The sequence below is a fragment of the Catellatospora methionotrophica genome (assembly GCF_011297335.1).
Classification (GTDB): Bacteria; Actinomycetota; Actinomycetes; order Mycobacteriales; family Micromonosporaceae; genus Catellatospora; species Catellatospora methionotrophica.
The window spans coordinates 684701-741927 of the sequence record NZ_JAAOTJ010000001.1 but is presented as its reverse complement, the minus strand read 5'-3'; the positions used below and the strand labels follow the sequence as shown (position 1 = coordinate 741927).

Here is a 57227-nt window from a genome sequence, read left to right as displayed (position 1 = left end):
AGGGCCTGCTCGATGACCTGGGACAGGACCATGACGCCGAGGTCGGGATAGGTCTCGTGCAGGTACAGCGCGGCGCGGGCGCCCTCGTCGGTGTGCGTGGGCGGCATGCGCACGTCGACGATCACCAGGTCCGGGCGGTACGCGGCGACCGCGGCGGTGAGCGCGCGGGCGTCGTCGACCTGCGCCAGCACCCGCATGCCCGCCGAGCCGAGCAGCCGGACCAGCCCGTCACGCAGCAGCACCATGTCCTCGGCGATGACGACCCGCAGTGCGGCGGCGTTCACGGGGCCGCTCCGGCGTCGGCCCCCGCCCATACCCGCATCCGGTGCTGCCGGTGTTCGCGCGTGCCGATGGTGATCACTGCCGAATGATAGGAAACCCAGGCCAGCGCGCACACCATACCAGCGGATGATCTTCGGTTCGGCTGGTGGCGGAGCCGACCGGCCGTTGCCGCCCACGCCGTTTCTGTCGGATGGCGGCCAGCCGGTGCCGCACCACGTCGTCGCAGCTGACGGAGGGTCCCGGCCGCTGTTAGGTGCTAGCACCGATGTGGCCGCCACCCGAGCGTTCCTAGCATTCACAGCGCTGGAGACCGAGCTGATGAGGAGTGCACATGAGACCGATGATGTGGTCGCTGGCGATGGCCGCGGTGCTGCTGTCCGCCACGGCGTGCGACCCGGAGGACGCCGCCGAGAAGCCACCTGCGGGGGCGGGGGCGGGCAAGTACATGAGCGCGTACACGACGGTCACCTACGACCTGTCCGGTGGCGTGTCCTTGAAGGGCACGACCGAGGCGGCGGCATACGTCGAAGGTGAGGTCTCCCTCGACTCGTGCACCAAGTACGGCAAGGGCGGCACCAAGGACGGCAAGGGCATCTTCACGCTGCCGTACCGGGAGAAGTCGAAGATCGAAGGCAAGACCATCCACCTGCAGGCCAACGTATCGCCATACCAGGGGCCCGGCACCTACGAGGGGAACAAGCCGCTCGCGGGCGTCATGGGCAGCGAGCCGGGCCTGTTCATCGACCAGGAGGGCTACTCGGTCGGGTTCGAGGGCGCGACCAGCACCCTGACCGTCAACGCCGACGGCAGCGGCAGCTGGAAGTTCACCGGGATGCTGCCCAACAGCCACGCCCTCAAGCCGATCAACGGCACCATCACCTGGACCTGCGCCGAGCGGGAGCGCTGAGCGATGCCACGGCCGCAGGGCACCGGCGCGCACCTGGCCCGCTGGGTGACACCCCTGACGCTGGCGGTCGCCCTGCTGGCCGGATGCGACCCGGACACGCCCCCGGCCGCCGCCCCGGCACCGTCCGCCAGCGCGGACCCCGGCTCGCCGCCGGTGTGTCCGACCGGACGGCCGGGGCCCGCGGCGGACGGCTCCCGCGATCCGTTCGCCGCACCGGGCGCACGTCAGGTGCCCGGCCCGGCGATGACGCCGGTGCCCGTCCCGGCCGTGCCGACGACGCAGGTCATGCAACGCCCGGCGAGCCCGGACGAGGGCGCGGCCGCGCTGCAGCCCAACGGCAGGCCGTCCGGGCGTCCCGCGCCGAGCGTTCCCGCCGGCATCAGCAACGATCCCGCCTGCCTGCTGGCGGCGGTAGCCGAGGAGGGCCCGTGAACCGCCGGATCGTCACGCTCGCCCTGCTATTGGCCCTGACCGGCTGCGATCCCGGCAACGAGACACCGTCCGCGGCGGAGACCGCGCAGGCACTGGCCCCGGGTCAGGTCCGCCACGAGGTCGGGGTGACGTTCCAGTACGGCTCGCTGCTGGCCACCGTCGGCGACGCCGTCTACGACCAGCAGCGCGCCGAATACCTGCTGGCGGTGCGGTACCGCAACATCGGCGACGCCTGGGCGGACTCCAACGTGCTGGCCTCGCTGCGTATGGCGACCGGTGCGGTTCCGATGACCTCGCCCGGCATGCCGCGCATCCCGCCGCGGGCGGTCGCCGAGGTCACCTACACCGCGCAGGCGGTCTCCGCCGACCCGACCACCGGCGGCCGGGTCGTTTTCGGCGGCGAGCAGCGCGAACAGGCCGCGGTCGCCCTCGACGGCGCACCGTCGGCGGTCTTCACGCCGACGGCACAGCCCCTGGACGTATGGCTGCGCAACGGCAAGTACACGGTGCACGTGACCCGGGCCCGGGTGCTCGCCGGTTCCATCGGGGCCCTCAATCAGCAGGCCGAACCGGGGCGGCGGGTGCTGCGGCTGGACTTCGACCTGTTCGCGCACCGGTTCGACCCGGTCAACGGGTTCTTCCCGCAGGAGCACCTGCTGCTCGTGCCGCCCGGCGGCGGCGAGCCGATCCAGGCCCTGGACACCAGTGCCGGGGTGATCCCGCGCAGCTGGACCCTGTTCGGCGGCAACTGGGCCGACTTCCCGGTCCCCGCCGCCTACCCCGGCGACTACCGGTTGCGGCTGTCCAGCGTGTCCACGAAGGGCTTCGCCACGTTCCACCCCGACAAGATCGTGTACGCGACCGCAGGCCTCACCATCGGCGCGGGCGCACCGTCCGACGCTCCGGGACCGGACCTGCCCACGCCCGTGCCCGTGCTCGGCGCGCAGCCGTCGGCCGCCGTGCCGTCCGGGTTCGACGTCGCCGTCACGACCGGCACCGTGAACGTGCCCGGTTTCGCCTTCACACCGCGCCGGCTGCGCTACGACCCGACCGCGCGCACCGCGACCCTCGACGGCGAAGCCCGCTATCTGACCAGCGACAACGCCGACTCGACCAGTCCGCTGTACGTGCCGCCGCAGTTCACGTTCAACGTGGCGCTGGTCGACGGCGGCCGCTACCACCCGGGTTCGGTGACCGGCGGCATGACGGTCGCCACGACCGGCACCACGCCGGTGACGCTGCGGTTCGACGCCGTCGACCGGCTCGCCCCGGACAGCGCCGCGCTGCTGGTCGGCCCGTCCAACAGCATGGCGTCGAGCCTGCCCCTGGGCGACGCGTCGACCGTCCCGCCGTACCCGACGGCCGTGGCCACCGGACCGGTCACCGCGCCGCCGATCGTCGCCGGTGACTGGACCGTGCAGGTCACCTCCTACCGGCTGGGGCTGCTGTCCTCGGTGCCTGCCCCGGCTCCGGGCACCCGCCAGCTCGAACTGCGGATGACCGTCACCTGCTCGCCGGCCGCGCGGGCGCGGGCGCTGGGCTTGGTGTTCCGCCCGGCGGGCATGGTGTTCCTGCTGGCCACCGGCGGCTACCTGACCCAGCTCGTGGCCGACGGCGGTATCGGCGACTTCCAGCCCGGCCAGACGCAGGAGCTCAGCGTCCTGTTCTCGGTGCCGGACTCGTTCACCCCGGCCCGGTTGGGCCTGACCGTGCGGGGCGTCGACGAGGTCGCCGACCTGTTCACCGACAAGTTCGCCGAGACGACCGGCGGCATCGACCTCGGTGCCGCCGGGGCCGGAGAGGATCTGTCTTGAGAACGCCCGCGATGATCACCGCGCTGCTCCTGGTCGCCGCCGTCGGCCTGACCGGCTGCGGGCCCGACGAGCTGTCGATGGAGGAGGCCGAGGCCCGTTACGGCAAGGCGCCGCGGCCGGATTCCTCCATCACTCTGGATCCCGACGTGGTGCTCATCGACGGCGGGCCGACCGCGATCCGCGGCATCGACCCGGCCCGGATGACGATCACGCTCGACGGCGACGCCGGTGGTGTCGCCGACCTCAAGCCGGGCAAGGTGCTGTTCGCCAGTGCCCTGGCCGTCGGCCGGGTCGTGCGAACCGCTGCCGAGGGCGATGACGTCGTGGTGACGATCGCGCCGGTCGACGTGACCGACGTGATCCGCGACGGGCACCTGCAGTTCGACGAGGAGCTGTCGTTCGGCCAGGCCAGCATCGTCGACGCGGGTACGGCTCCGGGCGGCTACGAGTACACCGACATCTCGGTCAAGGACGACCCGAGTCCTGCCACCTCGGCCCCGGCCCCGGCCAGTCCGGCGGCCTTCGGCCGTACCGTGGACGACACCGCGCTGGCGGTGACGGCAGGATTCGGCCTACGCCAACCCGGTGCGCGGGTGCGCAAGCCGGCCGGGGAGGTCGAGCCCGAAGGCGACTGGAAGTTCGGCGTCGTGCACGACGGCAACCGGCTGGGCCTGCAGGCGACCCTCGACCACAAGGGCACGAAGATCAACAGTGAGTTCCATGTCACCTACGACCGGCCGAAGTTCCGCGCCGACCTCACCATTCGCAGCAACGCGATCGAGGTGGCCCGCGACCCGCAGGTGATCCTCGACGGGATCCAGTCGATCGGCATCAAGATCGACAGCGGCAGTGGGCAGGGGCTGCGCGGCAACGGCCGCTGGACCGTGGACGTCCCCGCACAGCTCGTCAGCAGCCAGTTGCTGATCTACGGCGTACCGATGACGCTCAAGGTCGGTTTCAAGCTGTCCGTCGCGACCGCCTTCAGCGCCAAGAACTCCACCCTCAGCGCCGAGGGCGAATGGTCCGTCCACGGGCCGATCGGCGGCGGCAAGCCGCCCACCCTCGGCACGCTCAAGAGCATCACCAACTCGATCCGCGGCACCTCGCTCGGCATCAACGGCTTCGTCTGGGGCGCGGCGCTGACGGTGAAGCTCGGCTTCGGCATCCTCGCGCTGTCGGCCGGACCGTACGCCAAACTCGCCGCGACCGTGGGCCTGACCCTCGGGTCCGACCTGGCCATCGTGCGCTGTCAGAGCGCGACCCTGAACGTCGCGGCGTCGGCGGGCATCGGCGTCGACGCCAGCGAACCGGCGAAGAAGGCGCTGGGAAAGGTCCTCGGCACCGCGGTGGACGCGCTGAAGAAGATCGAACTCAAGAAACACGACATCTACCGCAAGACCCGCAACTCGCCGCCGCTGGCCATCTGTGGCGGCTGACCGGGGTGTGAAACGCCCGGCAGCGGCGCTGCGGTGTTCACCTGATCTTTACTTCACCACCTCAACCGATCGAGTGTGCCATTGCGTCTGGTCGAGAGTTCATCCCTCACTTCTCGACGGAGCGCCACCTTGTATACCCGCACAACCATCGTCGCAGTGACGCTCCTGGCGCTGCTCGGCGGCTGCACCACCGGATCACCGGCGCCCGAGGCCACCCCGTCGGCCGCGCCGGCCACCGGCCTGCCGGGGGAGTACGCCGCCTACGCCGCCGGTCTGTCCACACCGGTCGTCGACTCCCAGTACCCGGAGCACGGCACCGACGCCGTCGACGTGCTGCACTACGGGCTGGAGCTGGCGTGGTCGCCCACCAAGCGGGTGCTCACCGGCACGGCGACCCTGCGCGTCCGGCCGACCCGCGACGCGGCGTCGGTCAGCCTCGACTTCAAGCCATACAAGATCACCCGACTCAGCCTCGACGGCGGCCCCGCCACCGGCGCGGTCACCGCGGAGAAGCTGGTCGTCCAGTCGCCGGTGAAGGCCGACGTCCCCTTCACGCTCGTCGTCGGCTACGAAGGCAAGCCGAGCACCACTCCGTGGCCGACCACGACCCGCGGCGACGAGCACCCGCTCGGCCTGACCGTCGACAGCGCCGGCGGCCTGTGGACCATGCAGGAGCCGTTCGGCGCGTTCACCTGGTATCCCGCCAACGACCAACCTTCGGACGAGGCGCTGTACGACATCGCGGTCACCGTCCCCGAGGGCTGGTCGGCGGTCGCGTCGGGCACCCCGCAGGACCAGCAGGGCGATACCTTCCGCTACCGCAGCACGGTGCCGGTCGCGTCCTACCTGACCACCCTGGCGGTCGGCAAGTACAGGACGGCCACCGCGACCGGCCCGCACGGCCTGCCCATCACGTACTGGTACCACGCCGATCAGGCGTCGTACCTGCCGATGATGAAGAAGACCGCCGAGCAGCTGGAATGGCTGGCGAAGCGCTTCGGCCCGTACCCGTTCGACGCGGCGGGCGTGGTCATGGTCGAGTCGCCGTCGGCGATGGAGACCCAGCAGATGGTCACCATGGGAGACCGGTTCGGGCAGATGGGTCCCCGCAACTTCGACGGCACGCTACTGCACGAGTGGGCGCACCACTGGTTCGGCGATGCCGTCACCCCTGCCGACTGGCGCGACTTCTGGCTCAACGAGGGCTGGGCGCTCTACGCCCAGCGCCTCTACGAGGCGGAGGTCTACCCCGGCGAGATGAGCCCGGCCGAGCGCATCGCACAGAACCGGGAACTCGACGGCACCTACCGCAAGCAGTACGGCCCGCCGGGCAAGCCCAACGCCGCCGAGTTCGGCAACACCTGCATGTACACCTGCGCCTCGGCGATGCTGCGCCAGCTGCACCAGGCGCTGGGCGACGACCGCTTCTTCGCGCTGGCCCGCGGCTGGGTCCAGGACAACCTGCACACGCAGCAGAGCCGGGCGTCGTTCACCGCGTACGTCAACCGCAAGACCGGCCACGACTTCACCGCGCTGATCGACACGTGGCTGGACTCACCGACCACACCGCCGGAGACCGGCCCGCTGCCGAACTGATCGACCGCGGGGCGTGGCCGCAGATTACGGCGCTGCCACGCCCCGCGTCGCGTCAGAGCATGCGCAGGGCTCCGCCGTCGACGGGCAGCATCACGCCGGTGAGGTAACCGGCGGCCGGGGAGAGCAGGAACGCGGCGGCGCGACCGAACTCCGCCGGCTCGCCGAACCGGCCCAGCGCGTTGTCCGGGGGCTTGCCGCAGGTGATCGCCGACAGCTCCTTCTGGCGGTCGGTGGCGATGTAGGCCGGCATGAGCCCGTTGACTCTGATCCCTTTCGGACCCAGCTCATCGGTGAGCGTCTTGGCCAGCATCGCCAATCCGGGCCGCAGGCCGTTGGAGACGGCCAGGCCGGGGATGGGCTCGCGTACCGAGGAGGAGAGCACGAACGTGATCGACCCACCGGTGCCGCAGGTCCCGGCGACCGCCTTGGCGATCCGCAGCGCCCCGAGGAAGGTCGACTCGAACGCCTGACGCCACACCTGGTCCTCGACGTCCATGGCGGTCCCGACCGGCGGCCCGCCGACGCTGATCATGGCACCGTCCAGGCGCCCGAACGTGGTCAGCGCGGCGGCGACCAGCGCGTCCCCGGTGGCCGGGTCGGCGTTGTCCGCCACGACGCCTACCGCGTGCTCCGCACCGCCGAGCCCTCGGGCAGCCTCCGCGACACCGTCACCCAGGCCCGTGATGACGACCTTGGCACCGTCGGCGGTCAGCGCCTGCGCAGCGGCCAGGCCCAGGCCCCGGCTGCCGCCGGTGACGACGTAGACGTGGTCCTTGACGCCGAGGTCCATCGCGACACCCCTTCCTCACCGGCCGTTCACGTCACGGGCGGCTGCCTGACCAGCAGGAGCCAGGCGTCGACCCCACCTACGCCGCCGGTCACCAGCCATCCGCGGTTCCTGTGCTCAGTACCCGCCCTCGACCTTGTTGAGCAGCGGCTCGCCCGCCGTGAAGCGGCGCACCTGGTCGGCCACGAGGCGGTAGGCGCGAGGTAGCACGCCCTTGGTGGCACCGCCGATGTGTGGCGTGAACAGGACATCGGGCAGGTTCCACAGGGGATGGTCAGTCGGCAGCGGTTCAGGGTCGGTGACGTCCAGCGCCGCCCGGATCCGGCCGGTGGACAGCTCTGCGACCAGGGCGTCGGTGTCGACGACCGGCCCACGTGCGGCGTTGACGAGCAGCGCTCCGTCGGGCATGGCCGCGAGGAAGGGCGCGTCGACCATGCCCGTGGTATGCGCGGTCAGCGGCAGCAGCAGCACGACGATGTCGGCCTGCGGCAGCAGCCCGGGAAGGTCGTCCACGCTGTGCATGCCGTCGTGAGCGGTATGCGCGACGTAGGTCAGGTGCACCCCGAACGGTGCCAGTCGCGCTGCCGTGGCCTGCCCGATCGATCCCGCGCCGACGATCATCACGCGCTTTCCGGCCAGTTCGTCGGTGAGGCCGACATCCGTGTGAGCGAACCTGTGCTCGTGCTGTGCCAGGGCGAGGTAGTCCAGTCGGCGCAGGCTGGACAGGATCGCCGCGACGACCCACTCCGCGACGTCCACGTCGTGGACGCCCCGTGCGTCACACAATGTCACTCCGTCGCTCAGCTGCCCCACCCACGCGTCCGCGCCCGCGCTCAGTAGCTGCACCACACGCAGACCGGACATGCGCTGGGCGAGTGCGACGGTCTCGGCTCCCCCGAGCAGCGGCGGAACCCAGAACTGGACGTCAGAGGGGTCCCCGGGAAACGGGGCGTCGGCCGCCGCCAGCACCTGTACGCCGACCCCGTCGGGAAGCGCCCCCATCAGCTCGCGCCCGAGTTCGTGAGCGATCCATAGCTGCATCAACACACCGTAAGCGCCGGAACGACCTGCGTACGGGCGTTCGGCGCAGTTGCCCTGCCGTGCGGGACCGGTCATTCGCACCACTCAGCGTTGTTATATCTGTACGCTGTGTTGGTTACGTGATCATGCGTGTCGGTGAACCGCTGCGTGGGAGACGTGCCTCGCGGTCGCTCGGTGCGCTCAGTGGCGAGGAGTGGTCGACCGATATGAACAACATCAAGACGACGGTCCACGGCGTGACCTACGACCTGCTGAGGTCGCTCGGTCTGACCACGGTGTTCGGCAATCCGGGGTCCACCGAGCAGACGTTCCTGCAGGACTTCCCCGACGACTTCCACTACGTCCTGGCCCTGCAGGAGGCGTCGGCGATCGCGATGGCCGACGGGTTCGCCCAGGCCACCGAACGTCCGGCGCTGGTCAATCTGCACTCGTGCGCGGGGCTGGGCAACAGCATGGGCAATCTGATCGCGGCCTACAAGGGACATACGCCGCTCATCGTCACCGCGGGGCAGCAGCACCGCGAGATGCTCGTCGGAGACCCGTACCTGGCCAGCCCCGACGCCACCATGATGCCGCGTCCGTGGGTGAAGTGGGCCTACGAACCGGCCCGCGCCGAAGCCGTGCCCGAGGCGTTCATGCGGGCGTACGCGATGGCACTGCAGCCGCCCGCGGGCCCGGTCTTCCTGTCGATCCCGCTCGACGACTGGAACCACCCCCTGGACGGTCCGGCGATCCGGCGCTCGGTCAGCAGCAGTTTCGCACCGGATCCCGAGCGCCTGCGCCACTTCGCCGACCGCATCAGCGCCAGCCAGCACCCCGCCCTGGTGTTCGGGCCGGACGTGGACCGGGTGGGCGGCTGGCAGGACGCCGTGGCCCTGGCCGAGAAGCTCAACGCCGCCGTCTACGGCGCCCCGCTGGCCGACCGCACCTCGTTCCCCGAGGACCACCCGCTGTACCAGGGACCGCTGGGCATGTCCCTGCAGAGCGTCAGCGAGCGGCTCGAAGGGCACGACCTCGTCGTGGTCATCGGGACCGAGGTGTTCCGGTACTACCCGTGGGTGCCCGGCGACATCCTGCCCGCGGGCACCGACCTGCTGCACATCACCCAGGACCCGGGCGCCGCCGGTGCCGCGCGGGTCGGTGACAGCCTGCTCGGCAACCCGCAGCAGGCGATCCGGCAGCTGACCGAGCTGGTGGCCGTCGGCAGCGCCCGCACCGCACCGCCGCCGCTGGCGTGGCCGCGCGAGCTGCCCGCCACCCCCAGCAGCCCGCTAACCCCCGACGAGGTCTACGCGGCGCTGAGCCGGGTACGGCCGCCGCACGCGGTCATCGTCAACGAGTCCACCTCGACGATGGGCCAGCACGCCCAGTGGCTGCCGACCACCGAACCGCGGTCGTTCTACGGCACGGCCAGCGGCGGTATCGGCTGGGCCGTGCCCGCCACCGTCGGCATCGCCATGGGCCTGCGGGCGCGCGAGGTGAAGCGACCGGTGGTCGCCCTGGTCGGCGACGGCTCCTTCCAGTACTCGATCCAGGCACTGTGGACCGCTGCGCAGCACCGCCTGTCCGTCGTCTACGTGGCCATGCGCAACGGCGAGTACTCCATCCTGAAGTCCTTCGCCGAGCTGGAGCACACCCCGGGCGTGCCCGGGCTGGACCTGCCCGGACTCGACATCGTGGGCGTGGCGCGCGGATTCGGCTGCCGCGGCGTCGAGGTCACCACCACCGAGCAGCTGGAGGCCGAGTTCACCGCCGCCCTGGGCGCGGACGGCCCCACCGTCATCGTGGTGACCACCGCACCGCAGAAGACGGCGCTCTAGACCCCGTGACGGCTGCCGCCGGGCCGGAACGGCCCGCGCAGGTTCACGTTCCCGGGGTGCCGGGAAATACCAGGATGAGATATTCGTACTCGCCGTCGCCGACTGTCGAGTCGTGGTCGACGTCCTGCCAGATGGTGACGCAGACACGGTCGTGCCAGTCGGCGACGGCGGTGAGGGTGGCCGCGCTCGGCTCGTAGACGTGGTCGGGGAAGGCGGTCGGCGGGGGCACCGCCGAGGGGACGTCGAACTTGGCGTAGCGGACGCTGAGTTTGTCGTTGTCTATGCGGTCCATGCTGTCGCTGTCGATGAACTCGTGGGAGCCGTCGTCGAGGGTCATGATGCCGTTGGGCCGCACGGTGCCGGCCCGCTGCCGTCCTAAGCGGAACACGGTGTCTTCGGCTTTCGTGTCCGGGGGAATGTTGAAGTTGGTGGTGGTCTTCCAGGCGTTGACGCGGAAGATGTCGCTCTGGGCGGGCCGAGGGAAGTGGATCTCGAACGGAGCCGACTCCATCGCCGCGCCGACGCGGGTGACGAAGTCGCCGTGGGTCAGGCCGCTGGTGTAGTCGGTCATCGGCACCTGGTGGCCGTTCTGCCAGAGGGACAGTCCCAGCGTCGGCGTGTAGGCCAGGTCCGACTGCGGCGTCGGCGAGGCGCTGGGTGCGGGTGAGGCGCCGGGCGTAGGTCCTGCCTGGTCGACCGGGTCGTCGGGCAGTGCCTTGATGGACACGATCAGTGCGATCACGGCCACGACCGTGCCGAAGGCGGTCAGCACACCCGACAGTGAGGTCCACCAGGCCAGGCTGAACCTCTTAGGCTGGTTCCGGCCTTCCGTCATCCTTAACCACCTTGATCAAGTAAACGCGCATCGCGATGACAAACTCGCTCAGCGTAGTCGACCTCATCACCGGTCCAATCGGGACCGTCACCAGCCGCCCCAGGCACCCTCCGTCGGGCCGGAAAGACGCAGGTGGGAAGGGCTCCTCAGCACGTCCACGCGGGACATGTCAGGTCAGACGCACGAAGCGTCGACACTGAGGCGACCTTCCCACCAGCGATCTTCCCACCAGCACCGGGCCCGGTCGAGCCAGTCCGGCACCGGATCCGGCCAGCCGGCGATCAGGCGACCGGGATCGCCTGGTTCTTGAGGGTCTGGACGGTGAAGGCCTGCGCGCCGGTGAGCGCGTCGGTGAGAGTGCCCTTGCCGGAGACCGCCGCCTTGAAACCGTCGGAGGCGTTGGCGTAGGTGGCCGTCATCGCCGGTCCCCAGGTGAAGCCGGACGGGACCTGCGTGGACGCCTTGGCGAACACCTCGTAGATCTTCTGGTCGCCGTAGAAGGCCACGCCGCTGGCCAGCGCGGGCAGGTTCGCCCCCGCCTTGGTGGCCGGGTACAGGTTGGCCTTCTGGTTGAGCAGGGTCAGGGCCTCGTCGCTGGTGTTGAGCCAGAGCGCGAACTTCGCCGCCTCGTACGGGTGCTTGGACGTCTTGAACACCGCCGTCGAGGACCCGCCCCAGTTACCGGCGCTGGCCTGCCCGGCGTCCCACTGCGGCATCGGGGCGACCCGCCACTTGCCGGCGGTCTTGGGCGCGCCGGTGGCGATCGAGTTCGCGCCCCAGACCGCCGAGACCCACGTCCAGGCCTGGTCGGTGTTGTAGGCGTTGTCCCACTCGGCGGTCCACGGCGGCACCGACGACACGAGCTTGCGGTCGATCAGGTCCTGCCAGTACTGCGCGACCTTGGTGGTCTTGTCGTCGGTCAGGCTGACGGTCCACTTCTGCCCGTCGTTGCCGAACCAGTGGCCGCCCGCCTGCCAGGCCAGCCCCGCGAACTGGTTGATGTCGCTCTGGGAGAAGTTGGTGATGTGGCCACCGGCGGCCTTGACCTTCTCCGCGGCGGCGGCGTACTCCTGCCAGGTGGCCGGAATGGCGATGCCCGCCTTCTCGAACAGGTCCGCGCGGTAGAACAGGGCCATCGGGCCGGTGTCCTGCGGCACCCCGTACGCGGCCTTGGCGTCGCCGAGGCTGACCTGGTCCCAGGTCCAGGGGAGGAACTGGTCCTTGGCCTGGGCGACGATGTCGCAGGAGCCGATGTCGAGCAGGCCGTCCTGGACCCGGAACCCGGGCAGGGCGTCGTACTCGATCTGTCCGAGGTCCGGGGCGTTGCCGGCCTTGAGCTGGTTGAAGAAGTTCTGGTAGGTGCCGCCGTTGCCGTTCGGGCCGGTCTGGACCTTGACCTGGATGTCGGGGTTCTTGGCGTTCCAGGCCTGCACGACCTCCTCGATGCCGGGCACCCAGGAGGTGAAGGCCAGGTTGACGGGGCCGCCGCCGGACGGTGCGCAGGCAGCCGCGCCGGTGCCGCCGGGCGAGGCGTCGGGGGAGGAGCAGGCGGTGACGGCGACTGCTGAGGTCAGCAGCACGCCCAGGGTGCGCAGAAACGCGCTCATCAGGGCAACCTTTCGGTGAGGGAGATGTTGCGGGGGAGGGGGTGTCACTTGACCGCGCCGGTGCTGATCCCGGTGCGCCAGAACCGCTGGAGCAGCAGGAACGCGACGGCAAGCGGTGCGATGGAGATCAGCGAGCCGACGATGACCAGGCCGCGCAGCTCGGGGACCTGGTTGACCTGGGTGTTCCAGGAGTAGAGGCCGAGGGTGACCGGGAACAGCCGCTCGTCGCTGAGCATGATCAGGGGCAGGAGGAAGTTGTTCCAGACGGCGACGAAGTGGAACAGGAAGATCGTCACCAGAGCCGGGGACATGAGCTTGGCCGAGATCGTGAAGAAGGTGCGGATCTCGCCGGAGCCGTCGATGCGGGCCGCTTCGAGCAGCCCGTCGGGCACGCCCGCGGTGGCGTAGACGCGGGCCAGGTAGACCCCGAACGGGTTGACGAGGCTGGGTAGGAACACCGCCCAGAACGTGTTGGTGGCGTGCATCTTGCTGAAGATGAGGAACAGCGGCAGGGCCAGCGCGGTCGCCGGGACGAGCACGCCGCTGAGCACCACGTTGAAGATGACCTCGCGCCCGGGGAAGCGGTACTTGGCCAGCGCGTATCCGCACATGGCGGCCAGCAGCGTGCCCAGCAGCGCCGCGCCGCCGGTGTAGGCGACGCTGTTGAGGATCCACCGCAGGAACACCCCGTCGCGGTAGGTGACCAGCTCGCGGACGTTGTCGAACAGGTGCAGGTCGGCGAACCACAGCGGCTGGGTGTCGGTGAACTGCTCGCGGCTCTTGGTCGCACCGACGAACAGCCACCACAGCGGCAGCAGGAAGTAGACGGTGCTGACGCCCATGATGAGCATCGCCGCGGAGCGGGGCACGGTGCTGTGCCCGTGGCGGCGTACGGATGCGGCGGGTGTGGTGGGGAGGGTGGTCGTCACGGCATGCCCCTGCGCTGGGTGGTCTTGAGGAAGGCGAAGGAGAGGACGAAGGTGGTCAGGGCCAGCACCACGGAGAAGGCCGCGGCCAGGTTGAAGTTGGGGATGGCCGACATCGAGAAGACCGTCATGTTCGGGGTGTAGGTGCTGGACACCGCGGAGCTGAAGCTGCGGAACACCTGCGGTTCGGCCAGCAGTTGCAGGGTGCCGATGATGGAGAACACGGTGGTGAGCACGATCGCGGGCATCACCAGCGGGATCTTGATGGACCACGCGATGCGCAGGCGGCTGGCGCCGTCGAGGTGTGCGGCTTCGTACATCTCGGTGGGGATCGCCATCAGCGCCGAGTAGATGATCAGCATGTTGTAGCCGACGTAGACCCAGGTGACGACGTTGGCGATGGACCACAGCACGGTGTCGGCCGACAGCAGGTCCACGGTGCTGGTGATCGGCTTGAGCGGGGACAGGTTGGGGGAGTACAGGAAGCCCCACATGATCGCGGCGACGACGCCGGGCACGGCGTACGGGACGAAGAACGCCAGCCGGAAGAACCGCCGCCCGGTGACCAGTCCCGAGTCGAGCAGCAGCGCCAGCGCCAGGGCGAGGCCGAGCATGACCGGGACCTGGACCGCGCCGAAGGCCAGCATCCGCCCGACGGAGCCCCAGAACGGGCCGTCGCTGAAGACCAGCCGGTACTGCGCCAGGCCGCCGAAGACCTCCCGGGCGGGGCCGTAGGTTCCGGTGCGCTGCACGACGTACAGCGACTGCACGATCGCGTACACGATCGGGACCAGGTAGAACAGGGCGAACAGCACGCCGAACGGGGCGACGAACAGGGCGATGGCGCGGGTGTAGCGGGTCGGGCGCCGGTTGCGCCGGGCGGCGCTCTCCGGTGCCTGTGGCGGGGTGGCGACTTGTGTCATCGGGTCAGCTCCTGTCTGACTACGCGCACCGTGCCGGCGGGGACCCGCAGCACCGTGCCGGTGTGTTCGCCGGTGAGCAGTTCGTGGCCGGTGATGGGGTGTTCGATGTCCTTGGCCCCGTGGTTGATCACGAAGGTGTAGCGGTGTTCGCCGCCACGGCGGTGCACGACCTCGACGGTGCCGTCGCTTTCGGGTCCGGCGGCGCTCACGCCCGCCTCGCGTACCGCGCGGCGCAGCACGTCACGCAGGTCGGCGGGGTCCAGCGCGGTGGCGACGTACCAGGCCTGGCCTGAGCCGTGGTGGTTGCGGGTCACCGCGGGCACCCCGGCGAGCGGGCCGTCGGCGTACCGGTCGATGGTCTCGGCACTGGTGGTGTGCAGCAGTTCGGTCCAGACCGTGGCGCGCGCGCCGCTGTCCAGCACCGTGTCGCCGCCGGGCGGTAGCGGCACGAACTCCTCGACCGTGATCCCGAGCAGGTCGCGGAACGCGCCGGGGTAGCCGCCGAGCCGGATCCGGTCGTGCTCGTCGACGATGCCGCTGTAGAAGGTGACCACGGCGTGGCCACCGGCCCGCACGTGCTCGGCCAGGGCCGCGGCGTCGGCGTCGCGGACCATGTGCAGGCAGGGCACGACCACCGCGCGGTATCGGCTGAGGTCGGCCGACGGCGCGACGACGTCGGTGGTGACGCCGAGCTCGCGCAGCGCCCGGTGGACCGCGTGGACCTGGTCGAGGTAGCGCACGCCCTGCGACGGGCGCGCCTCGGTGTCGGTGGCCCACCACGACTCCCAGTCGAACAGGATCGCGGTCTCGGCCTCGACGGTGCTGCCGCTGACCTCGGCGAGCCGGTCGAGGGCCGACGACAGTTCGAGGACCTGCCGCCAGCCGGCGGTCTCGGTGCCGGCGTGGGGCACCATCGCCGAGTGGAACTTCTCGGCGCCCTGTGCGGAGGCGCGCCACTGGAAGAAGCACAGGGCGTCCGCGCCGCGCGCGACGTGGGTCAGCGAGTTGCGCAGCATCTGGCCAGGGGCCTTGGGCAGGTTGTACGGCTGCCAGTTGACCGCGCCGGTGGCCTGCTCCATGAGCATCCACGGCTGCCCGGCGGCCAGGCCGCGGGTCAGGTCGGCGGCGAACGACAGCTCGGCGGTGGGGTCGGCCAGCCGGTGGTCGAGGTAGTGGTCGTTGGCGATGACGTCCATCGCCGGAGCCCACTTCCAGTAGTCGAGGTTGCGGATGTGGGCGGTGACCATGAAGTTGGTGGTGATCGGCGCGCTGGAGTGCCCGCGCAGGATGTCCGCCTCGGCCAGGTAGCACTCCAGCAGCGCGTCGGAGCTGAACCGCTGGAAGTCGACGAGCTGCGCGGGGTTGCGGGTGGACAGCGTCAGCCGTGGCGGGTCGATCTCGGCCCAGTCGGCGTAGCGCTGGCTCCAGAACGCGGTGCCCCAGGCCCGGTTGAGGCTGTCGAGGTCGCCGTAGCGGCGGGCGAGCCAGTCCCGGAAGGCCTGGGCGCTGGCGTCGTCGTAGCACAGCGCGTTGTGGCAGCCCAGCTCGTTGGACACGTGCCACATCGCCAGCGCCGGGTGGTCGCCGTAGCGGCGCGCGACCTGCTCGACCAGGGTCAGGGCGTGCTCGCGGAAGACCGGCGAACTGGGACAGAACGCCTGCCTGCCGCCGGGGTAACGGGTGGTGCCGTCGGCGGTGACGGGTAGGACCTCGGGGTGGCGGTGGGTGAGCCAGGGCGGGGGCGAGGCGGTGCCCGTGCCGAGGTTGACGCGGATGCCGTTGGCGTGCAGCAGATCGATGATCTTGTCTAGTGTGGTGAAGTCGTATCGGCCGGGCTGCGGCTCGATGGCCGACCAGCCGAAGATGTTGACGGCGACGAGGTCGACGCCGGCGGCGCGCATGAGGGTCATGTCTTCGTGCCAGACGGATTCGGGCCACTGCTCGAAGTTGTAGTCGCAGCCGAGCCCGATGCCCTGCCATGGCATCGGGCGGCTGTGCCGCGGTGTCTGGTGACGCATGGACCTTCCCTCTGTTGCTCGGGCCTGGGCCCGGGTGGCGCATGGTGCCTGTGCTGTGCCGTCTGCCCAGGTGGGGCCGGGTCTGCCGGGGTCGCCATCCCATGTGTGCACGAGCACACATGGGGCTGCGGCTACCGACGGATGACGGATGTGTGAACGAGCACACACGCTAGCCACGGGACTGGGCGGCGTCAATAGCGTCGTTTACAGTGACGGCGTGACGACCTCCGGTGCACCCCGGCGCTCCACCGTGAAGGACATCGCCGCCGCGGCAGGGGTGTCCCGCGGCACGGTGAATCGCGTGCTCAACGGCGGCTACGTCTCACCCGAAGCCCGCGCCGCGATCCAGGCGGCCATCGCCGAGGTCGGCTACGTCCCCAACACCGCGGCCCGCAACCTCAAACGCCGCCGCTCCGAGGCCGTCGGCTTCCTCGCCCTCGAACCCCACACCGTGCTGCTGGAAGACCCCAACATCGGGGCGATCATGCTCGGCGCCAACGCCGTGCTGTCACTGGCCGGATACCAGATGGTCAGCCTGGTCATCGACTCCGACCGCGACACCGAACGCGTCGCCCGCTACCTCAGCGGCGGCTTCGTCGACGGGGCGATCATCGTCTCCGCCCGCGCCTACGACCCGATCACCACCCTCATCGGTCAGATCGGGCTGCCCGCCGTGTTCGTCGGACACCCACCCGACCTCACCAACGCCATCCCGTTCGTGGGCATCGACAACGTCGGCTCCGCCCGCGCCATCACCCAGCGGCTGATGGCCACCGACCGAAGGCGTATCGGCATGATCGCGCCCGCCCTCAACCGCGACTCCGGCGTCGACCGGCTCACCGGCTTCCGCGAGGCGCTCGGCGACCGCTTCGACCCCGCGCTGGTCGCCGAGGTCCCGCACTACGACTACGCCGGCGGCGTAGCCGGGATGCGGACGCTGCTCGACCGCGAGCCCGCCCTCGACGGCGTCTTCGCCGCGTCCGACGCGGTCGCCGCCGGGGCCATGCAGGTGCTGCGCGAAGCCGGCCGCGACGTACCGGGCGACGTCGGCGTGGTCGGCTTCGACGACAGCTCGTGGGCGGACCGCACCCAGCCGCCGCTGTCGACCGTCCACCAGCCCGCCCGCGAGATCGGCCGCCGCGCCGCCGAACTCGTCCACCGCCAGATACTCGGCGACGAGGACGTGCCCGGCAGCGTGCTGCTGCCCTCGCCGGTCGTCTGGCGCCACTCGGCCTGACCCGTCGCGGTGGCGCGCATCGCGGCCCAGGCTGCCGCAAACCGGCGGTCGCGGCCGCACCCGGCACCTCACTAACATCGACGTTCATGGACATACCCAATGTGGCCAGGATGTACGACTACTACCTCGGCGGCACCGAAGCGACCCCAGTCGACCAGGCCGCCGCCGAGCAGGTGCTCGCCGCGGCTCCCCAGGTGCGGGTGGCCGTACGAGAGAACCGCCAGTTCCTGGACCGGGTCGTCACCCACCTCGCGGCGCTCGGCATCCGCCAGTTCCTCGATCTCGGCAGCGGCCTGCCCACCCAGCGCAACGTGCACGAGCTGCTGCCGCCCGGCGCGCGGGTGGTCTACGTCGACTACGACCCGCACGTCGTGGACCGCAGCCGGACACTGCTGGCCGACGTCGACAACGCGACGTGCCTGCTCGGCGACGTGCGGGAGCTGGACGCCATCCTCGACGGATGCGAGCTCGACCTCTCCCGGCCCGTCGGCGTGCTCATGCTGGCCGTGCTGAACTTCGTCGGCGACGAGGACGACCCGGCCGGACTGCTCACCGCGCTGCGGCCGCGGCTGGCCGAAGGCAGTCACCTGGCCGTGTCGCACGGCGCCCGCGAGGACGCGGACCTCGTCGAGGGCATCCAGAGCAGGTATCAGCGGGCCAGCGGGCAGGCGGTACTGCGTACCAGGGAGGAGGTTCTCGGCCTGTTGGCGGGTTGGCGGGTGGAGCCGCCCGGCGTCGTCTACGGTGCCCAGTGGCCGCACGCCTCGGCGGACCCGGGCACGCGGCTCACCTTCGCGGTCCTCTGCAGACCGTGAAAGATGCCGGATCAGGGCGTATCGCGTGCCGCCCGCCATGCCCCGCCACGTCTATCGTGCGGGCGGGCCTGCGTCCCGGCACCGCTGCGGAACCCGCCCCGGCGAGCCTGCCCGAAGGCGGCCACCTCGCCTGAGATCGCATGGTGCACATGCCATGCTCCACGCGGTCCCCGACTTGTTTGCCGACGCCTCTGACGACCTTGCCGAGAAGGTTCCCGCCGCGAAGGGCAGGGAACCTTCGTAGGACACCGGCAATGGGTCTTGCGGTCCTGAGGAGAACGCCAGGATGCCGCGTCGGACGGCGCTGCTCAGATGGCATGGACCTGCTGCAGGGCGGCTGCGAGCGCCTCGGCGTTCTTCTTGTCGACGCGAGGGAAGGTGAGAGCCACGCCGTCGCCCGAGGTGCCGAACGCGATGCGCAGCAGGCTGACGATACCCATCTTGGCCTCGACGAGGTGGGCGTTGGTGCGGGCTACCTGTCCGATGATCTTCTTCCCTGGGCCGCCGAGGAAGGTCTGCGGCAGGAAGATCAGACGGTGGCTGGTGACCACGATGTACTGCCGACGGCTGGCGGTCAGCGCGACGCCCACCGCGCCCGCGCCCTCCAACAGCACGGCTTGGCTGACGACCGCCCCAAGCCTGCCGGACGAAAAGCTCCCGACCGTGGCCCGTGACGCGGTGACGGGTTGCTCACCGGCCTGCAGAAACGGTGCGACCTGTTCGAACGCGCGGGCCTGCAGTTTCTGGCGCATGCTGTGCTCTTTTCTTGCGGCTGTTCTTCACGTGATCATGGACGAGGCTAGCGAGCTGGGCGACTGAGACCATCCGTTGATCGGTCAGGGCGCAGCGGTATTCGTAGGAGGCATGTCGGCTGGCGACCAGCCTGTGGCCACGGTGACTTCGTCACACGCTGGACCAGCCGAGCCGTCAGAGCGAACGCGCAGCGGTCTCGCGCCGTGCTGTCCGCAGCACTCGCCGACGGGGTGCGCGAGGACCTGCTCGGGCGCAACGTCGTCTCCGCGATCCGGCTGGCCACACCCCGCAGCGACTTGCAGCCCTTCACCGCCGGCGAAGCCCGCCGCTACCTGCTCGCCGCCGCCTACCACCGCCACGGCACCCTGTTCCGAGTTGGCCCTGCGCACCGGCCTGCGCCGAGGCGAACTGCTCGGCCTGCAATGGGCGGCCATCGACCTCGTCAAGGCCCACCTGTACGTGCGCCGCACCCTGACCCGCACCAAGGGAGGCCCGACGTTCCAGCCGGTCAAGACCCACCGCTCGGCCCGCCGGATCGTGCTCCCGCGCGAATGCCTCGCCTCGCTGCGCCGCTACCACGCCCGGCAGAACATCGACAGGCGCGAGGCAGGCCCGGCGTGGCAGGACACCGGGCTCGTGTTCGCCAATCCCACCGGCGGGCCGCTGGACCCCGCCACCGTGCAGCGCAACCACCGGGCCGTCTGCGAACTCGCCGACGTCCGCTCCATCCGGTTCCACGATCCGAGGCACACCTGCGCGACGCTGCTGCTGGAGCAGGGCGTCGACCTGGTCACCATCAAGGACCTGCTCGGCCACGCGCAGATCCACACCACCGCCGACGCGTACTCCCACGTCCGGTTACGCCTACACCGCCAGGCCATCGAGTCGGTCAGCGATGCCCTCGCCGACGAGTCCGACGGCCCGGATCACGACGACCCTGACGCCGGTGATCCCGCGCCTGCGTGAAGCGGTGAACCGATGCCCCGGCTGGAGCACTCCGCCGGGGCGTCAACCGTGCCGTGGGCCGGTCGGCACGCCTGCCGGTGTCGCGGTCGTCGACGTGATCTGACCCCAGCGGTCGCGGCACACGTAGGACAGGCTCGCGTGGATGGGGGTGCCGTCGTTGTCGCGCAGCACCGGGACCCCGCAGTGCAGACACGGCGACACCCGAGGCCAGGTCGGACGGTGAGGTGGGGTGTTCACCGTCGGCCCTCCTCGCCGCCGGTGATGGCGGCGCGTTCCTCGATGGCGATGCGCGCGAACCGCTCCGGTGAGCAGCAGGGACACAGGTGCGTGCCTTTGCGTGGTCGTCGCCGGTAGAGGTCGAGCAGCCACGGCTGACGCGCGATCAGGTCGTCCACGGCCAGGTCAAGGTTCCGCATCCGCATCCTCTCGTCGCGTGGATGCCGGCCGGGTACGTCGGTGCCACCCCTTGTCACACCGACGATCCGGCCGGCCCGGCGCAGCGTCCGTGCCACGCCGATCCCGCACCTCCGCAGCCTGTCTCGGCGAGCGCGGCGGCACGGGTGTCGATGTCGGACGCTACCCGTCTCCCGAATGCGGACTGGTATTTAAAGTGCGGGTCGATGGCTGAGGGTGAGACCGCAGCGGGCGGCCAGCTCCCGTAACGCCGGGTCGGTGCGCATCGGCGTTCGGGCCAGGTCCAGCAGCAGCGAGCGCACCAGCCGGTGTCGGCGCACCTGCTCCGGTGTCAGCTCCTCGGCGTCGATCAGCGCCCGGACCGCTTGCTCCGGGTGATGGCGCTGCATGTGCGCGCGGGCCACGTCGATCAGCAGCCGTGCCTGCCTCTCCGGCGACATGCCGTCGGTGTCGATGCGTGCCGCCGCCCGCAGCGCGCTGCCCGCGTCGCCCAGCTCGACCAGCACCGCGACCTCCTGGATCGCGACGTTCGTCAGCCCGAACTCGGTGTCGTGGTCGTTGCGACCCTCACCCAACCGGCCCGCGAGCTGCCGCGCCTGGGCCAGCCGCTGGTGGGCGGCATCGGCGTCGTTGCGCCTGGCCGAGATCAGCGCCGCCTGCAACCACAACACGCCCTGCACCGAGACCGCCGCCGGGTCCCCGGCCGCGACCAGCGGCGCCAGCGCGTCGACCGCGGTCATCGCGGTGTGCTCGGCCTGGTCATGACGCCGGTCCGCCTGGAACACCAACACCAGTCGGAACGCGCCCTCCGCCATCAGCAGCCGGTCCCCGACGTGGTCGGCGACCCCGATGGCGCGGTCCGCGGCCACCCACGCCGCATCGGACTCGCCCAGCTTCGCCAGCGCCGCCGCCGTCGCGTGATACGCCCTGGCCAGCGACGCACCAGCTGACCTGCGCGCTGCACCCTTCGCAGTGCGGGTCGCCGCTTCCAGACGCGGGATCAGCTCCGCCAACAGCGGCAACAGCCTGTCGTAGTCGGCGGCATGCGCCAACTCCCACGCTCGGGCCACCTCAGCATGGGCCAGCTCCAGATCGACCTGCGGCTCGGGCGGCTGGACAGCCAGCCCCAAGGCCAAGCTCGACGACAGCAGCATCCGCAACGCCACCGCCGGCTCCGGCCGCTGATGCACCGCCGCCACCACGGGCGTGTCCGCCGCCAGTTCCCCCAGCGGCACGCCGAGCACGTCGGCGACTCGGCGGAGCACCGTCATCCGGTCGATCCGCCGTGCGCCGCGTTCTACCTGTGACACCCACGTCTCCGACCGGTCGATCATCGCCGCGAAGTCCCGCTGCGACAGGCCGCGCTGAGAACGGTAGAACGCGACCCGCCGCCCCAGCGCCCGCGCGCCCGGATCGTCGCCACTCATGCAGGCAGCCCCTTCGCCGCGGCCGGGGCCAGAAACTCCACCCGATGCGAAACCAGCAGAGGGTTCTTCGCCGCGTGGAACGCGATCACGTGCTCTGCCGTCTCGTGCGCCTGAAACGCCGCGTCGTCGGCGTAGACCTCGTAGAACAGGCGCGCCAGCGGCTCACCGTTCACCTTGTGCGTGGCGTATACCAGCGTGCCCGGCTCCTTCGCCCGAATCTGCTCCACCGCCTGCTCCGTCAGCTCATCGAACCGGACCGCCGACTCCTCATCACGGATGTCGAACCGCACCACCAGGGCAAACACAGCCACCTCCGAAAACCGTCACCGAAACGAGCCGCACTAATTGTGCGGGTCGCCACCGGGGTGTGCGCAAGCTCTGGCGACCTATCCACATCCGACGGCAACCCGGTGACGCTGCGACGTCCACAGGTCCGTGCGCTGACGTTGCCGTCACCGTTGCCCTCAACAACGCCAAAAGCGCCCACAGTCGAGAAGTCCCGAACTCGTCAGCGCTGGTAGACGGCCTGACTGCCATGGAAATGGGTGGTCATCCGAGCAATGCGCTCACACGTACTATGTGATCGCCGCCTGTCGTGGCCGGCTTCCTGGCGGCACGGTCGGGCGCGGGCAATGAGCCTGGCGGACGGGTTCAGGCCGGTTCGCCGACGTCCACGACTACCTTGCCGGTGGTGGCGCCGGAGGTGAGCGCCGCATGGGCCTCGGCCACGCTGTCCAGGGTGAACCGGCGAGGATCCAGCAGCGGCACGATGTCACCGGCGTCGGCCAGGGCGGCGACTTCGCGCAGAATCCGGCCGTGGTGTTCACGCCCACGGCCGGTGAGCATCGGCAGCAGCGTGAACACCCCGGAGTAGGTCGCCCCGCGGAAGGACAGCGGGGCCAGCGAGTGCGTGCCCCAGCCGAGTGCGCTGACGACATGGCCGGTGTGGAAACGCGCGGCCGCGAAGGACGCGTCGAGCGTGGACCCGCCCACGGTGTCGACGATGATGTCGAAGCCCTCACCGCCGGTGTGCTGCTCCACGTATTCGTCGACGGAGGCGCTCGTGTAGTCGATAGGCGTCGCGCCCAGTTCCTCGATTGCCTTGAGGCTGCGCGGTGAGCCCGTCGCGTAGACGCGGGCACCGCGTGCGCGGGCTATCTGCACGGCCGCGGAGCCGACGCCGCCCGCGCCGCCGTGGACGAGGACCTGCTGACCGGCCCGCACCCCGGCGCGGTCGACGAGCCCTTCCCAGGCCGTGATGACGGCCAGCGGCAGGGCGGCGGCCTGCCGCATGGACAGCGACCTCGGCTTGGGTGCCAGCAGCCGCGCGTCCACGGCCGCGTACTCGGCCAGCGAACCCTGCAGATCGCCTACGCCGCCGGTGAGCCCGTAGACCTCGTCACCCGGCTGGAAACCGGCCGCGCCGCTGCCTACCGCCTGGACGATCCCGGCGAGGTCGAGACCGAGCACCGCGGGCAGGACCGTCCTTGTGTGGCCCGCCCCGCCCGCCTGGATCTTGGCGTCGAGCGGGTTGACGCCGCTGGCCGCTACCCGCACCAGGACCTGGCCCGGTCCGGCGACCGGCTTGTCGATCTCGGTTACCGCCAGCGGCTCGCCGAACGCCCGCAACACCACCGCACGCATCTGCCTGTCTCCTCGCCTGGTGTGATCGGTGCGTCGACGTGATCCGTCCGTTGCAACGGGTGTCGGGCCGTCACGGCGGTGGAAAGTACTTGCCTTGTGCCAGCGCACGTACCGAACGGATGGCGATAGCCGCGATCAGGCCGGTCAGGGCCAGCACGAGGACCCAGGCGAGGGCCGCTCGGCCGGGCAGGGCGGTGTACTGCAGCCAGCGCAGGGCCACCAGCACGACCGCGGCGTACGAGAACGAGAACGCCCAGAAGGTGGGGCTGAACGGGGTGCGCGCGTAGACCGGGATCAGGCGAAATTGGACCAGGACCATCAGTGTCGCGTACCCGGCGAGCACGTACGCGACGATGCTGGGCCCAGGGGTGAGCGCGAACCAGGCCAGCCCCGCGACGGGACCGGGCGCTGCCTCGATGGCCAGCGTCGGGATGAGCGCGGGCGGCAGCGAGGGCCGGAAGAACAGGCGCTGCAGCAGCAGTGAACCGATCATCAGCCAGCACACGATGCCGATGCCGAAGCAGAACCGGCCCAGCGTGGGCTGGCCGACCACGCTCGCGGCCGTCGAGGCGAGCAGCCCACCGGCGACGGTCGGCAGCAGGTAGCCGGGGTGCAGTTTGTCCTGGTCGAGGTCGCCGACGATCCATTGCCCGGTAAGCCACCCGCCGAACCCGATGATCACCACGATCGCCCCGTAGACGATGATCCGGGCGGCCTGCGGCAGGTACGGGTACAGGCCGACCCCGAGTTGCAGCGCCACGATCGGGATGAGGCTGACGAAGGGGCTGAGCACCGCGTCGCGCAGGTCCATGCCCAGCCGTCCCGGCGTGGTGAGCGCGCGGGCGGTGTATCCGGCCAGCATCACCACCCACACCACCGCGGCGAGCAGCCACAGCACGTCGGCGATCACTCTGGGCGCGCCGGCCAGCGTGGCCAGGACCTGCCAGCATCCCGCCAGGCCGGTGAGCCCGAACGGGGCGGCGAAGAAGTTCGGCGGTGTCCTGCGCAGTGCCCGCACCGTGACCTCCCTCCACCGTGGCTTACCTGCGCCGATGGCGCGGTCGGCCGAGGGCTTTCTCAGTCGTAACACAGGGCGGGGCTGTCGCGGGACGAGTGCCGGTGATTGCCCGCCGGGTCAGCCGGGCTCGTCGACGTACGCCGCCGCGATCTCGGACCGGACACTCCAGCCGAGCGAGCTGTACAGCCGTCTGCCGTCGTCGGTGGCTACGAGCAGGCCGGTGCTCATGCCGTTGCGCGCGGCGTGGTCGCTCAGTGCCCGCATGACGGCGGTGCCCAGGCCGCGCCGCTGATGTGGCGGCGCGGTCTCCACCCGGTCGATGATGCCGAACTCGCCCGCGCGGGCCAGGCGTCCGGAGGCCGCCGTGTCGCCCGCGCCGTCGACGACGGTCGCCACGACGACGTCACCGGCCGTCGTCACCCGCATGGCGTAGGGGGCTTGGACATCGGCGGCACCGGCGGTGAACGGGGTGCTCATCAGGTGGCCGGTGTCGGCCAGGGTCCAGCGGGGCGGCAGGGCGCCGCGCAGATCGGCGGAGCGGCCGCTGATCTTGATCCAGGTTCCCGGTGCGGCGATCCGCCGGCCGTAGGCCGCCAGCAGCGCGCCGTCCCAGGTGTGCAGCACGTAGCGCACCCGATGACCGGGCAGCCCCACGTCGGCCCGGAAGCCGCCGGGGACGCTGACGAGGCGAGGTACGCCACGGGATCGGGCCCAGCCGCGCCCCCATGCCGTGACCAGATCGGGCAGGGCGTCGAGGGGTTGCGTCGAGGTGCTTTCGGTGTGCGCGGGTGTGTCGAAGTCGTCCATCAGCACCGAGCTTATTGCAAGTCGTTGGCAATAACGTAGTCGGTGAGTCGGAGATCCGAGCCTCGACCGGATCGAGACTTCTGGTCGACTTCGCTCTGGAAGTGGAGCGGAGCAGGTCAGACGAGTCCGGCGTCGTGGGCGAGCATCGCGATCTGGGTGCGGTTGTCCACGTCGAGCTTGACGAAGATGTGCGACAGGTGTGCCTTGACCGTCGCCAGCGTCATGCCGAGCGTGGCCCCGATCTCGGCGTTCGGCTTGCCCGCCGCCACCGCCGCCGCGACCTCGTACTCGCGGGGCGTCAGCCTGCCGAGCGCGGCACGGGCCCGTTCGTACGCCCCGTCGTCGGCGACCACCCGCGCCATCAGCCGCCGCGTCACCGCAGGGGACAGGAACGGATCTCCCGAGTGCACCTGCCTGATCGCCTCCACGATCCGGCCCGGCGGGGTGTCCTTGAGCAGGAAGCCGCTCGCCCCGGCGCGCAGCGCCCGGATCACGTGCTCGTCGGCGTCGAAGGTGGTCAGGACGATGACCTCGGGGGGATGCGGCCTGGCCCGCACCCGGCGGGTGGCGGCGATGCCGTCGACGCCCGGCATCCGCAGGTCCATCAGCACGACGTCGACGCCGTGCCGGTCGAGCAGCCCCGGCACGGCCGCGCCGTCGCCCGCCTCACCGACCACGGTGATGCCGCCGGTCCCGTCGAGCATCATCGTCAGACCGGCCCGGACCAGTGCGTCGTCATCGACGATCACGACACGCACGGGTCCGCTCATGCCGGTAACGGTAGCCATACCCGTAACCGGAACTCGCAGCCGTCGGTGTCGTGCTGCAAGCGCCCACCCGCGAGCCGCACCCGCTCAGCCAGCCCGGCCAGGCCCGCACCGGCACCGGCCATCCCGGCGGGCGCGGCCAGGGCGTTGCGCACCTCGATCACGAGGCTGCCGCCGGGCTCGCCGCTGAGCGCCACCGCGACCGGCTCGCCCGGCGCGTGCTTGCGGGCATTGGTGACCGCCTCCTGCAGCACCCGGTAGGCGGCCCTGCCGGCCGTAGGCGGCACCGCGGCGGCGACCCGGCCGTCCACGCGCACCACCTGGCCCACCCGTGTCCAGTCGGCGACCAGTGCGGGCAGGTCGTCGAGGGTGGGCGCGGGCAGGTCCTCCTCGGTCGCGTCGCGAAGCAGCGTGATCACCTCCCGGAGCTCGTCGAGCGCCTGGTGGACGCCTTCGCGGACCACCCCGGCGGCCTCGGCGATCCGCTGCGGCGGCAGATCCGGCCGGTATTCCAGAGCCCCGGCGTAGGTGGCGACCAGGGACAGCCGGTGGGCGAGCACGTCGTGCATCTCGCGGGCGATCCGGGCCCGCTCGCCCGCGCGGGCCTCCGCGACCCGGCGTTCCTGCTCCTGCTCCAGTTGTCGGGTGCGCTCGCGCAGGGACGCGATCAGCGCCGCGCGTGCCCGCCACCACGCGCCCCAACCGGCCAGGGCGGCGTACGCCGCGCACATCAGCAGCAGCCACCAGCCGTAGGACAGGCCGTGCTGGGCTCGCCACCAGCCCTGCACGGCATGTGCGGCGACGCCCAGCAGTGCGATCCGTGCGGCCGTGCCGAACGGCCGCAGGCGCGCGGTGACCAGGCTGCCCATGGTCGCCGCGGGTGTGGCCACCGGCGACAGCGCGGCGAGCACGTTCACCACGATGGCACCGGCGACCGGACGGCGCAGCAGGATCGGGGCCATCGCCACGGCGACCACGGACGTGGCCACGTCGAGAAGCAGATACCGGCCGCCCGCGCCCCACAGCGCCACTGCGGTGAGCACGGTCACCCCGACCGTGGCCGCGGCGGCGGCAGCTGGCGGGGGAGCGGGGCTGGTCACGGGCCCAGGTTAGGCGCGGGTGGCGGTCGCCGGCCACTGACTAAAGTCGTACGCCGTGCTCGTGGGCGGCCGATGCGGTGTCCTGCCGTCGCGCCAGACCATGAGTGCATGAATGCATCGAGCAATGTGGTACAGCGCGGTTCGATCGTCGCCGCTTCCGTCATCACCGCGACCCTCACCTGGTATTTCATGCACGAGATCGCCGATGTCGCGCTGGCCGTGCGCAGTGGCGGGACCGTGCGCGACATCGGGGTCGGCGCTGTCGCGGTGACCGCCGCGCTGGCCGCGCTGGCCGGCTGGGGACTGCTCGCCCTGCTGGAACGGCGGGCCTCCCGGCCACGGCGCACCTGGACCGTCATCGCCGTGATCGTGTTCGCGGTGTCGCTGCTCGGCGCGGCGAGCGGCGCCAGCGCGGCCGCGCAGGGCTCCATCCTGGGCCTGCACTCGGTGGTGGCGGCGGTCGTCATCGCGGGCCTGGGCCGCACCGCCGCTCCCGACCGCCGATGACCACGTTGAAGGGGGCGGCTCCGGCGATCCGGTGCCGTCCCCTTCAACGTTCTACCTGGCCGCGCTCGGTGCGGAACCGCGCAGCATCGCCCGCAGCACGAACGCCGGGCTCATCAGCGAATTGGGGTGGGCGAGCATCATGGTGACCAGGCCCAGTTTGTGGTTGACGGCGTCGTCGGTGATCGAGGCGCGGGCGATACGGCCGCTGATCCTGCTGATCAGCGCGTAGCCGGGCGGGTAGGGGCCGTCCACGTGGGCGAGGCCGAGGTCGGACAGGGTCGAGGTCTGCCAGGCCGCGTCGACGACCACCCGTACCAGCTCGAAGTAGCGCCGGGCGGGCCGGTCCAGGTCCGGGTCGGCGCGCAGGTACGCGGACAGGCACGAGGCGTGCAGCGCCGCCGACGTCATGCCCTGGCCGTAGATCGGGTTGAACGAGGCGACCGCGTCCCCGGCCGCGACGAGTCCGGCGGGCAGGTGCTTGGCCTGGTGGAAGTCGCGGCGGCGGCTGTCGGCCTGGTGGTAGGTGATGACCGGGCCGATCATCTCGCAGCCGGTGGCGACCTCGCCGAACTTCGCCGGGAACTGCTCGACGCAGCGCTTGACGAACTCCTCGGGGTCGCGGCTGGGCCGGTCGTCGGCGTACCCGGCGATCAGGACCATCCACCGGTCGCCCTCGACCGGGTTGACGCCGCCGATGCGCGGCACGCCGCCGCTGCCGTCGTCGAACGCGATGCTGCCCCAGGTGTCACCCATGTTCGGGTCGCGGCGGAACATGGCGGTGGCGTAGTTGAGCTTGATGCCCATGCGCTGCATCGGCGGGCGGTCGAAGCCGTGGTCGGCGAGCCAGTCGCTGAGCCGGCTGGACCGGCCCATCGCGTCGACGACCATCCCGGCGCTGATCTCGGCCGCGCCGTCGTCGCCGACGTAGCGGGCGCCGACGACGCGCTCGCCCTCGACGATCAGGCCCTCGGCCCGGCCGGTGACGACCCGTATGTTGGGTACGGCCAGGGTGCGGCTGCGGATCAGGTTCTCCAGGAACGGGCGTGTGCTGACCAGGCCGGGCTGCTCCAGCCGGATCGGCTTCGCGGTGCGCAGCGCGCCGTTCATGATGAACTCGAACGAGCCGAACGGCGGCACTACCGCGCCCGCGGCGATGGCCTCCGCGATGAAACCGGGGAACCACCGCTCGAACTGCTGCTGTCCGGCGGGCAGCAGCCCGTGCACCTGGCTGCCCTGGGGCACACCGGGCCGGGGTCCGTCGCCGGAGTCCGGGGCGTCGCGTTCGATGATCACGACCTCGTCGGCGTGGTCGCTGAGCACCCGCGCGGCCATCAGCCCGGCGACGCTGCCGCCGAGCACCACGGCACGCGGCATCAGCCGTCGCATGCCTACGGGCGGCACCTCGGTGCGGATCTCATCAAAGGTCCGGGTCGTTGACAAGTCTGCCCCCAGGTGTGCCGAGGGCTCCACATCGGCCGCTCGCTGTCGGCCAAGATATCTCGATCAACGCGAACATCCAAAGATCGAACAGAGCCGCGCCGACCGGCCGCCGGATGAAGCCTCAGGTGCTGCGAGGATCGTTGCGCGGGTCGACGTAGTCCAGGGAGATCGGGCCGATCGCGGTCACCTGCGTCACGTACTCGCCGGATCTCGCCCAGTGGAAGTGAGGTGTTCCACCGGGCAGCACGATGACCGCGCCCGGCGGGTACGCCTCCAGCTTGTCCTCGTCGAACACGTCGCCGCGGCCGATGTAGAAGACACCGGAGATGACGGTGTACACCCGGTCCTCATGGTGCCGGTGCGGCATCAGCCGCTCACCCGCGGGCAGTTTGACCCGGACCACGTAGGGCGCGGGCTCGGCCGGTCTGCCCACCATCACGGCGAGGCGGGCGGCGGGCGGGAACGCCGGAAACGGCTGCCAGTCGATGTTCTCCTGCAGCACCGACCGGAAGACGTCCTGGTCGACGTGGTGAGTGCTCATCCGCGCGGCCTTCCCCGTCGATCATTGAATCGGCGCAAAATACTCCACCTGCGCATCGTATCCGTCGCGGCGGCGCGGGACCGGGGGATGGGATCAGGCCGGATCCGCCGGTTCGCGCAGGAAGATGTCCTCGATGGCCAGGCCGAAGACGTCCGAGATGGTGAACGCCAGGGGCAGGCCGGGGTCGTAGCGCTCGGTCTCGATGGCGTTGATGGCCTGCCGGGCGACCTGGCACCGGTCGGCCAGGTCGGCCTGGCTCCAAGCTGACAGGTCATGCCGTCGGTGATCAGGGGTCAGGCGTTCGGGTCGGGCTCGCCGAACGGCTCGCCCGTGCCGTCCCAGCCGTTGCAGCCCTGCTGGGTGAGCTGCCCGTCGGCGTAAGTGTAGGACCACCGCCCGCCGTCCTCACCTTCGATGTGTACGGCACCCGTCAGCACGAACGGCGCGATCGCTACGTAGAACGCTGTCGCCTGCTCCGACCACTTCGGGTCGCCTTCGTCGTCGTGTCCGAACGTGATCCGGTCGCCGTCACGCTTGATCGAGGCACCGGCGTAGCCTGCGATGTCGGACAGCGTCTCGCCGGGCACGTACGTGGCCGCCGAATCCGGTTTGTACCAGCCACGCCGACCACTCCACGCGGCCTTCACCGCGGCGACGGCCGCGGCGTCCAGTTCTTCGGGCAGGTCGACCTGCCCGGACGGGTGCACGGAATATCCCACACGGCCACGCTAGGCCATGTCGGCGAACACGTCCCGCCCGCTCAGCTCTGGTACACCAGGTCGCTGGCGGACTCGTCGCCGGTCGTCTGTCCGGCGAGGTAGCGCAACACGTCCTGGATGTCGCCGGAGCGGCGGTGGATCCGTCGTTGGCGCTCAGCGCCACTGCCCTCGGTGCGCAGGCGCGCCATACCGGCGTCCACCGTCTGCAGGTCGCCATCGCGGTTCAGCGCCGGGCTGACGTATCGCAGCAGTTCGTCTACGAGATCCCAGGCGGGCCGGAGCTGTCCCGTCGCCGGGTCCAGGAGGCGGCCTTCCAACCCATCGCGGGCGGCCCGCCAGTGCGCGGCGGTCAAGCCGGCTCCCCGCAGGCGCGGCGCGGGCAGGCCCGTGCGGATGTCGTCGATCACCGTGGTGACCAGAGCGCGAACCAGCCCGGCCACGACGACCGCGTCCTCGACGGTCGGGGCCACGTCGGCGACCCTCACCTCGACGGTGGGATAACGTGCCGAGGGCCGGGCGTACCAGAGCACCATCCCCACATCCAGCATCACCCCCGCCGTGATCAGCTGCTGCACGGTGCGGTCGTACTCGGCCGCGCTGGCGAAGTACGGCGACGGGCCGAGGCTGGGCCAGCGTTCCATCTGGATCGACCGCCAGCTCGCGTATCCGGTGTCGCGCCCCAGGTGGAACGGCGAGTTCGCGGCGATCGCCTGGATGACTGGCAGCCAGGGCCGCAGATGGTTGCACACCTGCACGGCGAGCTCGCGATCGGGCACGCCCACGTGGACGTGGCATCCGCACAGGGCCGGATCGAGGGCCACGGGCCCGAACCGCTCGATGATCCGCTCGTATCGCGCGGCGGCGGGCCGGTCGATGGCCGCTTCCCGCACGGGCGTGGCTCCGATCGCCACCAGTCGCGCTCCGCTCGAGGCCCCGGCGGCGGCCACGGCCGCACGGGCTGAGGCGAGATGGTCGCGCAGTCGCGTGAGGTCGGTGCACACCGGGGTCGCCATCTCGACCATGCTCTGCCGGAACTCGTGGCGACTCTGCTCCAGCGCCGGGCCGGTCAGCCGCGCCAGTACGTCGTCAGCCACCGGCAGATTCTCGCCGGTGCGGGTGTCGAGCAGCAGGAACTCCTCCTCGACGCCGAAGGTCCGGGGGCCGGGGTCAGCGGTGGCCACCCCGCGTTCGGCGCTGTCGAAGCCCGCATCCATATTGTTCCGCCCCTCTGGCGTTCGGGAGACACCTGCCGGGCGCTGCGGCCGTCAGGCCGCCGGGTGAACGCCGGCCGGTGGTCGTAGGTGGTCGGGCATCGCGGCCGGTGTCAGTCGGTCTCCGGGTCGAGGCGGCTGTTCTGCCGGCCGGCGGGAGCGTGGAAGTCGATCAGTTTGTGGGTGCCGTCGCAGAACGGCTTGACCCGCGAACGTCCGCAGCGGCACAGTGCGACCGTCGGCCTGCCGGGCTCGATGCGCTCGCCGTCGGGGGTGACGATCTCGAAGTCGCCGCGCAGCAGCAGCGGACCGTCCTCGTAGGGTGTGATGGTCGCCGCAGGGCGGTGTTGGTCGGTCATGACGCGACTCCTGCCAGCTGGTCCGTCTGTGCCGGGCGGCCCTGCCCGGATACCTCGCGCAGTGAGCTGCGGCCGGCGGCCCAGCTGTCGAGCAGGTGCGCGCTGGCCCGGCCGCCGAGCGCCTCGGACGCGGCGGCGCCGAACAGCACGTCGGCGGCCAGTTCGGGATGTTCGGCGACCAGTGAGCCGCACATGTCGTGGGCGGCGATCTGCTCGTGCACGGCGTCGGCTTCGACGTGCTCGTCGTAGAACAGGGTCGCGTGCTCGTCGCCGCCGAGGCGGCGCAGACCGTTGCCGTAGCGGCTGTTGGGCAGGCTGGACGACATCTCGAACGCGGCGAGCTGCCCGACGAGCGCGCCCCGCAGCCGCCGGTGCAGGGCGAACATCGACAGCATGTTGGTCACGGCGAGCGTGACCGCGGGCAGCCGGTCGAGGTAGGCGCCGTACGCGGTGTTCAGGCCGAGGCAGCCCATGGTGGTGCGGAACAGTTCGGCGTGCATCCGGGCGAGCCGCCCCGAGCCGTACTCGTCGATCTGGATCTCGATGAGTGCGGCCTTGGCGCGCCCGGTCAGCCGGGGGATGGCGAAGGTGTGCGGATCGGCCTCTTTGAGCTGGTACAGCGACCGGTGTACGACGAACTCCCGAAACTGCTCGATGGTGGCGTTCGACTGGATGTAGCGCGCCAGCGACGGGCCGTCCTGCTCGGCGGTCAGCGCGGTCAGCGCCGCAGGGATCTCGGCGGCGCCGACGGCCGGTTGCGGCCCGGTGAGCTGCCGCAGGGCGGTCTCGAAGACGTATTCGATCTCGCCGCGCAGGGCCAGCAGGCCGGGATGCCACTCCCACCGGTCGTCCACGCCGTCGAACCCGCTGTAGTGCAGCTCGTAGCAGACGGCCAGGGCCAGCTGCAGGTCCTCGTCGGCCAGCGGGTCGGTGACCTCCGGAAGCCGCGCGACCTCGAACCGCCCGGACATGAGCGCTTCGATCACGGCCGCAGAAAGGTCACCTCGCGCCTCGGGAAGTCTCATACGCCACTCCTGCCCCTGCGTTGACCTGCCGCTTGCGGCCGGACTGCTTGTATTACCGCGTGAAGCCGCATGTCAAACCGCTTCCGCTGCCGTGATCGCGAGGATTTCCGGTCCGCTCACTTCGCCGACGGGGTCCGGCACGGCCTGCTCGCCCGCCACGGTGAGCAGGACAAGCCCGGCTGGATCCGGCTGCGGGCTGATCGAGTCACGCAGGCGATCGGCCGGCATCGACCTGGCGTGAAGTCTCGGGCCGTCTCGTGCAGCCGTTGTGCACCAGTTGTATGCCGCCCGCAGTACGATCCGGCGTCCGATGATCAAATGGGGTTTGTCCTGGTTGCAGGGTTTCCGGCCGGTGGAGGGAGTCCACAGTGAACAGTTCGGTCGCAGGTGGTGTGACGCCGTGACATGCGTGCGGTTCTTCGCCCTGGGCCCACTGCACGCCGAGGTCGCCGGGCAGTGGCTGGACCTCGGCCCGGTGCGGCAGCAGGCCGTGTTCGCCACGCTGCTGTTCAACGTCGACCGGGTGGTCACCCCGGCGTCGATCCTGCACGGCGTGTGGGGCGCGGAGGTTCCCGCGACCGGCACAAAGCTGATCCCTCCCTACATCTACCGGCTGCGGCGCACGCTCGACGCGGCCGGGGACGCCGGTGACGGCCCGGCGATCGAGACACTGCGGATCGGATACCGGCTGCGGCTCGGCTCTGCCGGGACCGACGTCGCCGACTTCGACGACGCGGTCGACCGGGCCGCGGCGGCCGAGGCCTGCGGCGACCTCGCCGGTGCCGTCGCCCTGCTGGCCGAGGCGGAGAAGAGCTGGGTCGGTGAGCCGCTGGCCGGGCTGCCCGGCCCGTACGCGCAGAGCCGCCGCCAGCACCTGCTGGAACGCCGGGTCGTCAGCGTCGAGCACCGGCTGGAACTGCAGCTGCGGCTGGGTCACGGCTACGCGGCGCTGCCCGTGCTGACGGCGCTGCGGGCGGAGTTCCCGCTGCGTGAACACGTGGCGATCATGCTGATGACCGCGCTCTACCAGACCGGCCGGCACGCCGAGGCGATGGACGTGTTCAGCGCGTTCCGGGCCCAGCTGGCAGCCGAGCTGGGCGTCGAGCCGACACCGGCCCTGGCGGAGGCGTACATCGGCATGCTGCGCGGCGAACTCGGCCTGCCTCCGGCCCCGCACGGCCGCTGACGACCGGGCCGCATCCGGGCGGCCACCACCACGTGACGCGCGGCCCGGCCGCGCAGTGAGGCGGAACAGATGGACGAGGCCCCTGCCCCGGTGCAGCCGGGGGATGCCGCCTGGTATCTGGGCTACGGCCTGCGGGAACGGCTGACCGGCCGGGAACCGGGCGGCCCGGTGGATGAGGACCTGGGCAGGCTGCGGCTCAAGATGTGGCGCGGCGAGCCCGTGCACGCCCGGCGGCCCGACCGGTACGCCCAGCACCTGGCCGAGCACGGCCTCGACGAGGCGCTGCTGGAACGGCTGCTGGGCGAGCGGCCCGAGACGGTACGCGCGCGGTTCGCCGCCGAGCCCGGCTTCGCCCGGCGGCTCGTGGACGCCTGGCAGCAGGCCGACGACCCGGCCGAGCACGGCGCGGACGCGATGGGGTTCGCCTGCGTCGTCGGCCCGCTGATCGCGGCAGGCGTCGCCCGGCTGCGTGCCGAGCTCGGCACGCTGCTCGACGGCCATCGGCGGCTGACCGTCGAGGCGCTGGCCGGTCAGCTGGGCAACGGCCCGGTCGACACCGTCAACCAGCTGGCCGCCCGGACCATGGTCCTGGAACTCAACGTGCACCGCATCCGCGGGGACCTGTCCGGCGACGGGCCGCACGAGCGTTTCCACCACTTCCTGCACCGCCTGCGGCAGCCGCAGCACGCGCTGGGCCTGCTGAGCGAGTACCCGGTGCTGGCCCGTGACCTGGTGCGGGCCGTCGACGACTGGGTGGCCAGCCGCCTGGAGTTCGCGCAGCGGCTCGTGGCCGACTACGCCGAACTGGCAGAACGGTGCGGCGGCCCGGACGCGCTCGGCGACGTCGCCGAGGTCGGCTTCGGGGCGGGCGACAGCCACCGCGGCGGGCGTTCGGTGGCGGCGGTGCGGTTCACGACCGGTGCCAAGGTGATGTACAAACCGCGGCGGCTGCAGGTCGACGGCCACTTCCAGGAGCTGCTGACCTGGCTCAACCGGCGCGGCGAGCATCCGCCGCTGCGCCGGTTCTGGATCGTCGACCGGGGCGGGTACGGCTGGACGGAGTTCGTCGAGACCCGCCCGTGCCCCGACCGGGGCGCCCTGAGCCGGTTCTACCGCAGGCAGGGTGCGCTGCTGGCGCTGCTGCAGGCGCTGGGCGCGACCGACTTCCACCTGGAGAACGTGATCGCGTCCGGTGAGGACCCGATGCTCATCGACCTGGAGGCGATGCTGCACCACTGGCAGTGGGAGCAGCCGATCGGCGAGCGGGCGGGATACCTGTCCCGGGTCGGGGTCGAGCTGATGCGCCGCTCGGTGACCTCGGTCGGCCTGCTGCCGACACCGGTCGTGTGGACCGAGGACAACCAGGTCAACCAGTTCGACATGAGCGGCATGGGCGGCTCGGGCGGGCAGCTGACCGCCCGGCCCGTGGCCGTGTGGGACGGGCCCGGCACCGACGAGATGCGCCTGGCCCGGCGGCGCGTGGAGCTGCCCGGCTCGGCCAACCTGCCGGCGCTGGGCGAGCAGCGTCCGGACGCGACCGAGTTCGCCGCCGACATCGTCGACGGATACCGCAGCCTCTACCGCACCATCCTGGACCACCGCGACGCGCTGCTGGACCCGGCGGGACCGCTGTACGCGTTCGCCGGCGACGAGGTGCGGGTGGTGCTGCGGGCCACCGAGTCCTACGCCCGGCTGCTCACCGAGGCTCAGCACCCCGATCTGCTACGCGACGCGCTCGACCGGGACCGTTACCTGGAGAACCTGTGGGCGGGCCACGACGGCCGCGCCCACCGCGACGGGCTGATCACCGCCGAGCTGGCGCAGCTGCGCGCCGGGGACGTGCCGATCTTCGCCACGACCCCGTCGTCGACGGACCTGACCGGCGGCGACGGCACCGTCCTGCCCGGCGTGCTGGGCCGCACGGGCCTGGACGCCGTACGCGAGCGGCTGGCGGAGATGTCCGTGGCGCACCTGGACCAGCAGAGCTGGATCATCAAGGCGTCGCTGACGTCGCTGACCATGGGCGATCCGTCGAAGTGGCTGCCACGGGAGCGCCGGGACATCCCGGCCGCCACGCCGTCGGTCACCCCCGCACGTTTCGCCGACGCCGCCCAGCTCATCGGGGACCGGCTGCTGGCGACCGCGCTGACCGACGACGACCGGATCTGCTGGCTCGGCCTGAGCCTGATCGCGGAGAAGGTCTGGACGCTCGGCCCGACGAACATGGACCTCTACAACGGCACCAGCGGCATCGCCCTGTTCCTGGCCCGGCTCGCCCGGACCACCGGCGTCGACCGGTACCGCTCGGCCGCCGACCGCGCGGCCACGATGATGGACCGAGAAGTCCGGGCATGGCTGGCCGAACCCGGTGGCGTGCCCGCCGGTGGCGGCGGCTTCGACCACATCGGCGGCGCGGTGTACGCCCTGAGCCACCTCGCCGCCGTCCTCGACCGCACCGAACTGGCCGACACGGCGACAGGCCTGGCCACGGCCATGGTCGCGCAGACCGCCGACAGCCCCGAGCACGACCTCGTCGCCGGACCCGCCGGCGGCCTGCTCGCGCTGCTGTCCCTGCACCGCGTCACCGGCGACCCGGACCTGCTCACCGGGGCCAGGACGCTGGCCGCGCAGGTCGCCGCCGCGGCCGAGCCGTTCGGCGGCGGGCTCGGCTGGCGCGGGCAGATGCACCCCGACGGTCCGCTGGCCGGATACTCCCACGGCGCCAGCGGCATCGCCACCGCCCTGGCCCGCTGGGACCGGCACACCGGCACCCGCGACCACGCAGGCATCGTCGACGCGGCGCTGCGCTTCGAGCGCGGCGTGTACGACGAGCACCTCGCCAACTGGCGCGACCTGCGCCCGGACGCCGCCGCCGACGCCAACATGGTCGCCTGGTGCCACGGCGCGGCCGGGGTCGCCATGGCCCGCGCCGAACTGCTCGGCTACGCCGGTGACCGGGACCTGGTCCGCGACGACCTGCGGCGGGCGGTGGCCGCGACCCTCGACCCGCGCAACCGGCTGCACAACCACTCGATCTGCCACGGCGACCTCGGCAACGCCGAAGCCGCGCTGGCCGGGGCGCTCGCCCTCGGCGACACCGACGCCGCCGCGCGGGCCGCCGCGATCGCCGCCGGTGCGGTCGTCGAGATCGAGGCAGGTGACTGGCGGTGCGGGGTGCCCCGGGGCGTGGAGACACCGGGCCTGATGAGCGGCCTGGCCGGGATCGGGTACGCGCTGCTGCGCTGGGCCGATCCGGCCGGCGTGCCGTCGGTGCTGGCGATGGAACCCCCGGCCGACCATCGCCGTGCCATCGATCTGCCATAGGCCGCTCCTACGGTTCGCCCCGTGGAGGCCACCCGGTACCCGTGCGACAAGACATCGATCGGAGTTTCACATGGACTACATCAGGGCGTGGAAGGACCCGGTATACCGGGCCTCGCTCAGCGATGAGGAGCGGGCGAGCCTGCCGGCGAACCCGGCGGGCTTCATCGAGCTGAGCGACAACGAGCTCGACGGCGCCGACGGCGGCACGTGGACCCCGACGCCGACGATCACGGCCGTCACCGGCGTCGCGGGCTGCTTCACCATCAACGGCACCTTCTGCAACGGCACCTGCGCGGTCATCACGGTGGGCTGCTGCGGCTGACCGCCGCATCACGGCAGGAAGGCGCACCCGTCCTCCACATCGCACCATCCTGCCGGCACATCCACATCTGTTGAGGAGAACCCCCATGAACATCGTGCAAGCCTGGAAGGACCCGGAGTACCGGGCGAGCCTGTCGGCCGAGCAGCTGGCCGCACTGCCGGAGCACCCGTGCGGCGTGGTCGAGCTGGGCGACGACGTGCTGGCGCACATCGCCGGCGCGCGCACCGAATACCTGTGGACGCTGGGCTGCTGCGGCGGGTTCACCGCCCGGGAGACCCCGTGCGGCTCCTGCGGCGCGACCTGCGGCGGGACCACCTGCGGCACCTGCCAGACGCAGTCGACCTGCGGGCTGTGCACCGCCTGATCCACCGGTTCACCGGCGGTGCCCGGACGCCTGGCGCGTCCGGTCGCCGCCGGCCCACCCGACCCGCCCGCGCGCGAAAGAGAGCACCCCGATGTCCCAGTCGCACCTGCCCGGCCACGAACCGGTGGACGTCGCCAACCCCAGCTGGTACCTGGCGCACTCGCTGACCGAGCGGCTGCTCGCCGGAGACCCGGCCGGTCCGGTCGACACCGACCGCGGGCGGCTGCGGCTCGACCGGTGGAAGAACGAGCCGGTGTACGCGGGCGGCGAGCAGCTGTTCCAGGACTGGCTGGACGCCGTCGGCCTCGACGAGCAGTCGCTGACCAGGGTGCTGGGGGAGACCCCGGACACGGTCCGCAGCCGGTTCGCGGGCCCGCCGGAGTACGTGCGCACCATCGAACGTGCCTGGCGCGACCACCGGCCGGGTCCCGCCGACCACGACCACGGTCACGGTCACGACCACGACCACGACCACGAGCACCGCCACGACCCGCACCCGCACTCGGCGTTCGTCGAGCTGGTCCGCCCGTTGATCGACGACGGCCTGCGCCGCGTACGCCAGGCCGTGCACGACGCGTGCGAGCACACCCCCAGCGCGCACGTCGACCCCGACCTGCTCGCCGCGCAGCTCGGCGAGCCGCCCTACCAGGCGATCAACCTGCTCGTCGGCCGGGTCCTCGTGCTGGAGCTCAACGTGCTGCGCGTGCAGGGACAGCTCGACGGGCAGACCCCCGAGCAGCGCTTCGCCGACTTCACCCGCCGCCTGCACGACCCGAAGTACACCCTCGACGTGCTCATGGAATACCCGGTGCTCGCCCGGGACGCGACGATCCTCGTCGACAACTGGGTCGAGGCCCGCGTCGAGTTCGCCCGGCGCCTGCTCGCCGACCTCGCCGACCTGACCGCGCAGCTCGGCGACGCGGCGGGACTCGGCACCGTCACCGAGGTGTCGTTCGGCGCCGGTGACTCCCACCGCGGCGGCCGCTCGGTCGGCTTCGTACGCTTCGCCAACGGCGCACGCGCCGTCTACAAGCCCCGCGGCCTCCAGGTCGAGCTGCACTTCCAGCAGCTGCTCGACTGGCTCAACGCGCGCGGCGCGAACCCGCCGTTCCGCACCATGTGGGTCCTCGACCGCGGCGACTACGGCTGGTCGGAGTTCGTCACCGCCGGACCGTGCACCGACGCCGACGGCCTGCGCCGCTTCTACACCCGCCAGGGCAGCTACCTGGCCCTGCTGCACAGCCTCGCCGCCGTCGACTTCCACCTGGAGAACATCATCGCCGTCGGCGAGCACCCCGTGCTCATCGACCTCGAAGCCCTGTTCCACCCCCAGGGCGAGGAGACCGGCCAGCAGGTACGCGTCGCCGCCGAGGCGTTCCGGACGATGCGCGAATCCGTCCTCGAAGTCGGGCTGCTGCCCCGGCCCATCATCTACCAGGACGACGACGGCGTTGGCGGCGTCGACTTCAGCGGCCTGGCCGGCAGCGCCGGACAGCTCACCCCCACCCCCGTCGCCACCTGGGAGGAGTCCGGCACCGACGAGATGCGCCTGGTCCGCAAACGCATCGAGATGGGCGGCGGGCAGAACCTGCCCAGCCTCACCGGCGCCGAACACCGCACCCTCGACTTCAGCGACGACATCATGGCCGGGTTCGAGCACACCTACCGGCTGCTGCTCGACCACCGCGACGACCTGCTCGCCGACGACGGCCCCGTGGCCGCGTTCGCCCGCGACGAGGTGCGCGTCATCCTGCGCGCCACCCGCACCTACGGCAAACTCCTGCAGGAGAGCCGCCACCCGGACCTGCTGCGCAACGCCCTGGACCGGGAACGGTTCCTGTCGTTCCTGTGGCTGCAGGAGGAATGGCCCGGCGCCGAGGCCCGCATCGCCACCGCCGAGCAGGCGCAGCTCAGCCGCGGCGACATCCCGTTCTTCAGCACCATGCCCGGCTCCCACGACTTCGTCGCCGGAGACGGCACGCTCATCACCGGCGTACTGGCCACCAGCGGCCTGGACCGCTCCCGCCAGCGCATCACCGCCCTGTCCGAGACGCACCTGGCCCAGCAGACCTGGATCCTGCGCAGCTCCCTGGCCGCACTCGCGATGGGCGTCGACATCCAGGGCCAGTGGTCGTCCTACGAGGTCACCGCCGCCACCGCACCCGCCGACGCCGACCGGTTCGTCGCCGCCGCCCGCGCCGCCGGGGACCGGCTGCTGCTGACCGCCGACACCGGCGAGGACTCCATCGCCTGGCTCGGCCACACCCTCGTCGCCGACAAGATCTGGCAACTCGGCCCCGTCGGCATCGACCTCTACAGCGGACTGTCCGGCATCGCCCTGTTCCTCGGCTACCTCGGCGAAGTCACCGGCGAGCCCCGCTTCCGGCAGGCCGCCGAGACCGCCGCCGGGATGCTCGTACGCCAGATCGACCTGATCGAGGAGACCCCGAAGGAGAGCCTGGAGACGTTCACCGTCGGCGTCTTCAACGAACTCGGCGGCCCCATGTACACGCTGAGCCACCTGGGCGCGCTGTGGCAGCGCGACGACCTGCTCGACGCCGCGACCCGGATCGTGCCCGCGCTGCTGCACCTGGCCCCGCGCGACGACGCGTACGACGTCATCAGCGGCGCGTCGGGGGCGATCTTCGCACTGCTCGCACTGCACGCCGCCCGCCCTGACGAGCAGCTGCTCGACGCGGCCCGCACCTTCGCCCGCATCCTGGAGGACAAGGCCGAACCCGCCGCGGAAGGCATCGGCTGGGCTGGCTCGGTCAACCCGAGCCGCCCGCTGGCCGGGTTCTCCCACGGCGGCTCCGGCATCGCCGTCGCCCTGGCCCGCCTCGACCGGGTGCTCGGCAACCGGGACCACCTGGCGCTGGTCGAAGGCGGGCTGCGCTACGAGCGCGCCGCCTTCGACCCGGAGCACTCGTGCTGGCTCGACCTGCGCGACAGCACCCCCGAGCGCTACTCGATGACCGCCTGGTGCCACGGCGGCCCCGGCATCGCCCTGGCCCGCGCCGACCTCGCCAGCTACGTCGACGATCACGACCTCGTCGACCGCGACCTGCGCGACGCCGTCGAAGGCATGCTGCGCCTCGGCCTCACCGGCGACATCATCACCGGCACCGGCAACCACAGCATCTGCCACGGCGACCTCGGCAACGTCGAAGCACTGCTGACCGCCGCCCGCACCCTCGGCGACCAGCAGGCCGCCGCACGGGCCCAGATCGTCGCCGCGAGCCTGCTCGACCACATCGAGCAGCACGGCTGGCTCTGCGGCGTGCCCCTGGGCGCGGAGACCCCCGGCCTGATGAGCGGCCTCGCAGGCATCGGCTACAACCTGCTGCGCCTGGCCCTGCCCGACCGCATCCCGTCCGTACTGCTGGTCGAAGCCCCAGCGGCGAAACGGGACGCGCGTGGATGAGCAACCGGCCCTGCCGTACCGCCCGCAGGCCCTGGCGACCTACCAGGTCGGCCGGCCCGGTGAGACCACCGCGCAGCCGATCCGCGCGTCGCGGCGGCCGCTGGCCCTGCTCGCGGCGCTGCTGCTGGCGTGCGTGGCCTTCGCCGCCGTGGTCCGGGTGCCGCAGGCCGTCGACGGCACCGTGATCGGCGCCGACGGCGCGAACCTGGTGTCGATGTTCCCGTCCCGCCTCGACCCCGCCCCCGGCGCCGAGGTCACCATGCTCGGCGAGCACGGCCGGGTGCGGCTGCGGGTGGTACGCGCCGAAGCCGTCACCGACCCCGCCGCCGCCCAGCGGTGGTGCCTCCCACCGCAGGCGGCCCTGCCCGTCACCGTCGTCGTGCTGTCCGGCCACGCCGGTGGAGCGTTCGGCAGGCTCAGCCTCGTCGTCGCCGAACCCACCCTGCTGGAGCTGATCCCCGAGCTTAAGAAGGTGACCCCGTGACCGCGAAAGCGCCACGACCCCGCCGCAGGGTGCCCGTCATGCTGCAGATGAGCGCCACCGAATGCGGGGCCGCGTGCGTGGCCATGGTCGTCAGCGCCTACCGGCGCTGGACCACCGTCGCCGAATGCCGCGAGCAGCTCGGCATCGGCCGCGACGGCGCGACCGCCCTGCAGATGGCCCAGCTCGCCCGGCAGCTGGGCATGCGCGCCCGCGGCGTCAGCGTCGACCTCGACAGCCTGCCGCAGCTGCGACTGCCCGCCATCGTGCACTGGAACTTCCGCCACTACCTGGTCCTCGAGAAGTGGGACCGGCGCGGCGCGCTCGTCGTCGACCCCGGCCTCGGCCGCCGCCGCATCGACCGCGACGAGTTCGGCGACGGCTTCACCGGCATCGCCATCGAACTGAGCCCCGACGCCGGATTCCAGCGGCGGCCCCGGCCGGGACGGCTCGCGTCACTGCGCTTCGCCCGCGGCATGCTCACGTTCTCCCGGCCGCTGCTGGCCCTGGTCCTGCTCGTCTCGCTGCTGCTGCAGCTGGCCGTACTGCTGCCCGCCCTCATCACCAAGTTCGCCGTCGACGTCGTCATCGGGCAGGGCCAAGCCGACGCGCTCGCGGCCGTCGGCCTGGGCATGTGCCTACTGCTGGTGACCCAGGCCGTCGGCGGCTATGCCCGCGGCATGGCCCTCAACGTCCTGCACGCCCGCATGGACGACAGCATGATGCGCCGCTTCTTCGACCACCTGCTCGCCCTGCCGTACTCCTACTTCCAGCTCCGCAGCAGCGGCGACCTGCTGATGCGCATGTCCAGCAACACCGTCATCCGCGACATGCTCACCAGCCAGACCATGTCCCTGATCCTCGACGGCCTGTTCGTCGTCGGCTACGCCGCACTGCTGCTCGCGTTCACCCCCCTCTACGCCTGGCTCGTCCTCGGACTCGGCCTGCTCCAACTCGGCGCGGTCCTGGCCACCTACCGAGCGATGCGCGAACGCACCCACCGCGACATCGCCGCCCAGGCCGAAGAGCAGAACTACGCCGTCGAAGTGCTCGCCGGAGCCGAGACCGTGAAGGCGATGGGCGCCGAGCAGCAGGTCCTCGGCCGCTGGTCGGGCCTGTTCCAGACCAGGCAGACCGCCTCGCTGCACCGCCGCCAGCTGGAGACGGTCCTGGAAGCTGTCCTCAGCGTGTTCCGGATGGGCTCACCGATGCTGCTGCTGTGGTTCGGCGCGCACCAGGTCGTCGCCGGATCGATGTCACTGGGCACCATGCTCGCCCTCAACGCGCTCGCCGGGGCCGTCCTCACGCCGCTGATGGGCCTGGTCACCACGGCCCGGCAGCTGCAGACCGTCGGCACCCACCTCGAACGCATCCGCGACGTGCTCGACGAGTCCACCGAACAGGACCGCTCCGTGGACCGCCCGGCGACCCGCATCACCGGCCAGGTCACCCTCGACGGCGTCGGCATGCGCTACAGCGCCAACGCCGGCTGGGCCGTACGCGGCGTCGACCTGCACATCCCCGCCGGGGCGAAGGTGGCACTGGTCGGCCGCACCGGTTCCGGCAAGACGACCCTCGCCAAGTCGATCATCGGGTTGTACGTGCCGACCGAAGGGCAGGTCCGCTTCGACGGCAGGCCCCTGCAGGACCTCGACTTCCGGCAGCTACGCCGCTGGTGCGGCATGGTCACCCAGGACCCCGCGCTGTTCGCCGGGTCCATCCGCGACAACATCTCCCTCGGCCACCCCAACGCCGTCTACGACGAGGTGGTGCTGGCCGCCCAGCGGGCCCAGATCCACGACGAGATCATGCAGATGCCCATGGCGTACGAGACCCGCCTCACCGAAGGCGGCGGCGGCCTGTCCGGCGGCCAGCGCCAGCGACTGGCCCTGGCCCGCGCACTCGTGCACCAGCCCCCGCTGCTGCTGCTCGACGAGGCGACCAGCCACCTCGACGTCGTCACCGAACGCCGCGTCGACGAGGTGCTGTCCGCCCTGTCCTGCACCCGCATCGTCATCGCCCACCGGCTCAGCACCGTACGCAACGCCGACCTGATCGGGGTCATGGAGGACGGCCAGCTCGTGGAGCAGGGAACCCACGACGAACTGATCGCCCGCGGCCACCTCTACGAGGCGCTCATCCGCGACCAGCTCGAAACCGTCGGACCCCGCTAACCACTGGCCTTGCCGCACCTCTGGTTGACGGCCACGCGCTGCAGTTGGCGAGGGCCCGTTGGCGGGCGGAGGTGCTGGTGTAGTCCGAGGAGAAACTCGGGACCACCCCGCGTGCGCGGGGAACAGTACGTCTCCTGGGCGATCTGCGACGGGCTCGGGGGATCACCTCCGCGTGCGCGGGAGCAGTATGTTGCGCAGATCAGTTCCGCGCGGAATGGGTCATCCCCGCGTGCGCGGGGAGCTCCCGGCGCACGCGGCTCGACTCCTCCAACCGGGATCACCCCCGCGTGTCCTCCAACCGGGATCACCCCCGCGTGCGCGGGGAGCAGAGCCCCCGGCGGTCACCACTACCCAGTACTGGGGGATCACCCCCGCGTGCGCGGGGAGCAGACCTTCGACACGGTGACGATCGGCCGCGACAAGGGATCACCCCCGCATGCGCGGGGGTGATCCCGCGGCAGGCTCTGTCGTCGGCTACGAGGTGCCCTGCTCCCCGCGCATGCGGGGTATCCCGGACTTGCAGACCCATGTCAGGTTCGGCCCGAGGTTCCCCGCCTACGTGAGGTGGTTCCTCCAACTGAACTCTGTTCCGTGGTGACCGGCTCGCCATCATGGATGCCTAGTAACCGGCCGCACAGACACGGACCCGGGCCGACTGGATCCGTGCGAGGAGTACCCTGATTCGCTTTCAGCGTTTACGCGGCTGGCGCGATCGTGCCGCAGCCGGAGTCCTTCGCCTAGGCCGACAATGACCCAGGGGCGTTGACGGCTTACTTCCGGAGCATTCTGGCGCAGGACTCCCGACGGGTGGCCTACGCCGGGCCGTCGAGGCGGAGGAGCGTCTCTTCGATCTCCTCGTTACGCGCGTTGGCGAACCCTCTCTCCGTGCCCGTGACCGTGAATCCCGACTTCTGCAAGACCTTGATCGATCCCAAGTTGTCACTGGCGGTGCGAGCGAACACCGGCCGCACTTCAATTTTCTCCAGGAGCAGGGCGAGTGCGCGGGTGGCGATGCCCTGTCCCCAGAACGACCGGTCGATCCAATAGGTGACCTCGGTGTCGCCGTCGACGACGAAGCTGGCGACGCTGCCGACGAGGAGGCCATCCGCAGTGATCGCGCGGTTGGTCACCTGTGGAGCGGTGCGGATCTTAGCCATATGGGCGTCGAACGCGGTGCGGTCGTCGGGGTCTGCCGCCGTGAAGGCGGCCATCCGGACGGCCTCGGGATCGCGCATCAGTTCGAATAGCGCGTCGAGGTCGGAGTCGACGATCGATCGCAGCGCCACCTCAGCCACAAGTACTCTCCTCAGCCAGCCGTCCAGAAAGATCAGCGGCCGAGGTTACCAGCGGCGTCAGACGATCTACGGGCATCCGATACCGGTATCGCTTATCGCCAGTGGCCGCAGGTTCCGATCATTCGCGGTCGGCTACGGCTGCAGCTCGCGTGGAATCGGCGCGAGCCAGCGGATGACGCAGACGGGGCCCATCCCGGCAAGCCACCCAGGGTCGTGGATGAATTTGGCATGTGTCCCACAAGGTCGCCACAAGCTCGGTGCCCGATGATGCATCGATGACGATGAAATCGAGGATGCTGCCCACACTCGGCGCCGCGCTGACGGCGCTCGCCGCCGTGATCGCCGCTGCCGCGGTCGCGGTGCAGCCCGGCGCGGCCGCCGACTGCGAGCGGTCGGTCGCCATCGACCCGCAGGTCACCGTGTCCGAGGCGGGCCAGGTGCTGACCTTCACGGTGTACACGGCGTCATGCGCCGCAGCGGGTTCGGTGGCCTATACGGTCACCGACGGCACCGCCGGGCGTCCGGGCGACTACCAGCTCGCCGCCGGGGTGCTGCAGTGGTCGGCGGGCGACACCGGCGACCGGCGGGTGCGGGCGTCCATCGCCGACGACGGCCTGGCCGAGTCACTGCTGAAGGACTTCACCGTCACCCTGAGCAGCCCCAGCCAGAACATCCGGGTGCGCTACCCGGTCGGCCGGGGCCGGGTCTTCGACGACGACACCGGGATCCGCGCCGCGACCGTGGACCACCGGCTGTGTCTGCTGGAACCCCGCGCGTCCGCGCCACCGCCCACGCCGCTGCCGTCGCTGTCGCCGTCGGCCGGACCCGCACCGGATCCGGACTGGGGCACCGCGACGCCGTGCACCGTCGAGTCGGGCAACATCATGCCCACGCCTCTCAGCACCAACGGGGCGCTGCCCACCGCGCAGACGGTCCGTTTCCGGACCTTCGACGGCGGCCTGACAGCCGGCCTGGACTACGTGGCCGTGGACCGTACGATCACGATCCCTGCGGGCGCGACCACCGTGATCGTCCCCATCCAGCTGCTGCCGCACGCGTTCACGCAGCCCGGGAAGCACCTGGAGGTCGTCATCTCGTCATATTCCGGGGGAGTGGTCGTGTCGGGCAGTGCTCGGGTGACGGTCTGGCGTTAGCCGAGCAGCGCCATGTTCGCCAGCGTCGTCGACTGCAGCCGCCGGTCGTCGATCTCCCGCGACAGCGCGAGCGCCCTGCCGAAGTGGTCCAGGGCGCTCGCGTGGTCGCCGCGCGACACGTGCAGCAGGCCGATGGCGTTGGCGGTCTCGGCCTCGCGGCGCTTCTCTCCGCTGTGCCGCCGGATCGCCAGGGCCAGCCCGAAATGGTGCAGTGCCGCGTCCTCGTCGCCGGTGGCCAGCAGGGTCTCGCCGAGGTTCTGCAGCACGGCGCCTTCGAGGTGGGAGTTGCCGAGGTCGCGGGCGAGGCGCAGCGCCCGCCGTAGGGCGGTGAAGGCCGCGGGGAAGTCGGCGAGCCGGGTGTGGATGTCGGCGATGTTGTTGAGCGCCAGCGTGATGCCGGGCAGGTGGTCGTCGGCGGTGTGCAGGTCGAGTGCCTGCTCGAACGCGTCGCGGGCGGCGGTGAGGCGGCCGAGTTGTGAGTGGGCGTGGGCGATGTTGTTCAGCGCCATGCCCTGGCCGCGCTGGTCGCCGCCTTCGCGCATCAGTTCCAGGGCGCGGGTGAGCTGTTCCAGGGCGTCGTCGTGGCGGTGGGTGACGTTGTAGGCGACGCCGAGGCCGCTGCGCATGAGCCGTTCGCCGACCGGGTCGTCGAGGTGCAGCGCGGCGGCCAGGCCTTCGCGGCAGAGCTCGGTGTAGTGCGTCCAGTGGCCGCGGTGGGTGTAGTAGCTGGCGAGCAGGTAGGTCAGCTGCCAGGTGACACGATCGTCGCCGTGGGCGGCGGCCAGTCTGGCGATCGGCAGCAGGCTGGGCCGTTCCTCGTCGAGCAGGGTCAGCACGCGGGTGGTGTCCGGCAGCGGCGGCAGGTGCGGGGGCGGGTTCTGCCAGGACAGCTTCACCCGGTCGCGGGCGGGTTCCAGCAGCTGGTTGGCCACCTCGGCGAGCGCCAGGTACCAGGTGAACAGCGCGGTGCGGGCCGTGGCGGCCTCGTCGGGGTCCGCGCGGCCGAGGGCGTACAGGCGGATCAGGTCGTGGAACCGGAACCGGCCCTCGGCGACCTCGGTGATCAGGTGTGCGGCGGCCAGCTCGTCCAGCGCCGGTTCGGCGGGCTGCCCGGCCACCGCTACGGCCAGTTGCGTGGTGAACGTCGGGCCGGGATGGTGGCCCAGGCGGCGGAACAGGGCCGCGGCCGCCGGGCTCAGCGTCTGGTAGGTCGCGGTGAACACGGCCCGGACGCCGGGGTGGCCGGGCATCGACAGCGCGTCGAGGCGGTCCCCGGACAGCTCCTCGACCAGTTCTGCGAGCCTGCGCAGGGGCCGGGCGGCTAGTTTCGCGGCGGCGATACGCAGGGCTAGGGGGTGCCCGCCGCACAGCTCCACCAGCCGGTCGGCCTGCTCGGGCTCGCGGTCGACCCGGTCGTCGCCGAGCACCCTGCGCAGTAGCAGCGCCGCGTCGACCTGGGGCAGCGCGTCGAGCCGGACGGCGGCGACGTCGTGGTCGAGGGAAAGCTCCGGGAGCTGGTGGCGGCTGGTGACGACGAGCAGGCTGCCCGCGTTCGGCGGCACCAGCGGCGCGACCTGCTCCGCCGAACCGGCGTTGTCGAGCAGGACCAGCATCCGACGCTCGTGCAGGGCGGAGCGGTACGCCCCGGGATCGGGCCCGGCCGCGTCGGCGCTGACGCCCAGTGACCGCAGCAGCAGGGCCAGGGCTTCCTGCGGGGGCATCGCGGTGGCCGGATCGTGTCCGCGCAGGTCGAGGAACAGCTGCCCGTCGGGGTAGCGGTCCAGGACCCGCCGGGCCCAGTGCACCGCCAGCGCGGTCTTGCCCATGCCGCCGGGCCCGGAGACGACCGCGATCGATCCGGACCGCGTCAGCAGGTCGTCGAGCGAGGCCTCCTCCGGTCCACGGCCGGTGAAATGCCCGGCCACGGCCGGTAGCTGCGCCGGTCGGGGCGCGTCTGGTGGACCGTCCAGACCGGCGGTGGCGTCGCGGCGCAGCACCGCCAGGTGCAGCCGCTGCAGCTGCGGGCCGGGCTCGACGTCGAGGTGTTCGGCGAGGTGGCCGCGCAGGCGCTGGTATGCCTTGACGGCGTCGGCGTGCCGGCCCGAGCGGCACAGGGCCAGCATCAGCAGCGCGACGAGGCGCTCGCGTCCCGGATCGGCGGCGAGCAGCCGCTCGATCTCGTCGACGGCGGCGGCGTGCTCGCCCAGGCGCAGGCGGGCGTCCCACAGTTCGTCCAGGCAGCGCATCCGTGCTTCGGTCAGCCGCCGCACCTCCGCGGCCGCCCAGCCGGTGGGTTCGGCGTCCTCGAAGGCCTCGCCGCGCCAGTGCGCCAGGCCGTCGAGCAGGTGGGCGACGGCTTCCTTGGCTGCTCCGCGGGCCAGGGCCCGGCTGCCCCGGGCGGCGTCGTCGTGGAACCGGGCCACGTCGACGTCGTCGGCGCGCAGGTCCAGCAGGTATCCGGAGTCGCGGGTGAGCAGGACCCCGGGCAGGCCGCAGTCGTCGAGCGCCTGGCGTACGCGGGCGATGTGGGAGTACAGCGACGCGGTCGCGGTGCGCGGTGGCCGTTCGCCCCACAGCGCCTCGGTGAGCCGGGTGTGCGACACCGGGTTGCCGGCGCGCAGGCCGAGCAGGCCGAGCAGGGTGCGCTGCCGGCCGCCGACCAGCGTGGCGCGCCCACGGGGGCCGGTGACCTCGATCGGGCCGAGTAGGCGGACCGCGTGGGTGCCCGGCGTGGCCTGCTGCCGCCGGTCCTCGTCGGCGCGGTCGCGCAGGGTCGCGAGCTTGCCCTGCTCGGCGGGGGAGGCGCCGAGAAGCCGGACGAGGGTGTCGAAGCGGTCGGTCGGCGGCAGGGTCTTGCCGGTGAAGTAGTGCGCGATGATGCCGTTCGACCAGCCGGTCCGGGCGGCCAGTGCGCGGTAGGTCAGCTCGGTGCCGCCGCGCCTGCGGGCGTCGCGCCGCTTGAGCTGGCGCAGCATCCGGGCCAGGTCCTGCAGGGTGCCCCCGTCGGCCATCAGACTCCTCAGTAGACGATGCCGAGACTGCCCATGGTACGCGACACAATGATGGTCAACGATGTTCAAGTCGGCCCGCCCGCCGCGGTCCGCTCTCCGACGATGGCTGCCATGACTGACACCCCGTCCCCCCGTGCCAGGATCGGCTGGAGCGTCACGGCGCTTCTGGTCATGGCCGTGCTCCTACCCGCCACGGGCGCCTCGGCCGCCGAGGAGCCCAAGACCGACACCCCCGGTGTGGCCCCCGCCGAAGCCGTTCCCGGCGGCTTCCGGACCTGGGAAGACCTCAGCGAGGCGCAGACCCGCCTCAACACCGCCGCCGACGACATCCTGTCGGTGGACTCGCCCGGCTATGCCGGCACGATCGCCGCCCCCGAGAACGGCGAGCTGCACGTTTACTGGAAGGGCGAGGTGCCCGCCGACGCCCGCGAGCGCGCCGCCCGCACCGGTGTCGGGGTGCGGTTCCTGCCCGCCCGCTACAGCGAGGCCGAGCTGGCCGCCGAGGTCGACCGGCTCGGTGTCGACAGCCGCGTCGGGACCGCCGCGCCGCAGGTCGACGGGTCGGGCCTGGCCGTCACGGTGGGCACCGAAGCGGACCGCCAGGCGATCCTGTCCGAGGCACGCCTGCCGCTGTCGGTCACCGTCGAACGCGCGCCGGACCTGCTGTTCGACCGGCAGAACGACATCTCGCCGTACTGGGGCGGGGCCCGTTGGAGCAACCTGAGCCTCGGCGGCTCCTGCTCGACCGGCTTCAGCGTCACCTGGGGCGGGCAGCCCCGGATGCTCACCGCCGGGCACTGCGGCAACAACGGCCAGGTCGCCCGGATCGGCAACCCGACGCAGCCGAACACCAGCATCGTCGCCGATGTCAACTCCCGCGACACGCAGATGCTGAACCGGCCGGCGAACCGCACCTTCGCGGGGCGTATCTACACCGGAGCGTGGAACAGCTCGTCGAGCATCCGGGTCGGCGGCTCCACCGCCGACTACGTCGGCAACTGGATCTGCACCGGCGGCTCGTTCACGGGCGAGCACTGCAACGCCAAGGTGTACGCGGTCAACACCAGCGTGCTGGGCATGGCTCCGATGACGTACGCGGCGAAGGTGCCGGGCACCCCGACCGCGGGCAACTGCATCGCCGGCCCCGGCGACAGCGGCGGCCCGGTCTACTCGCACGGCCTGTTCATCAAGTGGCCGCTGAAGATCGAGATCGCGGCGCTGGCCCGCGGCACGATCACCGCCGGCTACCTCGACACGCCCTGCATCTCGCTCGGGGTGTGGAAGACCGGCTCCTACCGGGTGTTCTACGCGCCCGTCCGGCGGCCGCTGTTCAGCCCGTACGTCGGCTCGCTGACCTTCTACGGGGCCAGCCTGCTCTGATCACGACCTCTGGTCCGCGCGGCCGGCAGGGCACCCGCCCTGCCGGCCGCGTCGCGATGTACACGGGCTGTACGTTCGCGCTTGCCGTCGCGGCCTTCTCCTGATGAGATCGATCGACGACACGCCGTTGCGATACGCGCGGCCGTCGATCCCGCCGCTGGCCGCACCGCTGAGGAGCCCGTTGGACCTGCGTTTCCGCATCCTCGGTCCGGTGCAGGTGCAGGCGGGTGGCACGACCCTGAACCTGGGCTCGTCGAAGCAGCGCACGCTGCTGGCGGCCCTGCTGCTGGAACCCAACACCGTGGTTCCGCTCGACCGGCTCATCGCCGCCCTGTGGGAGGGGCCGCCGCCCGCGTCGGCGGTGGCGAACCTGCGCACCTACGCCTCGCGGCTGCGGACCGCGCTCGGCCAGGCCACCGGCGCGTCACCGGTGCTCGGCCGGACCACGGGATACCTGGTCGAGGCCGACCCCGACACCGTCGACGCGTGCGTGTTCGACCAGGCGGTAGACGCCGGGCACAAGGCCGCCGCCGACGGAGACGCAGCCCTCGCGGCCGGGCACTTCGGGCGGGCGCTCGCGCTGTGGACCGGACCGGCGGCCCAGGATGTGCCCCGCTTCCCCCAGGGCCTCGGCGTCGCCCTGGAAGCACTGGACGAGCAGCGGCTGAGCACCGTCGAGGCGTGGCTGGACGTGCGGCTGCGCCAGGGCGAGGGCGCGCCGGTCGTCGCGGAGCTGCGCCGCCTGGCCGCCGCCCATCCGCTCCGGGAACGGCTGTGGGCACTGCTGGTCAGCGGCTTGTACGCGGTCGGCGACACTGCGGGCGCGCTGGCCGCGTACGGCAGTGCGCGCCAGGTCCTCGCCGATGAGCTGGGTGTGGACCCCGGCCCGGAACTGGCCCGCGTGCACCGGGCGGTGCTGCACCGCGAGCCGGTCCTCGGTGACCGGACCGGTGAGGCGGCAGCGGATCCCGGCCGCCGGTCCTCGCCCGGGCCCGCCGAACCGGTGTCCGTTGACGACGGCATCCCACGTGACCTGCCACGCGACGTCGTCGCGCTGGTCGGTCGCGAGGCGGCGCTGGCGGAACTGCTCGCGGCCGTACGGGCCGAGCCCGGCTCGGCGGTCGTGGCGGTGCACGGGTCGGGCGGGGTCGGCAAGTCCGCGCTCGTCGTGCACGCCGCGCACCGGCTCGCCGGCGAGTTCCCGGCCGGGCAGCTGTACCTCGACCTGCACGGGGCGACGGTCGGCCTGCCCCCAGCCGAGCCCGCCGAGATCCTGGGCCGACTGCTGCGGGCGCTCGGGGTGCCCGGCGGGCAGGTGCCGTCCGGCCTGCACGAGGTCGCGGGCCGGTGCCGGACGCTGCTGGCCGGGCGGCGGCTGATGCTGGTCCTGGACAACGCCGTGGACGAGGCGCAGCTGCGCACCGTGCTGTCCGCGATCGGCGGCTGCGCCGTCGTCATCACCAGCCGGCGGCATCTGGCCGCGCTCGACGGCGTCCACCACGTACGCCTCGGGCCGCTGGCCGAGCAGCCCGCGATGGAGCTGCTGAACACTGTCGTCGGCACCGGCCGGGCCGCCGCCGAGCCGCATCGGCTGCGGCAGCTGGTGCGGCTGTGCGACCACCTGCCGCTGGCGCTGCGCATCGTCGGCGCGCGCCTGGTCGCCCGTCCCGACTGGACGCCCGCCACGCTCGCCGACCAGCTCGCCGACGAGCGCCGCCGGCTGGACACCCTGGCCTTCTCCGACCTGGCGGTGCGGTCCAGTCTGGAGGTCAGCGTCGGCGAGCTGTCCCGCACCGCCGACGGGCCGGGCCGCCAGGCGAGCAGGCTGCTCCTGCTGCTCGGTGTGCTGCGCCTGCCGTCGATCACCGCCTCGCTGGCCGCTGCGGTGCTGGACCTGCTCCCGGCCGACGCCGACGAGGCGCTCGGGCGGCTGCTGCAGGCGAGCCTGCTGGAACCCGACGAGTCCGGGCGGCACCGGATGCACGACCTGGTCCGGCTGTACGCGGCGGAACTGGCGGCCGACGCCGTCGCGCCCGCCGACCGCGAGCGGGCCCTGGAACGTGCCCTGGCCTGGTATCTCGATTCGAGCCTGCACGCCCGGCAGCTGATCCGGCCGATGCCGGTCAACGACGACGAGCGGGTCGGGCATGCCCCCGCCGTACGGCCGGTGGAGCTGGCCGACGCCGCCGCGGCCCTGGTCTGGTGGGCCCACGAGCGGCACAGCATCCTCGCGCTGGCCCGCCAGGCCGCCGAGTACGGCCCGGCCGCCACCTGCTACCTGCCCCGGCTGATGGCCGCGATGTACCAGTACCTGGCCACCCACGCCTACTGGGACGAGCTGGCCGAACTGGCCGAGCTGTCACTGGGCCCGACGATCGAGGCGGGCGACCGCAGGGCCGAGGCGGCGTCGCGGGTCGCGCTGGCGGTGGTCCACTCCGAACGCGGCCGGCCCGGGCAGGCGCTGACTCACCTGTACGAGGTGCTGAGCATCCGGCGCGACGGCGGCGACGAGCACGGCATGGCCGGATGCCTGTCGCACCTGGGCATCGCGCACCTGCGGGCGGGGGAGCCGCAGCGGGCGCTGGCGGCGCTGGAACGCAGCGCGGCGCTGCACGCCCGGCTGGGCATGGCGGTGGGGGAGGGCATCGCGCGCAACGAGTCCGCGGAGGTGCTGTGCCACCTGGGCCGCTACGGCGAGGCCGCGCAGCAGCTACGGCTGGCGCTGGCGCTGCGCCGCGACGCCGGGGACCTGATCGGGCAGGCGATCAGCGGCTACGGCCTGGGCAAGGTGTCGGCGCTGGTGGGGCGGCACGAGCAGGCCGTCGCGGAGCTGACCGGGGCGCTGGACCGGTGCCGGGACGCCGGGGTGCGCACGTACCTGGGGAGGGTGCTGCTGTGGCGGGCCGAAGCGCTGCGCAGCCTGGGCCGCACCGCCGAGGCGATCGACGACGCCGCCGCCGCCGAGCGGGCCTGCGCCGAGCTGCGCGACAGCTGGGCGCAAGGGGTGGCCGCGCTGATGCGCGGCAGGCTGTCGGAGGACGTGGGGGAACCGGTCGCGGCCGCCGGGCACACCGAGCGCGGCAGGGCGCTGCTGGCCGGGGTGCCCGCCCGCCCCGGTGACGACCTGAACCTGCTGTGCGGCGGAGCCGTCACCGGGTCGTTGCGCTGCTAGCAGGTGCCGATGCCGGACCGGTACGTGCAGGTGCAGGTGTACGCGGAGCCGCTGCTGTTGCACTTGCAGCGGTAGTAGTACGGGCGTCCGCCGCTGCAGTAGCAGTAGCCTGCCCACCACGACGAGTTCGGGCTGCACGTGGCGGCGGCGGCCTGCGCCTTGGGCACCACGGCACCGAGCATGCGCTCGCCCAGGGTTTCGAGCATCCTCTTCATATTCGACCTCCTTCTGTCGGGACTCGGCACGACGTTAACGGCGGTCGATATACGCCCGATACATGCGCGTCAGCCCTGCGCGGCGGTGAAGTGGCGCACCACGACGCCGCGTACGTCGGCGAGCGCGAACAGGCCGTGCTGGCGTGAATCGCTGCTGGCGGCGGGGTTGTCGCCGAGCAGGACGACCCGCCCGGCGGGCACGGCCGTGTCCGCCGTCTCGGGCAGGGTGGCGGGCACCGGGTCGCCGGGCAGGGCGGCGACCCGCTTGACCATGAGCGGATCACCGTCGCCCCGCGCGGGATCGGGTGGCCAGCCCGCGACGACCAGGCATCCGGGGCGCAGCGCGGCCGTACCGCGCCGTACCAGCACCCGGTCACCGGGCCGCAACGTCGGCAGCATGCTGGCGCCCTCCACCGTGACCAGCAGGTAGCGCCGCCGCAGCGACAGCACGGCGGCCGCGAGCGCCACGACCGTCGCGGCTGCCAGCGCCGCTATCACGGCCGCTCCGCCGGAACGAGCGCCGCGTCGTCCTGGTAGCCGTCGGCCTGCAGGCGGAACAGCCTGGCGTAGACGCCGTCGGCCGCCAGCAGCTCACGGTGCGTGCCCTGCTCGGCGACCCTGCCGTCGGACAGCACCACCAGCATGTCGGCGTCGCGCAGCGTGCCCAGCCGGTGCGAGACGAGCACGCTGGTCCGCCCGCCGCGATGGGCGCGCAGCGCCTGGTGCACCTCGGCCTCGGCCTCGGCGTCCAGCCCCGCGCTGGGCTCGTCGAGGATCATCAGGTCGTGCCGGCCGCGCAGGTACGCCCGCGCCAGCGCGACCCGCTGCCACTGCCCGCCGGACAGCCGCACCCCCGTCGTCGCGTCGCCCTGGTCGGACTCGCCGAAGAACAGCCGGGTCAGCAACGTGTCATAACCGTGCGGCAGCCCGTCCAGCACCGGATGCACCCCCGCCCGGGTGGCCGCCGCGACCAGCCGCTCCCGGTCGCCCAGCGCGGTCAGGTCACCGACCGCGATGTTCTCGGCCGCGCTCAGGTCGTACTCCATGTAGTCCTGGAACACCGCGCCGATCCGGCGGCGCAGCTGCGCCACGTCGAGTTCGCGCACGTCGACCCCGTCCCACAGCACCGCCCCGCGGGTCGGGTCGTAGAAGCGGCACAGCAGCTTGACGATGGTGGACTTGCCCGACCCGTTCAGCCCGACCAGCCCGACCGCCGCCCCCGCCGGCACGTGCAGGTCGACGCCGCGCAGCACCCATGGATGCTCGTCGCTGTAGCGGAACCACACGTCGCGCAGCTCGATCCCGTCCCGCAGCGGCGGGACCGGACCCGCGCCGAGCTGCGGCAGGTCCGGCGGCGCGGTGGTGACCGCGACCAGGTGGTCGAACAGCAGCAGCTGCTCGTGGCCCTGCGCGAGGGCGTTGACGATGGCGTTGACGCCGCTCTGCACTCCGGCGAGCGCGGCGATGACCATCGCGACGTCACCGGCGCTGAGCTGCCCGGCGTACGCACCGCGCACCGCCCACAGCAGACCGGCCCCGGCCACGACCGCGTTGAGCAGCGCCAGCCCGCCCTGCACCGCCAGCTCCCGGCGGTCGGTTCCGCGCAGGGTCCGGTCGGCGGCGCGCCGCTCGCCGAGCATCCGCTCCCGCAGGAACCCCGCCAGCCCGAACAGCCGGATCTCCTTGGCGGCCTCGGCGCTGTCGAGCAGGCCCCGGTAGAACAGCTCGCGGCGCTCGGCCGGCCCGATCTGCAGGTGCACCCCGGCCCGCCGCCGGGCCAGCGCCAGCTCGCCGAGCAGCACCGGCCCCGCCGACAGCAGCACCAGCCCGGTCAGCTGCGCGCTGACCGGCCACAGCGAGCCGATGAAGCCGACCGCGAGCAGCACCCCACGGGCCAGCCCGAAGCCCGCCTCGACCAGCTGCACGGGCATCGCCGCCGCCTGCTGGGCCAGCCGCAGCCGGTCCAGGAACACCGGGTCCTCCAGGCGGGCGAGCCCGACCTGACGGCCGACCGCCTGGTACAGCTCGTCGTCGGCGACCAGGGCGACCTTGCGGGCGACCTGGGCGCGCAGGTAGTCGCCGACTCTCGGCAACACGGCGGTGACAAGGCCCGCCAGGCCCAGCCCGACGCCCGCCCACAGCACCTCCGCGCGGCTCGCGCCCCCGGCCGCCACGGCGTCCAGGACGAGCTTGAGCAGCCAGGCGGTCGCGATGGGCGCGGCCCCAGCCGCGAGGGTGACCAGCCCGAAACCTCCGGCCGCCACCGGCGCGCCCCGCCCGACCAGCCGGATTCCGGCCCGCACCGCAGACCACCGGCCGGTGGGACGCTCTGGCGTGCTCACACCAGTGCGGGCGAGGGGAGTTCGTCCAGGGTCGTGCCGCTCGCGATGATCACGCCGTCGGCGTCGACGACGCAGATCGCGGGGAAGCCCTGGACGGCGAACGCGGTGCCCAGCGGGCCGTGGTCAGGCTCGACCACCACCCTGGCCACCGCGCTCAGCGCGGCGACGGACGCGGCCGCGTCGTCGGGCTCGGCGGCCACCACCGCGAT

The 57227-nt window shown here is 71.9% G+C and carries 51 protein-coding genes and 1 pseudogene (2 of these 52 running past the window's edge); 20 read left to right on the top strand and 32 right to left on the bottom strand.

Annotated elements, in window-relative coordinates; genetic code table 11:
* Window positions 1–284 carry the 5' end (the start) of a LuxR C-terminal-related transcriptional regulator gene (locus HAV40_RS03330; RefSeq protein WP_275413496.1) on the bottom strand. The gene continues 379 nt to the left of window position 1, outside the view, so the window shows 284 of its 663 coding nt (coding positions 1–284); its start codon is at window positions 282–284; its stop codon lies off the left edge, out of view.
* Between the two features lie 329 nt (window positions 285–613).
* Between HAV40_RS03330 and HAV40_RS03325 the strand changes: the two genes are divergently transcribed.
* The 5 genes from HAV40_RS03325 (at window position 614) to HAV40_RS03305 (ending at window position 6467) form a co-directional block, all read left to right on the top strand.
* Window positions 614–1189 carry a hypothetical protein gene (locus tag HAV40_RS03325; protein ID WP_166378827.1) on the top strand — a complete coding sequence of 192 codons (576 nt, stop codon included), beginning with the start codon at window positions 614–616 and terminating at the stop codon, window positions 1187–1189.
* Window positions 1190–1192: 3 nt separating this feature from the next.
* Window positions 1193–1621 carry a hypothetical protein gene (locus HAV40_RS03320; protein WP_166378825.1) on the top strand — a complete coding sequence of 143 codons (429 nt, stop codon included), beginning with the start codon at window positions 1193–1195 and terminating at the stop codon, window positions 1619–1621.
* Entirely contained in the window at window positions 1618–3435 is a 1818-nt protein-coding gene (locus tag HAV40_RS03315; protein ID WP_166378823.1) for a hypothetical protein, read from the top strand. Before HAV40_RS03320 ends, HAV40_RS03315 begins: the two co-directional genes overlap by 4 nt.
* Window positions 3432–4871, top strand: a complete 1440-nt coding sequence (locus HAV40_RS03310; RefSeq protein ID WP_166378821.1) for a hypothetical protein — start codon at window positions 3432–3434, stop codon at window positions 4869–4871. Before HAV40_RS03315 ends, HAV40_RS03310 begins: the two co-directional genes overlap by 4 nt.
* Before the next feature lie 156 nt (window positions 4872–5027).
* The gene (locus tag HAV40_RS03305; protein ID WP_239086692.1) at window positions 5028–6467 is read left to right on the top strand and encodes a M1 family metallopeptidase; all 1440 of its coding nucleotides are present in this window, start codon (window positions 5028–5030) and stop codon (window positions 6465–6467) included.
* A 52-nt stretch (window positions 6468–6519) separates the two neighbouring features.
* Here the strand turns inward: HAV40_RS03305 and HAV40_RS03300 are convergent, their stop codons facing one another.
* Together HAV40_RS03300 and HAV40_RS03295 are read right to left on the bottom strand one after the other, a co-directional pair.
* A complete protein-coding gene (locus tag HAV40_RS03300; protein WP_166378817.1) occupies window positions 6520–7257 on the bottom strand; it encodes an SDR family oxidoreductase in 738 nt (245 codons plus the stop codon).
* A gap of 114 nt (window positions 7258–7371) precedes the next feature.
* Window positions 7372–8295, bottom strand: coding sequence for a 2-hydroxyacid dehydrogenase (locus tag HAV40_RS03295; protein ID WP_166378815.1), 924 nt, complete (start codon window positions 8293–8295; stop codon window positions 7372–7374).
* 206 nt (window positions 8296–8501) lie between these two features.
* Between HAV40_RS03295 and mdlC the strand changes: the two genes are divergently transcribed.
* Window positions 8502–10115, top strand: a complete 1614-nt coding sequence (mdlC, locus tag HAV40_RS03290) for a benzoylformate decarboxylase (RefSeq protein WP_166378813.1) — start codon at window positions 8502–8504, stop codon at window positions 10113–10115.
* A 43-nt stretch (window positions 10116–10158) separates the two neighbouring features.
* Here mdlC and HAV40_RS03285 read toward each other — a convergent pair whose 3' ends face one another.
* From HAV40_RS03285 to HAV40_RS03265, 5 genes are all read right to left on the bottom strand, one after another.
* Complete coding sequence (locus tag HAV40_RS03285) at window positions 10159–10950, bottom strand: hypothetical protein (protein ID WP_166378811.1); 792 nt, start codon at window positions 10948–10950, stop codon at window positions 10159–10161.
* Between the two features lie 281 nt (window positions 10951–11231).
* Window positions 11232–12557, bottom strand: coding sequence for an ABC transporter substrate-binding protein (locus tag HAV40_RS03280; RefSeq protein ID WP_166378810.1), 1326 nt, complete (start codon window positions 12555–12557; stop codon window positions 11232–11234).
* 44 nt (window positions 12558–12601) lie between these two features.
* Window positions 12602–13486: a carbohydrate ABC transporter permease gene (locus HAV40_RS03275; protein WP_308441050.1), complete on the bottom strand. Its 885-nt coding sequence runs from the start codon at window positions 13484–13486 to the stop codon at window positions 12602–12604.
* Window positions 13483–14406: a carbohydrate ABC transporter permease gene (locus HAV40_RS03270; RefSeq protein WP_166378808.1), complete on the bottom strand. Its 924-nt coding sequence runs from the start codon at window positions 14404–14406 to the stop codon at window positions 13483–13485. Before HAV40_RS03270 ends, HAV40_RS03275 begins: the two co-directional genes overlap by 4 nt.
* Window positions 14403–16424: a beta-galactosidase gene (locus HAV40_RS03265; RefSeq protein ID WP_166378806.1), complete on the bottom strand. Its 2022-nt coding sequence runs from the start codon at window positions 16422–16424 to the stop codon at window positions 14403–14405. Before HAV40_RS03265 ends, HAV40_RS03270 begins: the two co-directional genes overlap by 4 nt.
* A gap of 217 nt (window positions 16425–16641) precedes the next feature.
* Between HAV40_RS03265 and HAV40_RS03260 the strand changes: the two genes are divergently transcribed.
* Both HAV40_RS03260 and HAV40_RS03255 read left to right on the top strand, forming a co-directional pair.
* Window positions 16642–17661 (top strand): LacI family DNA-binding transcriptional regulator, encoded by a 1020-nt coding sequence (locus HAV40_RS03260; protein WP_239086691.1) that lies wholly within the window; start codon window positions 16642–16644, stop codon window positions 17659–17661.
* An 86-nt stretch (window positions 17662–17747) separates the two neighbouring features.
* The gene (locus HAV40_RS03255; protein ID WP_166378802.1) at window positions 17748–18476 is read left to right on the top strand and encodes an SAM-dependent methyltransferase; all 729 of its coding nucleotides are present in this window, start codon (window positions 17748–17750) and stop codon (window positions 18474–18476) included.
* Window positions 18477–18784: 308 nt separating this feature from the next.
* Here the strand turns inward: HAV40_RS03255 and HAV40_RS03250 are convergent, their stop codons facing one another.
* A complete protein-coding gene (locus HAV40_RS03250) occupies window positions 18785–19228 on the bottom strand; it encodes a hypothetical protein (RefSeq protein ID WP_166378800.1) in 444 nt (147 codons plus the stop codon).
* Between the two features lie 180 nt (window positions 19229–19408).
* On the opposite strand from HAV40_RS03250, the pseudogene HAV40_RS38280 reads away from it, so the two are divergent.
* Window positions 19409–20195: pseudogene (locus tag HAV40_RS38280) on the top strand (tyrosine-type recombinase/integrase); the annotation flags it as partial.
* A 42-nt stretch (window positions 20196–20237) separates the two neighbouring features.
* Here the strand turns inward: HAV40_RS38280 and HAV40_RS03240 are convergent.
* From HAV40_RS03240 to HAV40_RS03200, 9 genes are all read right to left on the bottom strand, one after another.
* Window positions 20238–20432: a hypothetical protein gene (locus tag HAV40_RS03240; protein WP_166378799.1), complete on the bottom strand. Its 195-nt coding sequence runs from the start codon at window positions 20430–20432 to the stop codon at window positions 20238–20240.
* On the bottom strand, window positions 20429–20611 hold the full coding sequence (locus HAV40_RS03235; protein WP_166378797.1) for a hypothetical protein: 183 nt from the start codon (window positions 20609–20611) through the stop codon (window positions 20429–20431). The genes HAV40_RS03240 and HAV40_RS03235 overlap by 4 nt, the downstream gene beginning before the upstream one ends.
* A 189-nt stretch (window positions 20612–20800) precedes the next feature.
* The gene (locus HAV40_RS03230; protein ID WP_166378795.1) at window positions 20801–22036 is read right to left on the bottom strand and encodes a helix-turn-helix domain-containing protein; all 1236 of its coding nucleotides are present in this window, start codon (window positions 22034–22036) and stop codon (window positions 20801–20803) included.
* The gene (locus HAV40_RS03225; RefSeq protein ID WP_166378793.1) at window positions 22033–22341 is read right to left on the bottom strand and encodes a putative quinol monooxygenase; all 309 of its coding nucleotides are present in this window, start codon (window positions 22339–22341) and stop codon (window positions 22033–22035) included. Before HAV40_RS03225 ends, HAV40_RS03230 begins: the two co-directional genes overlap by 4 nt.
* A 346-nt stretch (window positions 22342–22687) precedes the next feature.
* Window positions 22688–23680 carry a zinc-dependent alcohol dehydrogenase family protein gene (locus HAV40_RS03220; protein WP_166378791.1) on the bottom strand — a complete coding sequence of 331 codons (993 nt, stop codon included), beginning with the start codon at window positions 23678–23680 and terminating at the stop codon, window positions 22688–22690.
* A 70-nt stretch (window positions 23681–23750) separates the two neighbouring features.
* Complete coding sequence (locus tag HAV40_RS03215) at window positions 23751–24698, bottom strand: SLAC1 family transporter (RefSeq protein WP_166378789.1); 948 nt, start codon at window positions 24696–24698, stop codon at window positions 23751–23753.
* Between the two features lie 117 nt (window positions 24699–24815).
* Window positions 24816–25505: a GNAT family N-acetyltransferase gene (locus HAV40_RS03210; protein WP_166378787.1), complete on the bottom strand. Its 690-nt coding sequence runs from the start codon at window positions 25503–25505 to the stop codon at window positions 24816–24818.
* Window positions 25506–25621: 116 nt separating this feature from the next.
* The gene (locus HAV40_RS03205) at window positions 25622–26275 is read right to left on the bottom strand and encodes a response regulator transcription factor (protein WP_166378785.1); all 654 of its coding nucleotides are present in this window, start codon (window positions 26273–26275) and stop codon (window positions 25622–25624) included.
* Window positions 26272–27372 carry a sensor histidine kinase gene (locus HAV40_RS03200; RefSeq protein ID WP_166378783.1) on the bottom strand — a complete coding sequence of 367 codons (1101 nt, stop codon included), beginning with the start codon at window positions 27370–27372 and terminating at the stop codon, window positions 26272–26274. The genes HAV40_RS03205 and HAV40_RS03200 overlap by 4 nt, the downstream gene beginning before the upstream one ends.
* Before the next feature lie 108 nt (window positions 27373–27480).
* On the opposite strand from HAV40_RS03200, the gene HAV40_RS03195 reads away from it, so the two are divergent.
* The gene (locus HAV40_RS03195; RefSeq protein WP_166378781.1) at window positions 27481–27879 is read left to right on the top strand and encodes a DUF6069 family protein; all 399 of its coding nucleotides are present in this window, start codon (window positions 27481–27483) and stop codon (window positions 27877–27879) included.
* Between the two features lie 51 nt (window positions 27880–27930).
* Here the strand turns inward: HAV40_RS03195 and HAV40_RS03190 are convergent, their stop codons facing one another.
* The 8 genes from HAV40_RS03190 to HAV40_RS03155 form a co-directional block, all read right to left on the bottom strand.
* On the bottom strand, window positions 27931–29265 hold the full coding sequence (locus tag HAV40_RS03190; protein WP_166378779.1) for an FAD-dependent oxidoreductase: 1335 nt from the start codon (window positions 29263–29265) through the stop codon (window positions 27931–27933).
* A gap of 175 nt (window positions 29266–29440) precedes the next feature.
* Complete coding sequence (locus HAV40_RS03185; protein ID WP_166378777.1) at window positions 29441–29860, bottom strand: cupin domain-containing protein; 420 nt, start codon at window positions 29858–29860, stop codon at window positions 29441–29443.
* 93 nt (window positions 29861–29953) lie between these two features.
* Complete coding sequence (locus tag HAV40_RS03180; protein ID WP_239086690.1) at window positions 29954–30253, bottom strand: helix-turn-helix transcriptional regulator; 300 nt, start codon at window positions 30251–30253, stop codon at window positions 29954–29956.
* Window positions 30154–30579 (bottom strand): hypothetical protein, encoded by a 426-nt coding sequence (locus HAV40_RS03175; RefSeq protein ID WP_166378775.1) that lies wholly within the window; start codon window positions 30577–30579, stop codon window positions 30154–30156. Before HAV40_RS03175 ends, HAV40_RS03180 begins: the two co-directional genes overlap by 100 nt.
* Before the next feature lie 41 nt (window positions 30580–30620).
* A complete protein-coding gene (locus tag HAV40_RS03170; protein WP_166378773.1) occupies window positions 30621–31793 on the bottom strand; it encodes a carboxylate-amine ligase in 1173 nt (390 codons plus the stop codon).
* Window positions 31794–31903: 110 nt separating this feature from the next.
* Window positions 31904–32149, bottom strand: coding sequence for a CDGSH iron-sulfur domain-containing protein (locus HAV40_RS03165; protein WP_166378771.1), 246 nt, complete (start codon window positions 32147–32149; stop codon window positions 31904–31906).
* On the bottom strand, window positions 32146–33174 hold the full coding sequence (locus HAV40_RS03160; RefSeq protein ID WP_166378769.1) for an iron-containing redox enzyme family protein: 1029 nt from the start codon (window positions 33172–33174) through the stop codon (window positions 32146–32148). Before HAV40_RS03160 ends, HAV40_RS03165 begins: the two co-directional genes overlap by 4 nt.
* Window positions 33175–33246: 72 nt before the next feature.
* Window positions 33247–33402, bottom strand: coding sequence for a hypothetical protein (locus tag HAV40_RS03155; RefSeq protein ID WP_166378767.1), 156 nt, complete (start codon window positions 33400–33402; stop codon window positions 33247–33249).
* Between the two features lie 172 nt (window positions 33403–33574).
* Between HAV40_RS03155 and HAV40_RS03150 the strand changes: the two genes are divergently transcribed.
* From HAV40_RS03150 to HAV40_RS03120, 7 genes are all read left to right on the top strand, one after another.
* Window positions 33575–34360, top strand: a complete 786-nt coding sequence (locus tag HAV40_RS03150; protein ID WP_166378765.1) for an AfsR/SARP family transcriptional regulator — start codon at window positions 33575–33577, stop codon at window positions 34358–34360.
* A 69-nt stretch (window positions 34361–34429) separates the two neighbouring features.
* Window positions 34430–37684 (top strand): type 2 lanthipeptide synthetase LanM family protein, encoded by a 3255-nt coding sequence (locus tag HAV40_RS03145; RefSeq protein WP_166378763.1) that lies wholly within the window; start codon window positions 34430–34432, stop codon window positions 37682–37684.
* 70 nt (window positions 37685–37754) lie between these two features.
* Window positions 37755–38006: a mersacidin/lichenicidin family type 2 lantibiotic gene (locus tag HAV40_RS03140; protein WP_166378761.1), complete on the top strand. Its 252-nt coding sequence runs from the start codon at window positions 37755–37757 to the stop codon at window positions 38004–38006.
* Between the two features lie 85 nt (window positions 38007–38091).
* Complete coding sequence (locus tag HAV40_RS03135) at window positions 38092–38370, top strand: mersacidin/lichenicidin family type 2 lantibiotic (RefSeq protein WP_166378759.1); 279 nt, start codon at window positions 38092–38094, stop codon at window positions 38368–38370.
* A gap of 91 nt (window positions 38371–38461) precedes the next feature.
* Window positions 38462–41794 (top strand): type 2 lanthipeptide synthetase LanM family protein, encoded by a 3333-nt coding sequence (locus tag HAV40_RS03130; RefSeq protein ID WP_166378757.1) that lies wholly within the window; start codon window positions 38462–38464, stop codon window positions 41792–41794.
* Window positions 41787–42278, top strand: a complete 492-nt coding sequence (locus tag HAV40_RS03125) for a hypothetical protein (RefSeq protein ID WP_166378755.1) — start codon at window positions 41787–41789, stop codon at window positions 42276–42278. The genes HAV40_RS03130 and HAV40_RS03125 overlap by 8 nt, the downstream gene beginning before the upstream one ends.
* 38 nt (window positions 42279–42316) lie before the next feature.
* Window positions 42317–44449 carry a peptidase domain-containing ABC transporter gene (locus HAV40_RS03120; RefSeq protein ID WP_166378753.1) on the top strand — a complete coding sequence of 711 codons (2133 nt, stop codon included), beginning with the start codon at window positions 42317–42319 and terminating at the stop codon, window positions 44447–44449.
* An 812-nt stretch (window positions 44450–45261) separates the two neighbouring features.
* On the opposite strand, the gene HAV40_RS03115 is transcribed toward HAV40_RS03120, so the two are convergent.
* Window positions 45262–45744 (bottom strand): GNAT family N-acetyltransferase, encoded by a 483-nt coding sequence (locus tag HAV40_RS03115; protein ID WP_166378751.1) that lies wholly within the window; start codon window positions 45742–45744, stop codon window positions 45262–45264.
* Between the two features lie 275 nt (window positions 45745–46019).
* Between HAV40_RS03115 and HAV40_RS03110 the strand changes: the two genes are divergently transcribed.
* The gene (locus HAV40_RS03110) at window positions 46020–46898 is read left to right on the top strand and encodes a Calx-beta domain-containing protein (RefSeq protein ID WP_166378749.1); all 879 of its coding nucleotides are present in this window, start codon (window positions 46020–46022) and stop codon (window positions 46896–46898) included.
* Here HAV40_RS03110 and HAV40_RS03105 read toward each other — a convergent pair.
* Window positions 46895–49909 (bottom strand): BTAD domain-containing putative transcriptional regulator, encoded by a 3015-nt coding sequence (locus tag HAV40_RS03105; RefSeq protein ID WP_166378747.1) that lies wholly within the window; start codon window positions 49907–49909, stop codon window positions 46895–46897. The genes HAV40_RS03110 and HAV40_RS03105 overlap by 4 nt on opposite strands.
* A 111-nt stretch (window positions 49910–50020) precedes the next feature.
* On the opposite strand from HAV40_RS03105, the gene HAV40_RS03100 reads away from it, so the two are divergent.
* Complete coding sequence (locus HAV40_RS03100; protein ID WP_166378745.1) at window positions 50021–51289, top strand: S1 family peptidase; 1269 nt, start codon at window positions 50021–50023, stop codon at window positions 51287–51289.
* A 103-nt stretch (window positions 51290–51392) separates the two neighbouring features.
* Window positions 51393–54461, top strand: coding sequence for an AfsR/SARP family transcriptional regulator (locus HAV40_RS03095; RefSeq protein WP_166378743.1), 3069 nt, complete (start codon window positions 51393–51395; stop codon window positions 54459–54461).
* On the opposite strand, the gene HAV40_RS03090 is transcribed toward HAV40_RS03095, so the two are convergent.
* The 4 genes from HAV40_RS03090 to HAV40_RS03075 form a co-directional block, all read right to left on the bottom strand.
* Window positions 54458–54676, bottom strand: coding sequence for a hypothetical protein (locus tag HAV40_RS03090; RefSeq protein WP_166378741.1), 219 nt, complete (start codon window positions 54674–54676; stop codon window positions 54458–54460). The genes HAV40_RS03095 and HAV40_RS03090 overlap by 4 nt on opposite strands.
* 69 nt (window positions 54677–54745) lie before the next feature.
* Complete coding sequence (locus HAV40_RS03085; RefSeq protein ID WP_166378739.1) at window positions 54746–55174, bottom strand: S26 family signal peptidase; 429 nt, start codon at window positions 55172–55174, stop codon at window positions 54746–54748.
* Window positions 55171–56979 (bottom strand): ABC transporter ATP-binding protein, encoded by a 1809-nt coding sequence (locus HAV40_RS03080; protein WP_239086688.1) that lies wholly within the window; start codon window positions 56977–56979, stop codon window positions 55171–55173. Before HAV40_RS03080 ends, HAV40_RS03085 begins: the two co-directional genes overlap by 4 nt.
* A 35-nt stretch (window positions 56980–57014) precedes the next feature.
* Window positions 57015–57227: the end of a TlpA family protein disulfide reductase gene (locus tag HAV40_RS03075; protein ID WP_166378735.1), read on the bottom strand. Its footprint extends 330 nt past the window's final position; only the last 213 of its 543 coding nucleotides appear in the window; its start codon lies beyond the right edge, outside the window — the gene reads right to left on this strand; it ends in the stop codon at window positions 57015–57017.

Bases quoted from the DNA above. Each gene is read 5' to 3' on its own strand.
- HAV40_RS03325 (WP_166378827.1), top strand. From the start codon at position 614: ATGAGACCGATGATGTGGTCGCTGGCGATGGCCGCGGTGCTGCTGTCC.
- HAV40_RS03320 (WP_166378825.1), top strand. From the start codon at position 1,193: ATGCCACGGCCGCAGGGCACCGGCGCGCACCTGGCCCGCTGGGTGACA.
- HAV40_RS03300 (WP_166378817.1), bottom strand. From the start codon at position 7,257: ATGGACCTCGGCGTCAAGGACCACGTCTACGTCGTCACCGGCGGCAGC.
- HAV40_RS03295 (WP_166378815.1), bottom strand. From the start codon at position 8,295: ATGCAGCTATGGATCGCTCACGAACTCGGGCGCGAGCTGATGGGGGCG.
- mdlC (WP_166378813.1), top strand. From the start codon at position 8,502: ATGAACAACATCAAGACGACGGTCCACGGCGTGACCTACGACCTGCTG.
- HAV40_RS03285 (WP_166378811.1), bottom strand. From the start codon at position 10,950: ATGACGGAAGGCCGGAACCAGCCTAAGAGGTTCAGCCTGGCCTGGTGG.
- HAV40_RS03280 (WP_166378810.1), bottom strand. From the start codon at position 12,557: ATGAGCGCGTTTCTGCGCACCCTGGGCGTGCTGCTGACCTCAGCAGTC.
- HAV40_RS03270 (WP_166378808.1), bottom strand. From the start codon at position 14,406: ATGACACAAGTCGCCACCCCGCCACAGGCACCGGAGAGCGCCGCCCGG.
- HAV40_RS03265 (WP_166378806.1), bottom strand. From the start codon at position 16,424: ATGCGTCACCAGACACCGCGGCACAGCCGCCCGATGCCATGGCAGGGC.
- HAV40_RS03255 (WP_166378802.1), top strand. From the start codon at position 17,748: ATGGACATACCCAATGTGGCCAGGATGTACGACTACTACCTCGGCGGC.
- HAV40_RS03250 (WP_166378800.1), bottom strand. From the start codon at position 19,228: ATGCGCCAGAAACTGCAGGCCCGCGCGTTCGAACAGGTCGCACCGTTT.
- HAV40_RS03235 (WP_166378797.1), bottom strand. From the start codon at position 20,611: ATGCGGAACCTTGACCTGGCCGTGGACGACCTGATCGCGCGTCAGCCG.
- HAV40_RS03230 (WP_166378795.1), bottom strand. From the start codon at position 22,036: ATGAGTGGCGACGATCCGGGCGCGCGGGCGCTGGGGCGGCGGGTCGCG.
- HAV40_RS03220 (WP_166378791.1), bottom strand. From the start codon at position 23,680: ATGCGTGCGGTGGTGTTGCGGGCGTTCGGCGAGCCGCTGGCGGTAACC.
- HAV40_RS03210 (WP_166378787.1), bottom strand. From the start codon at position 25,505: ATGGACGACTTCGACACACCCGCGCACACCGAAAGCACCTCGACGCAA.
- HAV40_RS03205 (WP_166378785.1), bottom strand. From the start codon at position 26,275: ATGAGCGGACCCGTGCGTGTCGTGATCGTCGATGACGACGCACTGGTC.
- HAV40_RS03195 (WP_166378781.1), top strand. From the start codon at position 27,481: ATGAATGCATCGAGCAATGTGGTACAGCGCGGTTCGATCGTCGCCGCT.
- HAV40_RS03190 (WP_166378779.1), bottom strand. From the start codon at position 29,265: ATGCGACGGCTGATGCCGCGTGCCGTGGTGCTCGGCGGCAGCGTCGCC.
- HAV40_RS03185 (WP_166378777.1), bottom strand. From the start codon at position 29,860: ATGAGCACTCACCACGTCGACCAGGACGTCTTCCGGTCGGTGCTGCAG.
- HAV40_RS03170 (WP_166378773.1), bottom strand. From the start codon at position 31,793: ATGGATGCGGGCTTCGACAGCGCCGAACGCGGGGTGGCCACCGCTGAC.
- HAV40_RS03165 (WP_166378771.1), bottom strand. From the start codon at position 32,149: ATGACCGACCAACACCGCCCTGCGGCGACCATCACACCCTACGAGGAC.
- HAV40_RS03160 (WP_166378769.1), bottom strand. From the start codon at position 33,174: ATGAGACTTCCCGAGGCGCGAGGTGACCTTTCTGCGGCCGTGATCGAA.
- HAV40_RS03155 (WP_166378767.1), bottom strand. From the start codon at position 33,402: ATGCCGGCCGATCGCCTGCGTGACTCGATCAGCCCGCAGCCGGATCCA.
- HAV40_RS03145 (WP_166378763.1), top strand. From the start codon at position 34,430: ATGGACGAGGCCCCTGCCCCGGTGCAGCCGGGGGATGCCGCCTGGTAT.
- HAV40_RS03140 (WP_166378761.1), top strand. From the start codon at position 37,755: ATGGACTACATCAGGGCGTGGAAGGACCCGGTATACCGGGCCTCGCTC.
- HAV40_RS03135 (WP_166378759.1), top strand. From the start codon at position 38,092: ATGAACATCGTGCAAGCCTGGAAGGACCCGGAGTACCGGGCGAGCCTG.
- HAV40_RS03130 (WP_166378757.1), top strand. From the start codon at position 38,462: ATGTCCCAGTCGCACCTGCCCGGCCACGAACCGGTGGACGTCGCCAAC.
- HAV40_RS03120 (WP_166378753.1), top strand. From the start codon at position 42,317: ATGCTGCAGATGAGCGCCACCGAATGCGGGGCCGCGTGCGTGGCCATG.
- HAV40_RS03110 (WP_166378749.1), top strand. From the start codon at position 46,020: ATGACGATGAAATCGAGGATGCTGCCCACACTCGGCGCCGCGCTGACG.
- HAV40_RS03105 (WP_166378747.1), bottom strand. From the start codon at position 49,909: ATGGCCGACGGGGGCACCCTGCAGGACCTGGCCCGGATGCTGCGCCAG.
- HAV40_RS03100 (WP_166378745.1), top strand. From the start codon at position 50,021: ATGACTGACACCCCGTCCCCCCGTGCCAGGATCGGCTGGAGCGTCACG.
- HAV40_RS03095 (WP_166378743.1), top strand. From the start codon at position 51,393: ATGAGATCGATCGACGACACGCCGTTGCGATACGCGCGGCCGTCGATC.
- HAV40_RS03090 (WP_166378741.1), bottom strand. From the start codon at position 54,676: ATGAAGAGGATGCTCGAAACCCTGGGCGAGCGCATGCTCGGTGCCGTG.